Genomic DNA, 48,080 nt, shown 5'->3' with positions numbered 1-48,080 from the left:
TTCCAGTGCGGCTCCGCCAGATCGGTGGCGCGCAAAAAGAAATAGGGGTGCGGCAAGGTGTCGGCATCGGTGAACTCGGCCACGCCCAAGGTCTCCACGTCGCCGGCGGCATTGACCAGGCTCCAGCGCACGTTGTCGGTGGCCTGGCCGACAAAGGTGTAGGAGCTGATGGTGTTGCCGAACGCGTCTACCTGGACAAACAGCTTTTCGGGCGCGCCCAGGCTCCAGTAAAGCACCGTTTGCGCCGGGCCGGACTGCGGTGTCAGCCACAGCGTTTGCAGGGCGTAACGCAGCGGTTCGCTGTAGCGGTAGTCGGTGGTGTGCCTGACATGCAGCTTCATGAAATAAGAACCCCCACGTTCGTTCGCTTCGCGTAACTCTCTGCCCCCCGAGGGGGCTGGCCTTGCTTGGGGCGGCCCGGCGCTGCGGCCATCGCCCCCACGTTCGTTCGCTTCGCGTAACTCTCTGCGCCCCGAGGGGGCTGGCCTTGTTGGGGGCGGCCCGGCGCTGCGGCCGCCGCGGCCTTATGCGGTTTCAAGTCGTGGCCGGAACGAGGAATTCACGGCTGATGTTGGCGCCGATTTCGTTCACCCGGTCCAGGAACTGGGTCAGGAAAGCATGCAGGCCGGTCGCCAGGATTTCGTCAATGCGGGCGTATTGCAGGTCGGCGCGCAGCTTGCCGGCGCGGCGCTGGGTGTCGCTCGATGCATCGCTGGTCACCATGGCCAGATTGCTCATGACCTCATTCAGGCAGGCCAGCAGCGAGCGCGGCATGTCGGCCCGCAAAATCAGCAGTTCGGCCACGCGCTCGGGCTTGATGACATCGCGGTACACCTTGCGATACACCTCGAAGCCGGACACGCTGCGCAAGATCGCGCTCCAGTGGTAAAAATCGTATTCTTGGTCGGCCTCGGCGCTGATGCCCAGAAAGTCGCCCTGGAAGCCATGAAACTTCACATCGACCAGCCGGGCCGTGTTGTCGGCGCGCTCCAGAAACGTGCCCAGGCGCAGAAAGTGAAACGCCTCGTCCTGCAGCATGGTGCCCAGGGTCACGCCGCGCGACAGGTGCGAGCGAAACTTGACCCATTCAAAAAACTGGCCGGGGTCGCGCTCAAAGTCGCCGTTGCGCAGCATGCGGATAACTTCGAGGTAGGTCTGGTTCTGGGTTTCCCAGACTTCGGTGGTCAGCGTGCCGCGCACCGCGCGGGCGTTTTCGCGGGCGTTTTTCAGGCACGAGATGATGCTGGAAGAGTTTTTCTCGTCGCGCACCATGAAGTCCATCACCTCGCGCGGATTGATGCTGTCGCCGTAGTGCTTGGCATAGGCGGGTTTGAGTTCACTGATGCTGAGCAGGCTTTGCCAGCCGCCCTGCGCCACGGCGGCAGTTTGCGGCAGCAGCGACGTTTGGTAGTTCACATCCAGCATGCGAGCGGTATTCTCGGCCCTTTCTGTATACCGGGACATCCAGAAAAGGTGGTCGGCAGTGCGAGACAGCATGATTAGTTTCCTCCGGCCTGTGACTGCGTTTGCGACTGTGTTTGCGACTGTGATGACATCGGTGGGGTGGGTCCGGCTTCCAGAATCCAGGTGTCCTTGGTGCCACCACCCTGCGACGAGTTGACGACCAGCGAACCGTCTTTCAGCGCCACCCGCGTCAGGCCACCAGGCACCATCTGCACCTCCTTGCCGCTTAGCACAAAGGGCCGCAAATCAATGTGGCGCGGCGCCACGCCGCTTTCCACATAGGTCGGGCAGGTCGACAGGCTCAGGGTGGGCTGGGCAATGTAGCCGGCAGGGTTGGCCAGCAGCGCCGCGCGGAACTCCTCGATCTCGGCCTGGGTCGAGGCCGGCCCGACCAGCATGCCGTAGCCGCCCGCGCCGTGCACCTCCTTGACCACCAGGTCTTTCAGGTTGGCCAGGGTGTACTTGAGGTCTTCCTCGTGGCGGCACATATAGGTCGGCACGTTTTTCAGGATGGGCTTTTCACCGAGGTAAAACTTGATCATCTTGGGCACATAGGGGTAGATCGACTTGTCGTCGGCCACGCCGGTGCCGATGGCGTTGCACAGCGCCACGTTGCCGCTGCGGTAGACGTTGAGCAGACCGGCGCAACCCAGCGTCGAAGTCGGGCGGAAGGCCAGCGGGTCGAGGAAGTCGTCATCGACGCGGCGGTAGATCACGTCCACCCGCCTGGGGCCGCGCGTGGTGCGCATGTACACGAAGTTGTCCTTGACGAACAAATCCTGGCCTTCGACCAGTTCCACGCCCATTTGCTGGGCCAGAAAGGCGTGCTCGAAATAGGCCGAGTTGTACATGCCCGGCGTCAGCACCACCACCGTCGGCTCGGCCGTGGCGGGCGGGGCCGAGGCACGCAATGTTTCGAGCAGCAGGTCGGGGTAATGCGCCACCGGCGCGACCCGGTTCTCGCTGAACAGTTCGGGAAACAGCCGCATCATCATCTTGCGGTCTTCCAGCATGTAGCTCACGCCGCTGGGCACGCGCAGGTTGTCTTCGAGCACGAAATACTCGCCCTCGCCCTGGGCATCGGGCGCGCGCACGATGTCGATGCCGCTAATGTGCGAGTAAATATTGCCCGGCACATCGACGCCCATCATCTCGGGGCGAAACTGCGAATTCTGGAAAATCTGCTCGGACGGAACCACGCCGGCCTTGATGATCTCCTGGCCGTGGTAGACATCGTGAATGAAGCGGTTCAGCGCGGTGACGCGTTGCACCAGGCCTTTTTCCATGCTGGCCCATTCGTGCGCCGGGATGATGCGGGGAATCAGGTCAAACGGAATCAGCCGCTCGGTGCCGGCGCCCTCTTCGTCCTTGGCGCCGTACACCGCAAAGGTGATGCCGACACGCCGAAAAATCATTTCCGCTTCGGCGCGGCGCGCCTGCATCGCATCGGCCGGCTGCCGCGCCAGCCAGCGCTGGTAGTTTTGATAATGCTCACGGACGCTGGACGCCGTCGCATTCATTTCATCAAACATCGGTCGGCTCATTGGCTTGGTCTCCAGCAAGGTTGTCGCATTCAATTGTTATGCCGTAGCTTAGCAAGTTATGCGCCAATTGAATCGGGTCGCCCTCTTTTTAAGGTGTGCTCAGCGGCCCATGATGCCAGTAACGCAGGGCCTGCTGCCGCTCGCAAGCGATGTCGCCGGGCTTGCTGCTTTGCCACAAAGCCGCCCCGCATTGCGATGACCTGACCAGCCGGATGCCGCGTTCCCGGTAACGCGCCACCACCGATTCGACCGGATGGCCAAAGCGGTTTCGGTAGCCCATCTGGGCCAGCGCCAGGCGCGGCTGCACCGCATCCAGAAACTGCGCACTCGAAGACGTCTTGCTGCCGTGGTGCGGCACCAGCAAAAAGTCGGCCTTCAGGCCGGCCAGCGTGGCGGGGTTGGCACTGCCGGCCAGCCGCAACTCTTGCGGGGCCTCGATATCGCCCACCAGCAAGGCCGTCTGGCGGCCGTTGGACACCCGCAGCACGCAGCTCATGGCATTGGATTTGTTCACCGTGTCATAGTCGCCCGCCTCCGGGTGCAGCACCTCAAACGAGACGCCGTCCCAGACCCAGCGCTGGCCGGCGACGCAGCGGGTGGACTTGCGCAGCGCCTGCAGTTCATGGCCGTCTTCAATCGAGCTGACCAGCGCCGCCTGCGGCTGCATCGCCAGCACGGCGGGGGCGCCGCCAATGTGGTCGCTGTCGCGGTGGCTCAGCATCAGCATGTCCAGCCGCTCACCCAGCGCGCGCAGCAGCGGCACCAGCACGCGGTGCCCGGCATCGCTTTCGCGCGAAAACCGTGGTCCGGTGTCATACAGCAGCGTGTGGCCGGCGGTGCGCACCAGCACCGCATTGCCCTGCCCGATGTCGGCGGCCAGCAGTTCAAACTGCCCGGCCTCCATGCGCGCCGGTTGCCACAGCAATACCGGCAACAGCAACGGAAGGCCCAGCAAGCGCCAATGCCAGGGCAGGCGCAGTGCCAGCAGCGCGCCTCCCAGCACACCGGCAACAGCGCACCACAACGGTGCAGCGGCCACACTGATGGAGGCCAGCGGCCAGCGGGCCAGCCACTGCAAATAAGCCGCCAGCAGGCCGACCGTCCAGGCCGCGGCATCCCATAGTGGTGCATGCAGCACGCCCAGCATGGCCAGCGGCGTGACCAGCAGCGTCACCCACGGAATCGCCACCGCGTTGGCCAGCAAACCGACCAGCGACACCTGGTTGAACAGCAGCAGCGACAAGGGCGTGAGCGCCAGCGTGACGACCCATTGCTCACGCGCGGCGCGCGCCAGCCCCGCGAGCGGTCTGGCCAGCCAGGACGGCCAAAATCTCCCTGGAGCCCCATTTTTTTGATCAAATTGTGCTCCAGCCCATACAGAACGCCCGCCATCTGCTCCTGAATCAGTAGCAAACAAAACTCCCACGGCCACAAACGACAGCCAGAACCCGGCCTGCAGCAGCGCCCACGGATCCAGCGCCACCACCACCGCCATGGCCAGCAGCCAGGTTTGCTGCCAGGGCCACTGCCGGCCGCTTTGGCGCAGCAGCACTACCGTTGCCAGCATCCAGATGGTGCGCTGGGCCGGCACACCCCAGCCTGAAAACAGCGCGTACAGGGCGGCCAGCAGCAAGCCGCCCCAGGCCCCGGCGCTGACCGCCGGAACCGCCAGGCACAAGCGCGGTGTCAGCCGGACAGAGCGCTGCCACAAGCCGCCAATCAGCAGCGAAGCGACCCAGGCAAACATGGTGATGTGCAGACCCGAAATACTCATCAGGTGGGCCACCCCGGTGGCGCGAAAGACGTCCCAGTCGGCGCGCTCAATCGCGTTCTGGTCGCCCACCACCAGCGCGGCAATCACGCCGGCCAGCTGCCGGTTGTCGATCCGCGCAAAAACCGCCTCCCGCACCGACTGGCGGGCGCGCTCCACGGGATGCGCCCAACTGCTGGAAAGCTTTGACGGCGGCTCATCATGCGGCCCGGCGCGTACATAGCCGGTGGCCTGAATGCCCTGCTCCCAGAGCCAGAGCTCATAGTCAAAGCCGTGGGGGTTGCTGTTGCCGTGCGGCGCCTTGAGCCGCACCGTCATCTGCCAGCGCTCGCCGGCGCGCAGGTTTTGCGGCTGGCGCTGCTGCTCCGGTGAAAACTCGGCCGGGTCATCGCTGCCCGTCAGCGCGGCTTTGGCCTCGCGCGCGCCAAAGCCGGCATACCAGCCCAGCAGGATTTGCGGCGGCAAGCTCACCGGCTGGCCGTTGATGCGGGCCGAGTCCAGCTGCAGGCGAAAGCGCACGGCGTCTTCGCTGCGCTGGGGCAGCGCCAGCACGGTGCCGGTCACCGCAATGTCGCGCCCTTCCAGCGCCGGGTTCAGGGTGGTGGTCTGAAACAGCGCAGCGCGCCAGCCCGTCTGGCCAAAGCCGAGCAGGGCCGCCAACACCATGGCAGCCAGGCTCGCGTTCAAAAAGGTTTTGCGCTTGACCGCGCCCGTGACCAAGGCGACCATGGCAAGGGCCGCAAGCAAGGCGTACCCGCCGCCGTGCCAAAGGGTGGCCTGCTGCAACTGCAGCGCCACGCCCGCGACGAAGCCGCTGAAAATCAGGCCGGGGCTTTTGAAGCCTGCCCACCGTGCGGCCAAAACAGGGTCGCCCAAAGCCGCCTCCTCCACTTGTTATTGATCTGAATCGGTCTGAACGCGATGCCGCCCTGTTCAACGGCGCAGCCCGTCAAAAAGCTGACAAACCGGGTTTGGCGCAGCTCTTGCTTGCCAAAACACGGTCGAACCATAGTAAGCTGATTGCAGCGGCCGCATGACCGGGCGGTCCGCCGATTCAGTGTCTGGCTTGGCACTGCACCCGTATCATTTTTTTAAAGCGAGGCTCCCTTGTCCATCCACGTTGCCCTGAGCCACATCACCCACTACCAATACGACCGCCCGGTCATGCTCGGCCCTCAGGTCGTGCGCCTGCGGCCGGCGCCGCACAGCCGGACCCGGGTGCTGTCGTACTCGCTCGGCATCGCGCCCGCCAAACACTTCATCAACTGGCAGCAGGACCCGTTTGCCAATTACCAGGCGCGGCTGGTGTTTCCCGAGCCGACGCGTGAATTCAAGGTCACGGTGGACCTGGTGGTGGAAATGGCGGTGTTCAACCCGTTTGATTTTTTTCTGGAGCCCAGCGCCGAGAAATTTCCTTTTGCCTACAGCGCCAGCCAGGCGCGAGAACTGGCGCCCTACCTGGCGAAGCTGCCGGCCACACCGCTGCTTAAACGCTATCTGGAGCAGACCGACCTCAGCCCCAGGCGCACCATCGACTTTCTGGTCGGCCTGAACCAGCGGCTGCAATCCGACATCAAGTACTCGATCCGCATGGAGCCCGGCGTGCAGACGCCCGAGGAAACGCTGGAACTGGCCTGCGGCTCCTGCCGCGATACCGGCTGGCTGATGGTTCAGCTATTTCGCCACCTCGGCCTGGCGGCACGTTTTGTATCGGGCTACCTGATCCAGCTCAAGGCCGATGTCAAGTCCCTCGACGGCCCGAGCGGCGCCGAAGCCGACTTCACCGACCTGCACGCCTGGTGCGAGGTGTTTTTGCCCGGCGCGGGCTGGGTCGGGCTGGACCCGACCTCCGGGCTGATGGCCGGCGAAGGCCACATCCCGCTGGCCTGCACGCCCGAGCCATCGAGTGCGGCGCCCATAGAAGGCGGCATGGACAAATGCGAGGTCGAGTTCGCGCACCACATGCAGGTCACCCGTATTTACGAATCGCCGCGCGTCACCAGCCCCTACAGCGAGGACCAGTGGCAGCAGGTGCTGGCGCTGGGCCAGGCGGTGGACCGGGACCTGTCGGCCGGTGATGTGCGGCTGACCATGGGTGGCGAGCCGACTTTTGTCGCCACCACCGACCGCGATGCGGCCGAGTGGAACATCGACGCGCTCGGGCCGACCAAGCGCGGCTACGCGACCGAGCTGGTGCAAAAGCTGCGCGCCGAATACGGTGAGGGCGGCTTTCTGCACTTTGGCCAGGGCAAGTGGTATCCCGGCGAGCAGTTGCCGCGCTGGGCACTGAGCATTTTCTGGCGCAAGGACGGCCAGCCGGTCTGGCAAAACCCGGCGCTGTTTGCCGATGAACGCCAGCCTTGCCAATACACCAGCGCCGACGCGCAGCGTTTTGTGCAGACGCTGGCCAGCAGGCTGGGCCTGGCCACCGACTACATCACGCCGGGTTTTGAAGACACCTGGTACTACCTGTGGCGCGAGCGGCGCCTGCCGGTCAATGTGGACCCGTTCGATTCGCGGCTGGATGACGCGATGGAGCGCGAACGCCTGCGCCGACTGTTCATGCAGGGGCTGGACTCGGTGGTGGGCTATGTGCTGCCGCTGCAAACGCATGAGGCCAGGTTGGCCAAAGAGGCGAAGGCAAACCCGGCAAGTCCACCACCCCCGCCCGTGCTGGCGGGCTCCAGGTGGACCACCGGCCCGTGGTTCTTCCGTGATGAACGCATGTATCTGATGCCGGGCGACTCGCCCATGGGCTACCGGCTGCCGCTGGACTCGGTGCCCTGGGTCTCCAAGACCGACTACCCTTACATGATCGAGGCCGACCCGTTTGCGCCGCGCCAGGATCTGCCGCCCACCGCGGCCCTGGCCGCGCCCTACCTGACCGGTCATGCCGCGCCGACCGAAGCCAGCCGCGTGATGCAATTCCGGCCCGCTGACCATGTCGCTGGCAGCCCGGCCAGCGCACCGTCAACGCCGGGCAACAGCCGCGCACCCAAGGCCTTTGAATCCGCCGCCTGGCTGACCCGCACGGCGCTGTGCGTCGAGGTGCGCGACCCGGCGCGCGCCAGTGGGCCGAAAGACAAGCCCAAAGACAAGCCCAAGGCCGACCCCGACAGCAAAGCCAACCAGAGCGGTCGCGGTGAGACCGGCGCGCTCTACATCTTCATGCCGCCGCTGGAGCGGCTCGAAGACTACCTCGACCTGCTGGCCGCCGTGGAAGCCACCGCGCAGGCGCTGTCCTTGCGCATCGTGCTCGAAGGCTACCCGCCACCACGCGACCCGCGCCTGAAAATGCTGCAGGTCACGCCTGACCCTGGCGTGATTGAAGTCAACATTCACCCGGCTTACAACTGGGGCGAGCTGGTCGAGCACACCGAGTTTCTCTACAAGATTGCGCATGAAACCCGGCTCTCGGCCGAGAAGTTCATGACCGATGGCCGCCACACCGGCACCGGCGGCGGCAACCACTTTGTGCTGGGCGGCGCCACGCCGGCCGACAGCCCGTTTCTGCGCAAGCCCGAGCTGCTGGGCAGCCTGATTGCCTACTGGCACAACCACCCGTCGCTGAGTTATCTGTTCTCGGGCATGTTCATTGGCCCGACCAGCCAGGCGCCGCGCGTGGACGAGGCGCGCAACGACCAGTTATACGAGCTTGAAATTGCCCTGCGCGAGATTGCAGCCTTCCGCGAGAAATACGGCAGTTCCACCGCCGGGCCGCCCCAAGGTGGAACAGCCCCCTCGGGGGGCAGCGACCCACACGCAGTGGCGGAGCGTGGGGGCGATGTCTACATGCCGCCGTGGATTGTCGACAGGACTCTAAGAAATATCCTCGTCGACGTGACCGGCAATACCCACCGCAGCGAGTTCTGCATTGACAAGATGTACTCGCCCGATTCGGCTACCGGGCGGCTCGGCCTGCTGGAACTGCGCGCCTTTGAAATGCCGCCGCATGCGCGCATGAGCATTGCCCAGCAGCTGCTGCTGCGCGCCCTGGTGGCGCGCTTCTGGAACAAGCCCTACCACGGCCGCATGACGCGCTGGGGCACCGAGCTGCATGACCGCTTTTTGCTGCCCAGCCTGATCCGCGCGGATTTTGCCGACGTGCTGACCGAGCTGCGCGAGGCCGGTTACGCCTTTGACATGGCCTGGTTCGAGCCGCATTTTGAATTCCGCTTCCCGATGATCGGCCAGGTCAAGGCCAACAGCATCGAGCTGACCTTGCGCAGCGCGCTGGAGCCCTGGCATGTGATGGGCGAGGAAGGCTCGGCCGGCGGCACGGTGCGTTATGTCGATTCCTCGCTGGAGCGGGTCGAAGTGCATGTGACCGGGCTGAACGACAACCGTTATGTGGTCACCGTCAATGGCCGGGCGCTGCCGCTGCAAAGCACCGGGCGTGTCGGCGAATACGTGGCCGGCGTGCGCTACAAGGCCTGGAACCCGCCGTCGGCGCTGCACCCCTCGATTGGCGTGCATGCGCCGCTGACCTTTGACATTGTGGACACCTGGATGGAGCGCTCGCTCGGTGGCTGCCAATACCACGTCGCGCATCCGGGCGGGCTCAGCTATGACACCTTGCCGGTCAACTCGTTTGAAGCCGAAAGCCGCCGGCTGAACCGCTTTTTCCGCATGGGCCATACCCCCGGCAAAATGCAGGTCAGCCCGGCGCAGCCGAGCCGGGAGTTTCCTTTCACGCTGGATCTGCGCTAACAAGGCGCCTCTCATCAGCCCGTCTTATGCCCGGCGTATTTCGATGATTCGACGGCCGCGCCGGCGCTGAAAGGGCCGCAATGCGGCGGCCGGAGTGCGCGGGGGACGGGGCCGCAGGCATACTTGCATACCGTGGAAAACAACACCCCGTCACTTTTTGCAGGACTGGCGCTGGAGGCGCCCGAGGCGCTGGCCCTGGCGCTCGCGCCGCATGCCGCCGCTGGCCATTTTGACGAGTTGCGCGGGCGCAGCCAGGCCGCCGCGCCCGCCGCCGCGCAGGAAGCTCTGGCCCCCCAATGGACGCGGTTTTTCAACTTTCTGGGCAGCGACGGCTTTCATGACCTGAACCACCGCAGCGCCAACCTGCATCGCCAGATCCGCGACAACGGCGTGACCTACAACGTCTATGCCGATGCCGACGGCCCGCAGCGGCCCTGGTCGCTGGACCTGTTTCCGATGATGGTGTCGGCCAGCGACTGGACCAAGATTGAAACCGGCATCCAGCAGCGCGCGCGCCTGCTGGATCGCGTGATGGCCGATATTTACGGCCCGCAGCAATTGCTGCAAGAAGGTTTTCTGCCGAGCGCGCTGGTGCATGGCCACCCCGGCTACCTGCGTGCCATGCGCGGCGTGCCGGCGGCCGGTGGCACCTATCTGCACATTGCCGCCTTCGACCTAGCGCATGGCCCCAAGGGCCAGTGGTCGGTGGTCTCGCAGCGCACCCAGGCGCCGTCTGGCCTGGGCTACCTGCTGGAAAACCGCCTGACGATTTCCCGGCTGTTTCCCGAAGCCTTTCGCGAAATGAAGGTGCAGCGGCTGGCCGATGCCTACAAGGCCCTGGTCGATGGCCTGAAGGCGATGAGCACGGCCAACAGCGCCAGCGAGGAAAGCCGGGTGGTGCTGCTCACCCCCGGCCCCTACAACGAAACCTATTTTGAGCACGCCTACCTGGCGCGCTTTCTGGGCCTGACCCTGGTCGAGGGCAGCGACCTGCTGGTGCGCGATGACCGGCTCTACCTGAAAACCCTGCGCGGCCTGGAGCCGGTGCATGGCCTGCTCAAGCGGCTGGACGATGAGTTTCTCGATCCGCTGGAGCTGCGCTCCGACTCCACCCTGGGTGTGCCCGGCCTGCTGCAGGCGATACGCACCGGCAATGTGCTGGTGGCCAACACGCCGGGTTCGGCCTTCCTGGAGTCACCGGCCCTGCTCGGTTTTTTGCCGGCACTGTCCCGCCATCTGCTGGGTGAAACGCTGGCCCTGCCCTCGCTGTCCACCTGGTGGTGCGGCGAGCAGGCCGTCATGCAGGACGTGCTGGGCCAGCTCAAGGACAGCGTGATCAAGCCCACCTACCCTGGCACCGGCATGGAGTCCATCATTGGCCACACCCTGTCACGGCGCGCGCTGGACGAGTGGGCCGGCCGCATCCTGCGCCGGGGTGAGGAATACACGGTGCAGGCCTACAGGCCACTGTCCCAGACCCCAACCTGGCAGGGCGAGAAAATCGCCCCGCGCTCGGCCATGCTGCGGGTGTTTGCGGTGGCCGACGGCAACGGCTCGTGGCAGGTGCTGCCGGGCGGCCTGGCCCGGCTGGCCGGCAAAAACCAGAACATGGCCTCGATGCAGCACGGCGGCAGCAGCGCCGATGTATGGGTGCTGGGCGCGCTGCCCGCCACCGCGACAACCGCCCACCCCGAGCCCGCCGCAACCAGAGCCGATTACACAGCCGCATCGCGCCCCGAACAGCCCGCGCCGGCCTGGTCGGCCACGCCGCTGCGCCACCGCCGCCCCGTGACCAGCCGCGCCGCCGAAAACCTGTTCTGGCTGGGCCGCTACACCGAGCGCGCCGAAAACGCCACCCGGCTGGCCCAGCTCAGCCTGCAATGCCTGGGCGGCGAAGACCAGACCTCGGAGGCGCTGCTGGACTGGCTGACGCGCATGGCGGTGAGCAACGGACTGGTGCTCGACGCCGTGCCGCCAGCCACCCAGGCGCGCCGCGTCTTTGAACGCGCCCTGATCGCCAACCTGGCCGACACCAGTCAGGCCACCAGCGTGGGCTACAACCTGCAGGCGCTCAAGGGCACGGCCTCGGCGGTGCGCGAACGCCTGTCGCAGGAGCAGTGGCATGTGATGGTGCGCGCCGAGGCCGACTTTTTTCACCGCTGCAAGCTGTTCAGCAGTGCCACCGCGGCGCCGCATTCGCCCGAGTACTCATCGGTGGAAGCGCTGCGGGCGCTGGAGTCGGTCAGCAGTTTTCTGGCCGCCATGACGGGCGCGCAAAGCGACCGCATGACCCGCGACGACGGCTGGCGGCTGCTCAGCCTGGGCCGCATGATAGAGCGGCTCAGCACCCTGTCGGCCGCGCTGGTGCACGGTTTTGAAACGGCATCGGTGTTTGAGGAAGGCGGCTTTGGCGCCATGGTGGCGCTGTTTGACAGCACCATCACCTTTCACGCGCAGTACCAGCAGCGGCGCGACATTGCGGCCCTGCTCGACCTGCTGGTGCTGGACCGTGACAACCCGCGCTCGCTGGGCTGGGTGGTGCAGACCCTGAGCGGGCGTCTGGCCAAGCTCGCCAGCAGCACGCCGGGCGATCTGCCCGATCTGGCACGGGAGCTGCCCGACCCGGGCAGCTGGACGCTGGCCGAATTGTGCGCTAGCGCGCAAGCCCCTCAAAACCCCGCTGAGCAGGATGGCGAGGCGGTTGCGGCGCCTGGCCCGGCGCAATACGACCACCTGACGGATCTGCTGGCGCAATGCTGCGAGGCGGCACTGGCCTTGTCCGACAGCCTGAGCCGGCGCTATTTCAGCCATGCCGCTTCGGGCAGCCACAGCCTGGGAGCCTGAATCCATGCTGCTTCATGTGGTCCACGAAACCCGTTACCGCTACAGCCCTGCGGTGGTGAACGCGCACCACATGCTGCATCTCAAACCGGCCAGCCGGGGCGGGCAGACGCTGCTGAACTACGCCTTGCGCGTGGACCCGGCGCCGGTGCAGTTGCGCGACGCCCTTGATACCTACGGCAATACCCGCAGCTACTTTTCGCTGCAGGCGGCCCACGAGCGCCTGAGCGTGGTGGCCGACAGCCTTGTTTCGACCTCGAAAGCCACGCTTTCTCCGGCGCAGAGGCTGGCGTCGCTGCCCTGGGAAAAGGTGCGTGAGCAGTTTCGCTACCGCGCCCAAGCCGCCTACGACAGCGCCTCCGAGTTTCTGTTTGCCTCGCCCTATGTGCCGCGCGACGATGCCTTTGTGCAGTTTGCCCGCCCCAGCTTTTTGCCGGGCCGCCCGCTGCTGGAGGCGGCGCACGAGCTGATGCAGCGCATTCACAGCAGCATGCGCTATGAGAGCGACAGCACCGAGGTCGGCACGCCGGCGCTGCAGGCGCTGCACCAGGGCCGGGGGGTTTGCCAGGATTTCGCGCACATCATGGTCGCCTGCTGCCGCGCCATGGGCTTGCCGGCGCGCTATGTCAGCGGCTACCTGCTGACCAAGCCGCCGCCCGGCCAGCCGCGCCTGATTGGCAGCGACGCCTCCCACGCCTGGGCCTCGGTGTATTGCCCGGCCCTGCGGCAGTGGCTGGACTTTGACCCCACCAACAACCGGGCACCGGGCGAAGACTATGTAACGCTGGCCACCGGTCGTGATTTCCTCGATGTGTCGCCTATGCGCGGCGTGATCCGCGGCGGCGCGCAGCACATTCTGGATGTTGCGGTGACGGTGGAGCCGCTGCAAGCTGAAGCGCCTGGCCTCGGCGCCTGACGCGAGACCGGCAATGACGCTGCAGAGCCCGGTTTCAAAATGCTATGTTTTTAATAGCTGTCTACGCCCGCTGTTAAAGGGCCAGGCAGGGTTTTCATCCACTTTCAAGCCCCATTATTCACCATCATTCACCACCTCAAAGGAAAACGCCATGAGCACCAGCGCCCAGACCATCTACGAAAAACTCGAAGCCCTCAACATCACGCTGCCCGCCGTGGCGGCGCCGGCGGCGGCCTACCTGCCCTTCGTGCAGACCGGCAAGCTGGTGTTTTTGAGCGGCCACCTGGCCAAAAAAGACGGCAAGGTCATCGTCGGCCAGTTGGGCAAGAACATCACGACCGAGGAAGGCAAGGCCGCCGCGCGCGCCATTGCCATCGACCTGATGGGCACCCTGCACGCCGCCGTCGGCGACCTGGGCAAGGTCAGGCGCATCGTCAAGCTGATGAGCCTGGTCAACTCGACGCCCGACTACACCGAGCAGCATCTGGTGACCAACGGCGCCAGCGAACTGCTGGGCGACATCTTTGGCGATGCCGGCAAACATGCCCGCAGCGCGTTCGGCGTGGCCCAAGTCCCGCTGGGCGCCTGCGTCGAGATCGAGTTGATTGCCGAGGTCGCCTGACAAGGCCGTAAAATATTTCGTCCCCGACGCAATTCGGGGGCAGCGTTCTCAGGGCGGGGCGAAATTCCCCACCGGCGGTGTTTGCTACAACCCAGCATCAGCCCGCGAGCGCCCGGCCTTCAAAAAGCCGGGGTCAGCAGATTCGGTTCAACTCCGAAGCCGACGGTCACAGTCCGGATGAAAGAGAGCGCGATCTTGACGGCTTGCACCTCTCGCGTAATTTTTTACGTGAACGCGGATGCACGCTGCGATGTCGTGCGCCCTGATTCTGGTATCACCTAGCTTGAGGCATCCATGAGTCAGTCACAGTCAGTTCCATCTTCCAGTTATCCCGCAACTCCCGGCGAGGCCACCCCGACCCTGCGGCCTGCTACGCAATTGGCGCGGTTTGCCTTCATTCAATCCTCTTGGCACGAAGACATTGTGAGCCAGGGTCGCACCGCGTTTCTGGCCGAAATGGTCCGGCAAGGTGTGGCCCCCGAGGCTGTCGACCTGTTTGCAGTGCCCGGCGCCTTCGAAATTCCATTGCACGCCAAAAAGCTGGCCCAGTCAGGTCGTTATACGGCCATCGTGACCTGCGGTCTGGTGGTGGATGGCGGCATTTACCGCCATGACTTCGTGGCCGGTGCGGTCATTGACGCCCTCATGGCCATCCAGCTGGACACCGGTGTACCGGTATTTTCAGCGGTGCTGACACCGCAGCATTTCCACGAGCACGAAGAACACCGGCGCTTTTTTACCGAGCACTTTCTGACCAAGGGCAAGGAAGTGGCCCAGGCCTGCCTGCAGACGGTGGCCAGCTTGGCAAAAGTTGAGGCACTTTTGCTATCAAATAAATAGCTAATGATGCCCATTCTTCAAGGGGGATGGGCATAAACGCCATAGAAAAGTCCAGCCATCGCGGGTTATCGGACGGCGGCGGCTTCTTTTCCCGCCTCTTTTCCTGCCGGCGGTTCGCCGTTGGCATGTGATCGCGCTTCCAGGTACGACAACAGGGAGGCCACGTCGTCCGTGCCCAGCTCCAGGTTGGGCATTCGAACCTGCCGATATTTCTTGAACAGGCTGGTCGCGACCGGATCGCCTTCGGCCAGCATCTGCTCCGGTTGCGCCAGGTAGCGGGCCAGCCAGCCGCGCTGGCGCCGCGACGTCACGCCCATCAGGTCGGGCCCGAGCCGGTCACCGGCGCCAATCGTGTGGCACGCCGCGCAGCGGCTCTGGAACAGGAACTGGCCCTTGTCGAGGTCCAGCGGTCGCGCCTCGGCATAGCTCCGGTCCGCCTTAGGGTCGCGCCAGCCCAGGAAATTGCCGATCGTCGTGGCGAGAAACTGCGGATTGTCCATCGCCGAATTCCGCATCCACAGCCCCGAGCCCACATTGCCCACCATCAGGCTGGCACTGTGGCCGTCCTTGCTGACCGCATCGCTGGCGCGGGACAGGCCCAGCTTGCGGCTGATCAGCTGGATGTCCGCTTCCTTGCCGGAGAGAAACAGCCAGCCCGGCCCGACACCAAACTTCTGCGCATAGGCCTTGTTCTCCTTGGGCGTGTCCCAGGGGTCGATGGCGATCGAATAGAAGAAGATGTCCTTGCCCATGCGCGCGCCGAACAATTTCTGCAGCTGCACCAGCTTGGCGGTCTCCAGCGGGCAGATGTCCTGGCAGCTGGTGTAAAAAAGGTTGATCGCCACCGATTTGCCCTTGATCAGGTCATCGTAGAAGCGCACCGTCTTGCCGTCCTGGGTGGTCAGGACAGCGTTCGGGAAATAGTCCGCGCCCCACGGCGTGGCGGCCCGCGACGGGCCGCTGGCCAGCCAGGCCGTCGCGCCCGCGATCACGGCAAGCCCCGCCGCTTTCCATACCCACTGTCTGGCTGTCATGGCAAGTCCTTTCATGGCCTTCAAAAAGGCATGGCCTGGCTCTCTCGCGAGGCCCGCACCAGGTACGCCTGCACCCGGCTGCGGCGCGATCAGCCAGGCCGGTTCGGACTGATCCGCACCGGCGTCGTCGTCATTCCCCTGGCCGCGCTGTAGTAAACGCCAAAAGACGCCGTTGCCGAACGCGCCAGCAACAGGTTGCCGTCGGCTACAAAGGGGAAACTGAGCTCGACCGGGTCGAACGCCAGCAGCGGCCGGTGCAGGATGGCCTGGCTAGACACCAGGTAAGTTTTTCCGCTGCGCAGGCCTTTTCCCCTGATATTGCCGAGGTCGACGATGATCTCCAGCACCGGCGGCGCGCCAAAGACCGTGTCGTGGACCACCTTGCCGCTGATGCTCGCCTGCCCGGTGAAGACGACCGCCTCGGCGGCGCCACCGCTTCCTCCGACCGCGCCAACAACCGCCGCCACGACGGTGTTCTCAAGAACGGGGTCAGCCGCCGCGCTGTTCCCCCAGCCCGGCATCCCCAACACCAAGGCAAGCGCGGTGATCACGGAGGCCCGCAACGCAGGCAAGACAGGTCGATGCATCGTTTTCATGATTCGCTCCATCGTGGGTGGGTTTTCCTTGCCAGGGCCGGCCGCGTTGGCAAGCCCGGCATTGAGTCATAAAGCGCTCTTCAGAATGTCGGTTGGCGACTGGAAGGTCACGCCTTGCGGCGTCGGAATCGGGGTCGGCAGCGGCTTGAGGATGGGCGTGCCCAGGCTGTCGATTTCCCAGCGCAACAGCATGGCGTTGTCCTCGTGCACGGTGTTGTGGCAGTGCTCCATGAACATGCCGCCCCAGTCGCGAAATTGCAGGGTGATCCTGATGCTGCCGCCCGGTCGCAACCGGTAGACATCCTTGCGCCCCTTCTCCCAGGCCGGCACCTTGCTGGCACTGCCGTCGCGCGCGAGGATCTGGCCCTCCTCGAAGTGGATGTGGATCGGATGATCCCAGCCGCCGCCGCCGTTCCTGAGCGTCCATATCTCCCGGGTGCCGGCCTTGGGCGCGGCCGAGACGCGGCCAAAATCGGCGGCCAGCATGTCGCCGCCATCGGTCTTGATGCCCCAGGGCCCCAGGGCCGACGACACCGGATCATTGGTGCTCTTCCTGGCGCCGCGCCCGAACTCGAACACCCGCTCGCGCGCCACGGGAATGGCCGACAGGTCGGGGTTGGGGATCAGGACGCCAGGCACCTGGCTGTTGTCCGGGTAGGCCGCATCGCGCACCACCCTGAACTCGAGGAACCTGCCGACACAGGGATCGGCCGACTGGCCTGACACCGCTTCGGACAGCCTCAGGTCTTTTGCCACCCGCCTGCCGTCCTGGTGCTCGGCCAGATTGACCAGATGGACCCTGGTCCCGTTGCTGTAGCGCGAAAAATCGATCACGATGTCATAGCGTTCGGCAATGCCCATCTCGTCCAGTTCGGTCAGCAGCACCGGTTTCGGCAGCAGGTTGCCATCGTTGCCGATCTGGATCATCGGCGAGCCGTCGCTCAGCGCCAGCTTGAAAAAGCGCGACACCGAGGCATTGAGAATGCGAAAGCGATACTTGCGCCGCTCCACATTGAAAAACGGCTTCCAGGCCAGGTTCACCGTCATCTGGTCGCCCAGGAAACCGTCGAAGTCGAAAATGTCGAAGAGCATCTGGCCATCCTGGCCCCAGGCCTTGTCGGCCAGCAGCAGGTTGATGTCGTAGTCGAGGTTGCCCCAGCTCTTGGCGATGCCGCTGGGCAGGCGCAGATTGACGCCATCGTTGATCTCCTCGTTGCCGCGGTCCAGCGCGCTGTAGATGTTGAACATCGCGGCGATGCCCTTGTAAACGTTCTGCGAGGTGAAGCTGAACATGTGGTCGTGAAACCAGTGCGTGCTCATGGTTTCGTGCCAGTCGCCGGGTACTTTGGTGATGCCGCCGCTGTCATTGGGGCTGCCGGCCTTCGGGTCCGTGGCATCGGCATTGATGGTCTTGAAGCCGGCCAGCACGATCGGCCAGTGGTAGTCGTAGAACTGGCCCGGATAGAAATAGGCGCCGGTGAAGCCGTCGTTCTCGGCGCCATGATGGCCGTTGTGCTCGTGGGTAGAGATCGTGTGGATGCCGAACCCGCCGTTTTGGGACTGCACCACGGGCAACCGGTTGTGGTGCCTAAACAGGATGGGCTCACCGTATCGGCCCTGGAGCAGCTTGGGCGGTATGGTGCCGTTGAAGGTCCAGAACCTGTCCGGATTCTGGTCGGGCATCCTGAAATGGAAGTAGGGCTCACAATTCTGCCCGGTGGCGTCGAAGTCGCAATTGAGTTGCGACGCAACCTCAGGCCGGTAGTTGCCCGCAACGTTCAATTGCGCGCCCCTCTGGAAAACCTCATAAGCCACCCGCGGCGCGAACCGGGGGTCATTCCAGCCCTGATGCGCCCAGATCGGTCCTGGCGGGCGTCCTTCTATGGGCCCGGTATCACCGGGATACACCCCCGGCAGCAAGGGATCGAGAACCTGCTGGGTCTGGTTGGCCTGCTCCGTCGGGTACGGCGCCAGCGACGATACGGGCTGTCGCGGCAGTACATCGAAGCGCAACATCGGAAAGGTAAATGGCAATGCACCAAACAGCGGACTCGACGGCACGCCGGTCGGAATCGCGCCCCAGGCCTTGGCCATGAACGGACTCAGGCCATGCTTGCACGCCAGCAGCCCGCCCGTGGTAAACAGCCCCCATTTGAAGAGTTCGCGCCGCGAAACCTGCCCGTGGGACAACGCCTGGACGATTTCGAGCCGATTTTGCCTGGCCTTTTCGGCCTCCCGCAGGTCTGCCGGCGATGCGCGTGTGGACAGATACATGATGCCACCTCGACTTGATTGGGATCACATTCACAGGTTTACGCAGTCGAACAGTCACACAAGGAAACCTGAATTACAAAAACTTGTTCTGTTTTTCAATGGACCTGCTTGCAATTCTTCGCGCATTACTGCCCGGTTTCAATCCCCCATATTGGTGATGACCGCAGGGGCGGTCTGGTGTGAATCCCTGAAGCATCAAAAAGCGCAGACAGGCGACCCGGCCCGTGCCCGCGGCACCAGCGGCTCTCCAGACCTGCTTTTTGGGCGGCGATTCTGCCTCTAGCCCAGGCTTTTCCTTTGTTGCTTGCTATAAGTTTGATAGCATCAACAGGTCGCCGTGGCACTGCCTGGGTCAGCCATGGGTCCGCCGCCGATTAAGCTTTCCGGCTGGCGGCGAGACGCGTGCATGGTATGACCAAACCGTTCAAGCGTAACGGTCTGTAGCATGCGCATGTCGGGCCGCCGCGCCGGCTGTCCCCAGCCCCAGACGGGGCCGTGCTACTCCACGCGCAGGATCGACGAGGGCTTGAACCCGAGGTCGGCCGCCTTGCCCTTGCGCGCGCGGGCCGCGCGGGCGTTGTTCAGGCTGCGGATTTCCAGCGTTTCCTCGCGTTCCTTGGCGCCGCGGCCAATGCCGGTGATTTTGACGCTGCGGGTGTAGGCCGCAGCGCCGGCCAGGCTGTCCTTGGCTTCCAGGTCCAGCAGCATCAGGCCGCGTCCACCAGCGGCCTGCAGCTTGAGGTCGCCGATTTCAAAAGTGAGAATGCGGCCACCGGTCGAGGCGCAGGCCACATGCGTGGCCGGGACCAGCGGCACCGCGCCGCTGCTGCCCGACACCGGCGAAGGCCGGCAGACGGTCTCGCCCTCGGCGCAGCTGATGAAGGCCTTGCCGGCTTTGAGGCGCGACGTCATGTTCTCGACACTGGCCAGAAAGCCGTAGCCGCCGCTGCCGCTCAGCAAGAGTACGGCGCTGGCCGGGCCGGCAAAGTAATGCACCAGTTGCGTGCCCGATTCCAGATCAATCAGCGTCGTCAGCGGCTGACCGTCGCCACGCGCGCCGGGCAGCGCGGCCACCGGCACCGAATAGACCCGGCCACGCGAGCCAAACGCCAGCAGCGTGTCGACGGTGCGGCATTCAAAGGTGGCGTAGAGCCCGTCGCCGGCCTTGAAGGCAAAGCTCGCCGCCTCATGGCCATGGCCGTTGCGGGCGCGCACCCAGCCCTTGCTGCTGACCACCACGGTCACCGGCTCATCGAGCACCTTGACTTCGAGCACGGCCTTTTTCTCGGCCTGGATCAGCGTGCGGCGCGCATCGGCAAACTGCCTGGCATCGGTTTCGATTTCCTTGATCAGCAGCCGGCGCAGCGCGGCCGGGCTGCCGAGGATTTCTTCCAGCCGGCCCTGCTCCTCGCGCAGGGTCTTGAGCACCTGCTCGATCTTGATGGCTTCCAGCCGCGCCAGCTGGCGCAGGCGGATTTCGAGGATGTCTTCGGCCTGCCGGTCGCTCAGCGCAAAGCGCGCGATCAGCGCGGCCTTGGGCTCGTCGGACTGGCGAATGATGGCGATCACCTCGTCGATATTGAGCAGCACCAGTTGCCGCCCCTCGAGAATGTGAATCCGGTCCAGCACCTTGTCGAGCCGGTGCTGCGAGCGCCGCTGCACCGTGGTCTGGCGAAACTCTATCCACTCCAGCAGCATCTGCCGCAGCGACTTTTGCGTCGGCCGGCCATCGAGCCCGACCATGGTCAGGTTGATGGACGAGGAACTCTCCAGGCTGGTGTGGGCCAGCAGGGTGTTGATCAGTTCGGCCTGGCCGATCTTGCTGGTTTTGGGCTCCAGCACCAGGCGCACCGCCGCATCCTTGCTCGACTCGTCGCGCACCACGTCGAGCACCGACAGCACGGTCTGCTTGAGCTGCAGTTGCTCCTGCGTCAGCGCCTTCTTGCCGGCCTTGATCTTCGGGTTGGTGATTTCTTCAATCTCTTCGAGCACCTTCTGGCTGCTGACGCCGGGCGGCAGTTCCTGCACCACCAGCTGCCACTGGCCGCGCGCCAGCTCTTCAATCTTCCAGCGCGCCCGCACCTTGAGCGAACCCCGGCCGCTGCCGTAGGCCGCCGCAATCTCAGCCGGGCTGGAAATAATCTGCCCGCCGCCGGGGTAGTCGGGCCCTGCAATCAGCGCGTAAAGCTCGTCATCGCCGAGCCTGGGCGTCTTGATCAGTGCCACGCAGGCATCGGCAATCTCGCGCAGGTTGTGGCTCGGGATTTCGGTGGCCAGGCCGACGGCAATGCCGCTGGCGCCATTGAGCAATGTGAACGGCAGGCGTGCCGGCAACTGGCGCGGCTCTTCGAACGAACCATCGTAATTCGGCACAAAGTCGACCGTGCCTTCGTCAAGCTCGTCGAGCAACAGGGTGGTGATGCGCGCCAGACGGGCCTCGGTATAGCGCATGGCCGCCGCGCCGTCGCCGTCGCGCGAACCGAAATTGCCCTGGCCGTCGACCAGCGGGTAGCGCTGGCTGAAGTCCTGCGCCATGCGCACCATCGCGTCGTAAGCCGCCTGGTCGCCGAGCGGGAGGTATTTACCGAGCACGTCGCCGACGACACGCGCGCTTTTCACCGGCTTGGCGACGCTGGCGCCATTGGCCCCGCCAAAGCCCAGGCCCATGCGCGCCATGCTGTACAAAATCCGCCGCTGCACCGGCTTCTGGCCGTCGCAGACATCGGGCAGCGCCCTGCCCTTGACCACGCTCAGCGCGTATTCGAGGTAGGCGCGCTGGGCGTAGGCGGCGAGCGAGTCCTGGTCCGATGGCTCGGGGCTGATGGCGGGGTTGGCAGGGGTAAAAAGGTCGTCCATGGGAGATTCAGGCGGGGAAATAATTTAAAACACCCGGCATCGGAACGCAGGGACTGTCGGAAAAACGGGGTTTGGAAAAATGCCGCGCGGCAACTCAGTTGCCAGGCGGCCGGGCTTCGGGCCGGGACGGCCTCACCACAACGTCTGCGGGCACCATGTTGCTGCGGCCTGTGGCGCCGCCCATCATTTCCATGCGCACCCGGCCCGAAGCCACCTGGGCGCTGGCCGGCGGCTTGAGGTGGCCGTACATCTGCATCACGGTTTTGACGTAATTTCTGGTTTCAGGGTAGTTGGGAATCTTGTTGCCGGCCCGCTGCACCGCGCCTTCACCGGCGTTGTAGGCGGCCAGCGCCAATTCAAGCTGGCCTGGAAACAGGTTGATCAAATCGCGCAGGTAGCGCGAACCGGCCCGGATGTTGGTTTGCGGATCGGTGAGCTTTTTCTCGATCGGGGAGTTTTTCCCGGCCCGGACGCCATAGCGCTCGGCCGTCGGCGGAATGAGCTGCATCAGGCCGACCGCGCCCTTGGGCGACACGGCCTGGGTGTCAAAACCGGATTCGGTGGCGATCAGGGCCTGCAGCAGTTCGTAGTCGATGCCGTGCGCCACCGAGGCTTCGCGCAGCAAATGCCTGACGGCCTTGTAGCCGGGCGACACCTCAAAGTAAGCCAGCAATTTAGGCGGTGCGCCGGCCACATCCGCCGGGTTGTCGGTGCTGCGGGGACCCAGGCTTGCCGTATCAAAACTTTCCCGGTCGCGAAAAAACAGCTCGTAGCGCTCGTCCAGCCTTTCGGCGGAAAAGTGGCTGATGCTCTGCGCATCGACATAGCCCCAGATGTCGGCCCGTGCCGGCGCGGCCTGCCAGCCCAGCAGCACGGCCAGCAGCAGCCAGCAATGGGCAAGCGCCGGCCGGTGGCGGCGCCACCACGCCAGCGTCACGCTGTGAGCCCGGGAAGTCATCAGATATCAATTTCCACGGCGTCGCCGTGCAACTCCATCAGTTCGCGGCGCGCGGCCGCTTCGCCTTTGCCCATCAATTTGGTGATCAGGCTCTCGGTTTGCAGAAAATCCAGATTGCCCAGTTGCACCGGCAACAGGCGGCGGGTGTCCGGATTGAGTGTGGTTTCCCACAATTGTTCCGCATTCATTTCGCCCAGGCCCTTGAAGCGGCTGATACTCCAGGCGTTTTCGCGCACCCCGTCCTTGCGCAGCTTGTCCAGTATGGCGGTCAATTCGCCTTCGTCAAGGGCATAAACCTTGGACGCCGGCTTTTTGCCGCGCGCCGGGGCATCCACCCTGAAGAGCGGCGGGCGCGCCACATAGACATGGCCGGTTTCTATCAATTTGGGGAAATGGCGGAAAAACAGCGTCAGCAGCAGCACCTGGATGTGCGAGCCGTCCACGTCAGCGTCGCTGAGGATGCAGACCTTGCCATAGCGCAGGCCGCTCAGGTCGGGGCTGTCGTTCGGGCCGTGCGGATCGACGCCAATGGCCACGGCGATGTCATGGATTTCGGTATTGGCAAACAGCCTGTCGCGCTCGACCTCCCAGGTGTTGAGCACCTTGCCGCGCAGGGGCAAAATCGCCTGGCTTTCCTTGTCACGGCCCATCTTGGCGCTGCCGCCGGCCGAGTCGCCCTCGACCAGGAACACCTCGTTGTGCGCCAGATCCTTGCTTTCGCAGTCGGTCAGCTTGCCGGGCAGCACGGCCACGCCCGAACCCTTGCGTTTTTCAACCTTCTGGCCGGCCTTCTGGCGGGTTTGCGCCGCCCTGATGGCGAGTTCGGCCAGTTTTTTGCCGTAGTCCACATGCTGGTTCAGCCACAGCTCCAGCGCCGGACGCACATAGCTGGACACCAGCCGCACCGCATCGCGCGAGTTCAGCCGCTCCTTGATCTGGCCCTGAAACTGCGGGTCCAGCACCTTGGCCGAAAGCACATAGCTGGCGCGGGCAAACACGTCTTCGGGCAGCAGCTTGACACCCTTGGGCAACAAGGAGTGCAGCTCGATGAAGCTCTTGACGGCGTTGAACAGGCCGTCGCGCAGGCCGCTTTCGTGGGTGCCACCGGCGCTGGTCGGAATCAGGTTGACATAGCTCTCGCGCACCGGCTGGCCGTCTTCGGTAAAGGCGACGCACCAGCTGGCGCCCTCGCCCTCGGCAAAGCTGTCATGCGAGGCATCGGCAAAACCCTCGTTCTCAAACATCGGAATCACCGGATCGGCGGTCAGGGTCTGCATCAGGTAGTCGCGCAGGCCGCCCTTGTAGACCCAGGTCTGGGTTTCCCTGGTCTTCTCGCTGGTCAGCGTCACCGTCACGCCCGGCATCAGCACCGCCTTGCTGCGCAGCAGGTGCGTCAACTCGGCCATGGGCAGCGCTGCGGCCTCAAAGTATTTGGCGTCGGGCCAGGCGCGCACCGAGGTGCCCGACTTGCGGTCGCCCTCGCCGGCCTTGCGCAGCTCCAGCGCTTCAATCACGTCGCCCCCCGAAAACACCAGCCGGGCCACCATGCCCTCGCGGTAAGAGGTGACTTCAAGCCGTTTGGACAAGGCGTTGGTCACGCTCACGCCGACGCCGTGCAGGCCGCCCGAAAAGCTGTAGGCGCCACCCTTGCCCTTGTCAAACTTGCCGCCCGCGTGCAAACGGGTGAACACCAGCTCGACCACCGGCGCTTGCTCTTCGGGGTGCAGGCCAAACGGAATGCCGCGACCGTCGTCTTCCACGCTGACCGAGCCGTCGCTGTGCAGGGTCACCTTGAGCTTTTTGCCATAGCCGGCCAGCGCTTCGTCGGCCGAGTTGTCCAGCACCTCCTGGATGATGTGCAGCGGGTTGTCGGTACGGGTGTACATGCCGGGCCGCTGCTTGACGGGCTCCAGGCCCTTGAGTACGCGGATCGAGCTTTCGGAGTATGCGGGGGGTTGTGTAACAGCCATGGCAGATCAGTGAGTTGGCGCGATTGTAGTCCGGGACGAATCAATAAGCTGGATAAATACACAGTTATATCCGTTTGCCAGCGCTGCCCTGCAAGCTGCGTGACAGCAGCCGGGGCGCGAATTCGTTACAGTCAGCGGATGTCTTCTGCCACGCTGCCCAGCACCCTGTCTCCCGCCAAAAAGCTGTCCATGTTCCAGGTGCTGGCCTGCGGCGCCGCCATCGTCACGCTGTCCATGGGCATACGCCATGGCTTTGGGCTGTGGTTGCAGCCCATTACCCAGGCGCAGGGCTGGACCCGCGAGACCTTTGCCTTTGCGCTGGCGGTGCAAAACCTGGCCTGGGGCGTGTTCGGCATTTTTGCCGGCATGGTGGCCGACCGCTTTGGCGCATTTCGGGTCATCGCGGGCGGCGCGGTGCTGTACGCGCTGGGCCTGGTGGGCATGGCGCTGTCGCCCAGCGGCCTGCTGTTTACCCTGACGGCCGGGGTGTTGATTGGCGCGGCCCAGGCCGGCACCACCTACGCCGTGATTTATGGGGTGCTGGGGCGCAATATTGCGGCCGAAAAGCGCTCCTGGGCCATGGGCGTGGCCGCCGCCGCCGGCTCGTTCGGCCAGTTCCTGATGGTGCCGGTCGAAGGCTTTCTGATCGGCAGCCTGGGCTGGCAGCAGGCCCTGCTGGCGCTCAGCGCCGCCGTGTTGCTGATTGCGCCGCTGGCGCTGGGCCTGCGCGAAAAGAACCTGGCCAGCGGGCAAACGCTAGCCCGCGAGCAGACCATAGTCCAGGCGCTGCGCGAGGCCTTCAAGTACCCGAGCTTTCAGTTGCTGATGGCGGGCTATTTTGTCTGCGGCTTTCAGGTGGTCTTCATCGGGGTGCACATGCCCAGCTACCTGAAGGACAAGGGCCTGTCGCCGCAGGTGGCCAGCTACGCGCTAGCGCTGATTGGTCTTTTCAATGTGTTCGGCACCTACGCCGCCGGCGCGCTGGGCCAGAGAATCGCCAAGCGGAAAATCCTGGCCACCATTTATTTGTCGCGCGCGGTGGTCATCGCCGTGTTCATCGCGGCGCCGCTGAGCCCGCTCAGCGTCTATATTTTTGCCAGCCTGATGGGCTTGCTGTGGCTGTCGACCATTCCGCCGACCAATGCGGTGGTGGCGCAGATTTTCGGCATCCAGCACCTGTCGATGCTGGGTGGTTTCATTTTCTTCAGCCACCAGATCGGCTCGTTTCTGGGCGTCTGGCTCGGCGGCTACCTGTATGACCGCACCGGCAGCTACGACATCGTCTGGTACATCGCGATTGCGCTCGGCGTGTTCGCCGCACTCGTCAACCTGCCGGTGCGCGAGTCCCCGATTTCGCGCGCCCGCCACGGCCAACTGCCGCAAGGAGCCTGAGCATGCCCCTCAAGATCGCCCTCTGGAGCCTCGCCATCAGCGCCTCGCTGGCGGTGTTCGCGCTCTACACCCGGCCCGACTTCCTGTTCACCCTGGCGAACCAGCTCTGGTCCTGTTTTTGAGCCTGCCGGCGCTCTTTTTCGGGCCATTTCGGCCTCTAGCCCAATAACCAAGCGCACAAGCTGCTATGAAAACAATAGTAATCACGGGCGCCTCCGACGGCATAGGCGCCGAAATGGCGCGCCAGCTGGCGCAGACCCATGGCGCGGGCGTGGCGCTGGTGCTGGCCGCGCGCAACGAGGCCTTGCTGACCCAGGTCGCGCTGCAATGCGCGGCGCACGGCGCGCAGACGCTGGTCGTCAAGACCGACGTGTCGCAACAGGCCGACTGCCGCCAGCTGGTGGCCAGCGCCGTCCAGGATTTCGGCCGCATCGACGCGCTGATCAACAACGCCGGCATGTCGGCGCACGCGCTGTTTGAAGAGGTCAAGGCGCAGGACCTGGGCTGGTATGAGGATCTGATGCGCGTCAACCTCTGGGGCAGCGTCTGGTGCACCCATGCGGCCCTGCCCTATTTGAAGCAAAGCCGCGGCAGCATCGTCGCGGTATCCAGCCTGGCCGGGCTGATCGGCGTGCCGGGCCGCACCGCCTACAGCGCCACCAAATTTGCCATGACCGGTTTTTTTGAGGCGCTGCGCGCGGAGCTAAAGGGCGCGGGGGTCAGCGTGACCACGGCCTACCCCGGCGTGGTGGCGACGCAAATCCGCCATCGCGGTTTCAACGCGGCCGGCCAGGCCGCGGGCGCCAGCGGCCTGAAGGAGGACGATGCCATGAGCGTGGAGGAATGCGCCCGGCTGATTCTGCAGGGCATGGAACGGCGCGAACGCGAAGTCGTGATGTCCGCCAAGGGCCGGCTCGGCCGCTGGCTCAAGCTGATCGCGCCGGGCCGGGTCGAGGCCATGGCGCTGGCGGCCCTGAAGGACGAGGTCAAGCCGCAATGACCGAAGCCACACGCCACGGCACCGAGCCGCCTTCGCCCTGGGTACAGCGCTGGTCACACCTGGTGCCGCCGCGCGGCACGGTGCTGGACGTGGCCTGCGGCCGGGGCCGCCATGCGCGCTGGTTTAACGGGCTAAATCACCCGCTGGCCCTTGTAGATAAAGCGCAGGATGCTATCGAATCAATAGCGCTACCGGCCGCGAGCTGCGAGGCGGTGGTGGCCGACATCGAGGCCGGATCCTGGCCTTTTGCGGGCCGGCAGTTTGCTGCGGTGGTCGTCACCAACTACCTCTGGCGCCCGCTGCTGCCCACGCTGCTGGCCAGCCTGGCGCCCGGCGGCGTGCTGATTTACGAGACCTTTACCCAGGGTAACGAAACCATCGGCAAGCCATCGCGGCCCGACTTTTTGCTGCGGCCCGGCGAATTGCTGCAGGTCTGCCAGGGCCTGCGGGTGGTGGCGTTTGAAGACGGGTTCGAGGCCGGCCCGCAGGGCCAGCGGCCCCGTTTCGTGCAGCGCATCGCCGCCGTGCGGCCGCCCGCAGCCGGGCCGGATTTGCCCCTGCTGGGCGCAGGTCCGCCGCGCTACCGGCTGCCGGGCTCTGAGTAGAATGCAGGATTGGCCTGAAGAGCGAGCGTGACGCCCGCCGGCCGCACCACTTCACAACCCGACATGAAAACCATTACCGGCAGCATTGTTGCACTGGCGACCCCTTTGCATGAAGACGGCAGCGTGGACTACCCCACACTGCGCAAACTGGTGGACTGGCACATCGCCGAGGGCACCGACTGCATCGGCGTGGTCGGCACCACCGGCGAGTCGCCCACCGTCAATGTGCAGGAGCACTGCGAGATCATTCGCGTCTCGGTCGAGCAGGCCAAGACCCATGCGCGGCATGTGCCCATCATGGCCGGCTGCGGCGCCAACTCCACCGCCGAGGCGATCGAGCTGGCCAGATTTGCCAAGGAGGTGGGCGCCGACTGCCAGTTGCAGGTGGTGCCCTACTACAACAAGCCGACCCAGGAAGGCCAGTACCGGCACTTCAAGGCGATTGCCGAGGCCGTGGGCGACCTACCCACCGTGCTGTACAACGTGCCCGGCCGCAGCGTGGCCGATATGGCGCATGCCACCGTGCTGCGCCTGGCCCAGGTGCCCGGCATTGTCGGCATCAAGGAAGCCACCGGCAACATCGAGCGCGCGCAATGGCTGATCAAGGAAGCGCCCAGGGGCTTTGCCGTGTATTCGGGCGACGACGCCACCGCCGTGGCCCTGATGCTTTGCGGCGGCCAGGGCAACGTCAGCGTCACCGCCAACATCGCGCCCCGGCTGATGCACGAGCTGTGCGTGGCCGCGGTCGCGGGCGACACCCGGCGCGCCATGGAACTGCAGTTCAAACTGCTGCCGCTGCACAAAAGCCTGTTTATCGAAGCCAACCCGATTCCCGTCAAATGGGCCATGGCCCGGATGGGACTTTGCGGCGGCACCCTGCGCCTGCCCATGACCGAGCTCGAAACCTCGAACGAAGCGGCAGTCGAGGGCGCCCTGCGCGCCTGCGGCCTGATCTGATTTTTAAGGGAACCCCTGTGAAGACATTGCCAAAACGTCCTGAATTTTTCAAAGCGCAAAGCGCGGCGACCGCATCGGCCCTGGTCGCCCTGAGCCTGCTGGCGGGCTGCTCTGGCCTCAGCGACATGGTCAAGGGTGACAAGGTGGACTACAAATCGAGCGGCAAGGCGCCGTCGCTGGACATCCCGCCCGACCTGACCCAGCTCAGCCGCGAAACCCGCTATGTGGTGCCCGGCACCGCCGTCACCGCCAGCGGCTACCAGGTCGGCCAGACCAACCTGTCGGTGCCGACGGCGGCCACGGCGGTCGGCGATGTCCGCATCGAGCGCTCGGGCAGCCAGCGCTGGCTGGTGGTGAACCGCCCGGCCGACAAGCTCTGGGATCCGGTGCGCGAGTTCTGGCAGGAAAGCGGCTTCTTGCTGAGCCTGGACCAGCAAAACCTGGGCATCATGGAAACCGACTGGGCCGAAAACCGCGCCAAGCTGCCGCAGGACTTCATCCGCAACACCCTCGGCAAACTGCTGGACAGCGTGTATTCCACCGGCGAGCGCGACAAGTTCCGCACCCGCCTGGAACGCAATGCCAGCGGCGGCACCGAGATTTACGTGAGCCACCGCGGCATGGTCGAAACCGTGACCAAACGCACCGCCGCCGGCACCACCTCCGGCGCCGACACGATCTGGCAGCCCCGACCCGCCGACCCCGAGCTGGAGGCCGAGTTTTTGCGCCGCCTGATGGTCAAGCTGGGCGTGACGCAGGAGCAATCGAAGGCCCTGATCGCCACCGGCGGGGCCAAGGCGACGTCGCGGGTTGCCCTGGTCAACAACCAGCCCGTGGTGCAGATCGACGAAGGGTTTGACCGCGCCTGGCGCAAGGTCGGACTGGCGCTGGACCGCACCGGCTTCACCGTGGAAGACCGCGACCGCAGCCAGGGGACCTACTTTGTGCGCTACGTGGAACCGAACGCCGCCGACAAAAAAGAGCCGGGGTTTTTCAGCAAGCTGTTCAGCGCCACGCCCGCCGCAGTGCCGCCGCTGAAATACCGCATCGCCGTCAAGAGCCAGGGTGAAAGCACCACCGTGTCGGTGCTCAATGCCCAGGGCGCGGTCGAATCATCGGCCAATGCCCAGCGCATTGTTCAGGTGATTGCCGACGACCTGAAGTAGAGGCTGGTTTTGCAGGCCCTTCCCGTGACCTTGACCCTCACCTTGCGCAGGCTGCGGTGCTGAAGTTCAAGAGCCTGGGCAGCGGCAGCTCGGGCAACGCAACCCTGGTAGAGGCCACGGCCGGCCCCGGCAGCACGCCGGTGCGCCTGCTGGTTGACTGCGGACTGGGCATCCGGCAACTGGCCCTGCGGCTGGGCGAAGCCGGCCTGCAGATCGAAGATCTCGACGCCGTGTTCATCACCCACGAGCATGGCGACCACATCGGCTGCGCCCGCACCGTGGCCTTGCGCTACCGGATTCCGGTCTGGATGAGCCAGGGCACGCATGCGGCCATCGGCTCAGCCGATTTTGAAGGCCTGCTTCGCACCGCTTGCGACGGCGCGGCCATTGACCTGGGCGGCCTGCAGCTGACGCCATTTGCCGTGCCGCACGATGCCCGGGAGCCGCTGCAGCTCAGCTGCACCGACGGCGCCGTCAAGCTGGGGGTGCTGACCGATCTGGGCCATGCGACGGCGCATGTCATGGCGCATCTGCAGTCCTGTCACGCATTGCTGCTCGAATGCAACCATGACCTGGAACTGCTGGCCGGGTCGGCCTACCCTGATTTTCTAAAACGGCGCGTGGGCGGCCAGCATGGCCATCTGTCCAATATCGCGGCGGCAGAGATCGCCAGGGCGCTGCAGCATGCCGGCCTCAGGCATCTGGTGGCCGCGCATCTGAGCGCGCACAACAACCGGCCGGAACTCGCGCAGGAGGCCCTGTCGCAAGTCACGCATTTCGACAAGCATCTTATTGGGGTGGCTGACGCACGCACGGGCACACCCTGGTTGCAGGTCTGAGGTCCAAGGTCTGGCCATGCCGGCGATCGGCGGCCAGACACCCATAAAAAAACCGCCTGAAGGCGGTTTTTTAGGGACCAGGAAAGAATTACTTCTTCGCCGCGTCAGCAGCTTTCTTGGCGGCATCGCCAGCAGCATTGGCAGCGTCCACAGCGACAGCGGCGGAACCGGCAGCAGCAGAAGCGGCACCAGCCACTTCAGAAGCAGCAGCGGTAGCAGCAGTAGCCACAGCGTCAGCAGCGCTGGCAGTAGCAGCAGCGGCCGAAGCAGCAGCAGCGGGAGCCTCAACAGCAGCAGGTGCGGCAGGTGCTTCTGCCTTCTTGCCGCAAGCAGCCAGAGCAACAGCGGCAACCAGGGCTGCCAAAACGAGTGACTTGTTCATTTGTACGATCCTTGATGATATTGAAGAAAACAATTTCCGGAAATTGTCAAAATTAACCAAAACAAAAGTTTCAATCAGGTTTGACCGGGGAAAGGACTCGAGCTCTTTCTACCCAGCCTTAAATTATATGCCGGTTATTACAAGCCTGAAAACCCTTAGTCGGCAAACAGGGCGCGTGGGTCGGGCGGCAAGCTCAAAAAAACCACACCGCGATATCCCGCCTGCCCCTCGCTTCTCGGCCCCTGCTACCGGACAGGAAACCCGGCTACAGCCCCAGCGTGGTCGCCGGAAAAGAAAGCGTGCTTTTGTGAAGTCTTTCGTTCAGACGCTCGCGCAGGGCCACACGCCTCGCCGCGTCCGAGCTGGTGATGCCGGTGCAGCGCTCCAGACCCCTGCGCTCCAGCACCCAGACCGGCGACCACAAGGCGCTTGGCAGGTCATCGGTGGCCGTCGTCACGCTGGCACGGCATTCGACAATGTGCGACCAGGTGCGCCTCCAGGTCACAAACCGGGGGTGCTGCCTCACGATCTCGTCATAGTTTTTGGCCAGCATGGTGAGCTTTCGCCCGCTGCTGGACCAGTCGTGCAAGGCCTGCACCACGGCCCGTTCGCCCAGCGGCCAGTCTGCAAAGCTGGGGTCGGACACCATGATTTCGCGCCATCCCTGCCCGGCGGCCATGGCAAAAGCCTGCCGGATCAGTTCGGTGAATTCGGAGCGTCCGCTGAATTGCCCGTCCAGCAGGGACGGCGTGACATCAGGTTTTTCGTCAGAATCCATGCCTGTTCTCCTGGGTCGAGTCATCAGCGTCGAGCTTGCTGCTCAGGGCATTTGCCGCAACCATCCGGCCTCGTGCCAGTCACCGAGCAGGGCAATCGCAGCAGCGCTGGCCTTGCGCAGTTCGGAAGCCGAAAGCCTGCGCTGGTCTGCCAGCCGCTGCATCAGGGCTGCGTCGGCACCCCTGGCGCGGTAGCTTTCGCCGTTGATGAACACATGGTCGCTGTCATACATCATGCGGGTGCGGGCGTCCAGCGCCACGCCAAGCTGCCCTGATTCTGCACCGTCCGGCACCCATGCATCCAGCGGCTCGTCAAACCAGATGGAAGGCTTGAGCTCGGTAAGGTATTCGCCCAGCGCGCAGGCCAGCGCCAGCGGGTCTTTCAAGGCCTGCTGCACCGCCTTGCCTGCGAATTCGGTCAGCCCCTCTGGCAGAGCCGCCGGTGTCGCGGTGGCAGACTGGCGCGGGTCGCGATACCTGGGCGGCTGGCGAACCTTGCCCGCAGAAGCCTGATCGTCATCGTTTTCGCTGAATTCGGCCAGGCGGTGCAGCAGCTCCGCCGCCAGCTCATTCTGTGCGGGCGCCCGAAAACCAATCGAATAGGTCATGCAGTCGGCCGACTTGCCGTTGCCGTCCACGGCTGCCTCGGCGACGCCATCATGCGCATAACGTGGCGGCAGGTACAGCATGTCGCCCGCCTCCAGCACAAACTCTTGCTCCGGTTCGAAGTTCCGCAGAATTTTCAGCGGCACGCCCGGCTGCAGGCTCAGGTCTTTTTGCCGGCCAATCTTCCAGCGCCGGCGGCCGCTGGCCTGGAGCAGGAAGACGTCGTAACTGTCAAAGTGCGGCCCCACACCGCCGCCCGCGCTGGCAAACGAGATCATCAAGTCATCAAGCCGGGCGTCGGGCACAAAGCGAAACTGCTGCAACAGGGCGTGGGCCCCGGCATCGTGCAGGTCCACGCCCTGCACCAGCAAGGACCAGCCCGGTTTGTTCAAGGACGGCAGGCTGCGGGGCGGCATCGGGCCCTGCTTCATGCGCCAGCCCTGGGCGTGCCGGGTGATCAGACGGGACTCCACCTGCTCGCGCTCAGCCAGCTTGAACAGCGCCTGGCGACTGAGCGGGGGCTGAAACCCGGCGATGGCCTGACGCACCAGAAGCGGTTTTTTTTGCCAGTGCTGGCGCATGAATTGCACCGGCGTCAAACCGGCAAGAAGGGCAAGGGGTTGATTGACATCCATGGGACAATTGTCGGATGAAAATCACCCCGCAATGCGTCGTCGCCCTGACCTGGACGCTGAAAGACACTTTGGGCGAAGTACTGGACGAGTTGGACGAGCCGGTTGAATTCTTGCTGGGCGGCAATGACCTGCTGGCCAAGATTGAGGAGCGGTTGCAGGGCCATGAAGCCGGCGACGCGCTTGTGCTGCACCTTGACCCGGAAAGCGCGTTTGGCGACTACGATGAAAACCTGGTTTTTCTGGAAGCCCGACAACTCTTCCCGACCGAACTGGAGGAAGGCATGAGCTTTGACGGCGCAGCCTTACCGGCTGGCTGTACGCCCGACATACCGGCGGCACTGATATATACCGTCACCGAAATTTACCCCGAGCATGTGGTGCTCGATGGCAATCATCCGCTGGCCGGCATCGCCATACGCCTGAGCCTGAAGGTCGAGTCGGTACGTGCGGCCAGCGAAGCCGAAATCGGCCGGGGCTCACTGGGCACCGGCTTTTTTCGGCTGGAACCGCTGGCGCCCGGCAACGGCACGCTGCACTAGCCAGCGCGCCGAGCGGCTTTACTGGATACGGTAGAGTTGACCGTTTTCAATCCTCACCCGATCGCCGATACGCAATTCGCCATAAGCCGGCACGTCATAGGCGCGCGAAACGCCGTTGTCGAGCTGGATCGAGACGCGGTAGGTTTCCCTGACATTGCTGTTGCGGTTCCTTTCAATGGCGTTGCCGGCTACAGCGCCACCGACGGCGCCAACCACCGTCGCCGCTTTGCGCCCGTCGCCGCCGCCAATCTGGCTGCCCACCACGGCACCAGCGACACCGCCGAGCACCGCACCCAAACCGGTGCCCTGGCCCTGCTGCTGGGTGCGCAGGACTTCGACATTGCTGACACGGCCATATTCCACGTAGTTGCCTTGCGGGTACTGGGCCTGCGCCGGATAGGTCGGCTGCGGATACTGGGCCGGATAGGTCGAGCTGGGGTAAGAGGAAGTCGGATAACCCGGATAGGCTGATCCCGGCGAGGACATCGGCACGGTGTCGCAGGCGGCAAGGCCCACCAGCAATACTGCGGAAGCAGCGACTGAAATTGAACGTGAAGTGAAGCGCATGAAAGTCTCCTGTGGATAAAACCTCTGGAGCCTTGGCGCCATCCGCTCGCCTCAAACAGTGAGCAGATAAGCCAAGGTTCTCTGGATTTGATTACAGGCGCGTTAGCCAGAGCGCGGGGTGAGGCCCCAAGCCGTCCTCTCGTGGGAGCTGGCTATCCGGCAGCGTAGGAAATGCCTGACGCCCGGCCGCACGAAAACCGAGGCGCTCAGGATTTACCGGTCGATCCGTAGCCGCCCTCGCCGCGGTGGCTGGCTTCAAACTCGCTCACGACATTGAACTCGGCCTGCGCCACGGGCACGATCACCAGTTGCGCAATCCGCTCCATCGGTTCGATGGTGAAGGGCACATCGCTGCGGTTCCAGGCGCTGACCATCAATTGGCCCTGGTAGTCGCTGTCAATCAAGCCCACCAGATTGCCCAGCACGATGCCGTGCTTGTGGCCCAGCCCGGAACGCGGCAGGATCAGCGCGGCATAGCCAGGGTTGTGCAGGTAGATCGCAATGCCCGTGGGCACCAGTTGCCAGGCATTGGGCTCCAGCCTCAGCGGCGCCTCCAGGCAGGCGCGCAGGTCCAGACCGGCACTGCCTGGGGTGGCGTACGCGGGGAGATTGCCCTGCAGGCGCGAATCGAGAATCTTGACGTCAATTTTCATGGCTTGTTTTTCTGGGGCGATGGCCGGGCCGATGGACCCGACTCAGGGACTGCTGCAATGCGATTAGCGATTTCGAGCACCAGCTGCCGCGCCAGCGACAGCTTGGAAGCCCTGGGCAGTTCGGCGCTGCCATTCGCATCCACCAACAGCAGCGCATTGTCGTCCTGGCCGAAGGTGTCCGGGCCGATGTTGCCGACCAGCAGCGGCACCTGCTTGCGCAGCCGCTTGGCCTGGGCATGTTGCAGCAAGTCGTGGCTCTCTGCCGCAAAGCCCACGCAAAACAGACGGCCGGCTTGCGCCGCCGGCGACTGGGCCAAGGTCGCCAGAATATCGGCGTTCTCGGTAAATTCAAGCTGCGGCGGCGTGCCGGAGCCATCCTTCTTGATTTTCTGCTCCGCCGCCAGCGCCGGGCGCCAATCAGCGACGGCCGCCGCTGCTATAAAAATAGTAGCTGCCTGCGCCCGTCCTGTCACGGCATCCAGCATATTTTGTGCAGATTTCACGTCAATACGGGTGACACCACGCGGCGCCGGCAGCGCCACCGGGCCGGCGACCAGGGTGACCTCGGCACCGGCTTCACGGGCTGCGCGCGCAATGGCAAAGCCCATTTTTCCGCTCGACAGGTTGGTGATGCCGCGTACCGGGTCAATCGCCTCGTAAGTCGGGCCGGCGGTGATCAGCACCCGCTGGCCGGCCAGCACCTTGGGCACAAAGAACGCGATGATGTCTTCCAGCAACTGCTCGGGCTCCAGCATCCGGCCGTCACCGGTTTCGCCGCAGGCCTGAAAGCCGTTGCCCACGCCCAGCACGCGGGCGCCGTCGGCTTCCAGCTGGACAAAATTTCGCTGCGTCGCCGGATGCGCATACATCTCGCGGTTCATCGCCGGGGCGATCAGCAAAGGCACCTTGTCCATCGGACGCGCCAGGCACATCAGGCTGAGCAGGTCATCGGCGCGGCCATGCAGAAGTTTGGCCATGAAGTCGGCGCTGCAGGGCGCCACCAGAATCGCGTCGGCCTCGCGCGACAGGTTGATGTGCGCCATGCTGTTGGGTTCACGGCTGTCCCACTGGCTGGTGTAGACCGGCCGGCCGCTCAGGGCCTGCATGGTGACGGGGGTGATGAACTGTTCGGCCGCTTCCGTCATCACCACCTGCACCGTGGCGCCGGCCTTGATCAGCGCCCGACACAATTCGGCAGACTTGTAGCAGGCGATGCCGCCCGACAGGCCCAGCACCAGATGCTTGCCGGCCAGCGCCGGCGTCTCGTCAGCTCGCGGGTCAGCAGCCGGGCTATTTTTAACGTCAAGTTCCAAGTGATTTGCCTGTTGGGTCATGTTCCGCAATGTAGCAGTTTGCGGCATTCTTCCTGCCAGACGACAGGCAAACCGTATAATTCCCGTTTACCACCTCAGCGAACTTGCGGTTCGTACCTGACATGACCAAATTTGTCTTCGTCACCGGCGGTGTGGTGTCTTCCCTGGGCAAGGGAATCGCCTCAGCCTCCTTGGCAGCGATCCTCGAATCGCGAGGCCTCAAAGTCACTTTAATCAAGCTCGATCCCTACCTCAATGTGGATCCCGGCACGATGTCGCCTTTTCAGCATGGCGAGGTTTTTGTCACCGACGACGGCGCGGAAACCGATCTGGACCTGGGCCACTATGAGCGTTTCATCGAAACGCGCATGCGCAAGGCCAACAACTTCACCACCGGCCAGATCTACAAAAGCGTGCTCGAAAAGGAACGCCGCGGCGACTACCTGGGCAAAACCGTGCAGGTCATTCCGCATGTGACCAACGAAATCCAGGAGTTCGTCAAACGCGGTGCCGGCTTCGACACGCCGGATGCGGTGGATGTCGCCATTGTCGAAATCGGCGGCACCGTGGGTGACATTGAATCGCTGCCTTTTCTGGAGGCCGTGCGGCAGATGAGCCTGCGCCTGGGCGCCAACAACAGCGCTTTCGTGCACCTGAGCTATGTGCCGTGGATTGCCGCCGCCGGCGAACTCAAGACCAAGCCGACCCAGCACACCGCCAAACAGCTGCGCGAGATCGGCATCCAGGCCGATGTGCTGCTGTGCCGCGCCGACCGCCGCATCCCCAACGAAGAGCGCGAGAAGATTTCGCTGTTCTCCAACGTGCCCGAATGGGGCGTGATCTCGATGTGGGACGTGGACACCATCTACAAGGTGCCGCGCATGCTGCACGAACAGGGGCTGGACGGCCTGATCTGCGACAAGCTGCGCCTGAACACGCCACCGGCCAACCTCAAGCGCTGGGACGACCTGGTCTATGAAACCGAGCACCCGCAAACCGAAGTCAACATTGCCATGGTCGGCAAGTATGTGGACCTCTCCGACAGCTACAAGTCGCTGAATGAGGCGCTGCGCCATGCCGGCATGAAAAACCATGCCAAGGTGGTGATCGAATACATCGACTCGGAAACCCTCACGCCGGACAATGTGTCACGGCTGGCCCGGTTTGACGGCATTTTGGTGCCCGGTGGTTTTGGCGTGCGCGGCGTGGAAGGAAAAATCTGCGCCGCCCGTTTCGCCCGTGAAAGCAAGATGCCCTACCTCGGCATCTGCCTGGGCATGCAGGTGGCGACCATTGAATTTGCGCGCCATGTGGCAGGCCTCAAGGGCGCCAACAGCACCGAGTTTGACCCAACCAGCCCGCACCCCGTGATTGCACTGATCACGGAGTGGAAAGACGCCGACGGCACCATCAAGACGCGCGATGCCAAGTCTGACCTGGGCGGCACCATGCGCCTGGGGGCGCAAAGCTCGGATGTCGCCGGCGGCACGCTGGCGCACCAGATTTACGGCGATGTGGTGACCGAGCGGCATCGCCACCGCTACGAGGCCAACGTCAACTACCTCGACACCCTGCGCAAGGCGGGCCTGGTCATTTCTGCGCTGACGCAGCGTGAGCAGCTGACCGAGATTGTCGAGCTGCCGCAGGACGTTCACCCGTGGTACATGGGCGTTCAGTTCCATCCTGAATTCAAATCCACCCCCTGGGATGGCCACCCGCTGTTCAATGCCTACATCGCTGCCGCACTCAAGCAGCACGGCGCGGCAGATGTAGACCAGAAAGCCCCTTCCATGCCCCTGAAAGCGGTGGCTTGACCATGAAGCTCTGCGGATTTGACATTGGCCTGGACCAGCCCTTTTTTCTGATTGCCGGCCCCTGCGTGGTGGAGTCGGAGCAGTTGCAGATGGACACCGCCGGCGCCCTCAAGGAAATCACCTCCTCGCTCGGCATCCCGTTTATTTTCAAGTCGAGTTACGACAAGGCCAACCGCTCCAGCGGCATCAGCTTTCGCGGCCCCGGCATGGCCAAGGGCCTGGAAATTCTGGCCAAGGTCAAACGCGAACTGAGCCTGCCGATCCTGACCGACGTGCATTCCGAGGCCGAGATTGCGACGGTCGCAGCCGTCGTAGACGTACTGCAAACCCCGGCTTTTTTGTGCCGCCAGACCGATTTCATCCATGCGGTGGCGCAATCGGGCAAACCGGTCAACATCAAAAAGGGCCAGTTTCTGGCACCGGGCGACATGAAAAACGTGATCGACAAGGCCCGGGCTGCGGCCCGCGAAAAAGGCCTTGACGAGGACCGTTTCATGGCCTGCGAGCGCGGCGCCAGCTTTGGCTACAACAACCTGGTGTCCGACATGCGCAGCCTGGCGATCATGCGCGAGACCCGCGCGCCGGTGGTGTTCGACGCCACGCACTCGGTGCAGCTGCCGGGCGGCCAAGGCACCAGCAGCGGCGGCCAGCGTGAAATGGTGCCGGTGCTGGCCCGCGCCGCGGTGGCGGTCGGCATTGCCGGCCTCTTCATGGAAACCCACCCCGACCCGGCCAAAGCCCTGAGCGACGGCCCCAATGCGGTGCCCCTGAAGCACATGAAGGCGCTGCTCGAAACCCTGCTGGAACTGGACCGGGTGACCAAGAAAAATGGCTACCTTGAAAACCATTTCAATTAACCCCACGGAGAACGCCATGCCCTGCGCCTACATCTTTGTTGACATGCTGATCTCCGATATGGAGCAGTACCAGCAGTACATGGCCGTGGCGCCCGCCGCCGTGGCCGCGGCAGGCGGTGAATACCTGGTGCGCGGGGGCCGCTTCGAGACGCTGGAAGGCCAGTGGCAACCCAGCCGCATCGCCATGTTGCGATTTCCGAGCTACGCGGCGGCCAAGGCCTTTTACGATGGCGAGATGTACCGGGCAGCGCGGGCCAAACGCCTGGGCACCACCGAATTTTTTAACATGGTTTTGGTCGAGGGCGTTGCGGCCCCTGTCTGAGACCTCTTCTCTTCATCTACTTCCGAAGGAAAATAATGAGCGCAATTGTTGATATCGTCGGCCGCGAAATTCTCGACAGCCGTGGCAACCCCACCGTTGAATGCGACGTGCTGCTGGAGTCTGGCGTCATGGGCCGCGCGGCCGTGCCTTCCGGCGCCTCCACCGGCTCGCGCGAAGCCATCGAGCTGCGTGACGGCGACAAATCACGCTACCTCGGCAAGGGCGTGCTCAAGGCCGTGGAACACATCAACACCGAAATCTCCGAGGCCGTGCTCGGGCTGGACGCCAGCGAGCAGGCTTTTCTGGACCGTACCCTGATTGACCTGGACGGCACCGACAACAAATCGCGCCTGGGCGCCAACGCCATGCTGGCCGTCAGCATGGCCGTGGCACGCGCGGCCGCTGAAGAAGCCGGCCTGCCGCTGTACCGCTACTTTGGCGGCAGCGGCGCCATGCAGATGCCGGTGCCCATGATGAACGTGGTCAACGGCGGCGCGCACGCCAACAACAACCTCGACCTGCAGGAGCTGATGATCATCCCCGTCGGCGCACCGAGCTTTCGCGAAGCGGTGCGTTACGGCGCCGAAGTGTTTCATGCACTCAAGAAAATCCTGCATGACAAGGGCATGAGCGTGGCCGTGGGCGACGAGGGCGGCTTTGCGCCCAACGTGCCCAGCCATGAAGCCGCCATCCAGATGATTCTGGAGGCGATTGACAAGGCCGGCTTTGTGGCCGGCGAGCAGATTGCGCTGGGCCTGGACTGCGCGGCCTCCGAGTTTTACAAGGACGGCAAGTATGTGCTGGCGGGCGAAGGGCTGCGCCTGTCGGCCGAGGAATGGACCAACATCCTGGCCACCTGGGTCGACAAATACCCCATCATCAGCATCGAAGACGGCATGGCCGAAGGCGACTGGGATGGCTGGAAAATTCTGACCGAACGCCTGGGCAAGAAAGTGCAGATCGTCGGCGATGACCTGTTCGTCACCAACACCAAAATCCTGAAGGAAGGCATCGACAAGGGCATTGCCAACTCGATCCTGATCAAGATCAACCAGATCGGCACCTTGACCGAAACCTTTGCCGCGATTGAAATGGCCAAGCGCGCCGGTTACACCGCCGTCATCAGCCATCGCTCGGGCGAGACCGAGGACTCGACGATTGCCGATATTGCCGTGGGCACCAACGCCGGCCAGATCAAGACCGGCAGTTTGAGCCGCTCGGATCGCATGGCCAAGTACAACCAGCTGCTGCGCATTGAGGAAGACCTCGGCGACATTGCCACCTACCCCGGTCGCGCAGCGTTTTACAACCTGCGTTAAACGCCGCGCGCCCGCCCCGTCGCCGCCCAGATCGAGTCCCCAGAGCCCAGGCGCCCCGTGGGAAACCGCATCATCCCCGCCATCCTGATAGCGCTGCTGGTGCTGTTTCATGCGCAACTCTGGATTGGCCGGGGCAGCGTTCCCAGCGTGCGGGAGCTGCAGCAGCGGCTGGACGGGCAACTCGCCAAAAACGCCCAGGCCCAGGCCGGCAACGACCAGTTGTCGGCCGAGGTGCGCGACCTCAAGGAGGGCCTGGAGATGGTCGAGGAAAAGGCACGCAGCGAGCTGGGCATGGTCAAGCCCAACGAAATCTTTGTGCAGATCACCAAGTAAGCCCAGTCCGCCAGGGCCTGCAAAGCGTCACCCCGTCAGGCAAGAATGTGCTGAAAGTTGCGCTGCTGGGCGCACCACACACTGGAACAACGCAGCTGGCGGCGGCACTGAACCATGCGCTTGATGGCGCGGCAACCGTTACGCTTGTCGACCTTGCCAGCACCGCTGCGCTTGCGGCAAAACTGGCCCACTACGACCTGACACTGCTCATGGGGCTGGACACGCCGGCGCCAAGCCCGGAACTGGCGGCCCGGCAGCAGGCCGCAGACCAGTCGATTCGCGCGGCGCTGGCGTTTTCGGGCGCGGCCTACCGGGTGATTTACGGGGACGCCTCTGAACGCCTAGAGCAAGCCCTGCGGGAAATTCGGCGCCGGCTGCCTCCAGAAGTACAAGCCGCCGGCCTCGTCAGACCGCCAGAAGGCAAAACCGGCCCCTGGGTCTGGGCCTGCGACAAATGCAGCGACCCGACCTGCGAGCACCGGCTGCTGAGCGACCTGCTGGCCAGCCGCGCCGGCTAGTTGTACCCGCGCTTTTTGAGGCACTTACTGCACGGTGGCGGTCGGCGGTGGCTGGCGGTTCGGGTGGGTAAAAATCTGCGCCGCGTCGACCGGATCGAAGGCGTACTTGGCGCCGCAAAACTCGCAATCGACCTCGACCTGGCCACGCTCCCGCAAAATGCCTTCCACCTCGGCAGTGCCCAGGCCGCGCAGCATGTTGCCCACGCGCTCGCGCGAGCAGCTGCAGGCAAAGCTGGGGCTTAGCGGCTCGAACCGGGTGATGGGCTCTTCCCAGAACAGGCGGCGCAAGATCGTGTCCGCATCCAGCGTCAGCAGTTCTTCACGCTTGAGCGTGCTGGCCAGCAGGGCAATGCGCCGGTAGTCTTCGTTGACGCCAATCTGGTCTTCATTGGCATCGCGGTCAATCTGCCCTTGCAGGTTGCCCTGCCCGGTGACCGGCAGGCGCTGGATCAGCAGGCCCGCCGCCATGCTGCCGTCGGCGGCCAGAATCAGCTTGGTGTCGAGCTGCTCACTCTGCAGCATGTAGTGCTCCAGCACCTCGGCAATGTTCTCGATCTTTTCGCGCTGGTCGCCAAACAGCGGCACCACGCCCTGGTAGGCCTGCTGGCCGGGCAGCTTGTCCTTGGGGTCCAGCGTGATGGCGCAGCGGCCTGCGTTGTTGACATTGACCAGCTCGCTGAGGGAACTGCCCGCCTCAATCGGCCCCGTCACGGTGGCGGTGGCGCGCAGGCTCAGATCGGGCTGCACCTCGGCCACGGCAAGCTTGACCGGGCCGTCGCCAAAAATCTGCAGGATCAGCGCGCCGTTGAACTTGATGTTGCTTTGCATCAGCGCGCCCGCCGCGGTCATTTCACCGAGCAGGTGCATGACCTCCACCGGATAGCCGCCGGCCGCCACCCGGCGCTTGAGGATCTCTCGCCAGGAATCGGTGAGCCGCACCAGCATGCCGCGCACCGGCAGGCCGTCAAAGATGAATTTATGGAGTTCAGACATCAGGCCCCCACGCTCCCCACTTCGTGTGGTTCGCTGCCCCCCGAGGGGGCGCTGCGCCTGCGGCCCCTGCTGGAAGGGGAGCCCTGGCGTTAGAAATTTGGGTGTATTTGTTGGGTTTGGTCATGCTCTGGGTACGGTTCAGGCCATCTTCTTGAGACCGGCCTTGTAACGCCGGGCATTGTCTACATAGTGCTTCGCGCTCATTTTTAAACCCTCGATCTGCTCTGCGGAAAGCTGTTTGACCGCTTTGGCCGGGCTGCCCAGAATCATGCAGCCATCGGGAAACTCCTTGCCCTCGGTCACCAGCGAACCGGCCCCGACCAGGCAGTTCTTGCCGATTTTGGCGCCATTGAGCACCACCGACTGAATGCCGATCAGCGAGCCATCGCCAATGCTGCAGCCGTGCAGCATGACCTGGTGGCCGACCGTGACGTTGTCGCCGATGACCAGGGGCAGGCCGTCGTCGGCGTGCAGCACGCTGTTGTCCTGGATGTTGGAGCCCCGGCCCACGCTGATGGTTTCGGTGTCGCCACGAATCACCACGCCAAACCAGACGCTGCTGTCTTGCGCCAGCGCCACATTGCCCATGACCTGCGCGCTGTCCGCCACCCAGGCGGATTCGTGGAGGGCAGGTTTCATATCGTCCAGCTGGTAAATGGCCATGGCGGTCCTTGAGGGCGGAATCAGGGGAAAGGATTGAATGCCCGATTGTAAGTAGCCGCGCCCGCCCAGGCAGGCAAGCCATGGTTGACAATTGGGCCATGACTGCCCCGCCACCTCCGCCCGAACTGCGCCAGCGTGCGCTGGAGGCGCTGCTGGAGCCAAATTCAGGGCGAAAAGTGCTTATAGCCCACGAATTACGAGGTCAAGCAGCTACCATTTTGATAGCAACAAGCGCGCAACTGCCAGCCCCCGCCGGCCTGCCCGGCTGTCCGCCGCGGCCCGAACTGCGCTCGCACCTGGACGTGCCCAAGCGCTCGCCGCATACCCGTGAGGGCCTGGCCGCGCTGCTGCATGCCGTCACCCACATCGAGTTCAACGCCATCAACCTGGCGCTCGATGCGATCTGGCGCTTTGACGGCATGCCGCGCGCCTACTACCTGGACTGGCTCACGGTCGCTGCCGAAGAGGCCGAGCACTTCAGCCTGCTGCGGGCCCATCTGCAGACCCTGGGCCATGACTACGGCGACTTTGCGGCCCACACCGGGCTGTGGGACATGACGGCCAAGACCAGCCACGACGTGCTGGCGCGCATGGCGCTGGTGCCGCGTACGCTGGAGGCGCGGGGGCTCGATGCGACCCCGCCGATGCAGGCCAGGCTGCGCAAGGTCGGCACGCCGGCCGCCTTGCGGGCGGTCGAAATCCTGGACATCATCCTGCGCGACGAAATCGGCCATGTGGCAATTGGTAACCATTGGTACCGCCACCTGTGCAACCAGCGCGGGCTGGACCCGATCAAAACTTATGCGCAACTGGCAAGCCAGTATGGCGCCCCGCGACTGAAGGGGCCACTGAACCTCGACGCCCGACGCCAGGCCGGGTTTGAGGATGACGAACTGGTCTTGCTGTCCGCAGCGGCTTGAGAGCAGTTTGAGAACTGTGCCGGCCTGCCCTGCATGAATCGCTGAAGCACGCTAGACTGGAATTGCTCAGAGAGGAGTTCGCCATGATCCAGCCCCTGGTTCCTGACCTGCAGGCGCATATCCCGCGCCTTCCCGCAGACGTTGCCCTGCAACTGCCGCAGGGCCAGCAACTGGGCGCGCCCAACGCCCCGGTCAAACTGTCTTTTTCTTCCTGGTCCAGCATTGCCCGCCTGAAGGCAGGCCAGATCGGTGCGCTGGCCGAAGACTATGTCGAAGGCAAGCTGCAGCTCGAAGGCGCCATGCGCGACGTGATGCGGGCGGTCACGCGGCTGCTGCCGGGCAACCCGGTGCAAAGCGACACCGGCTGGTGGTCTGGCTTGCTGCGCCGGGCCAGGTCGCTGGCGGCCCACACGCCCGCCAAGGACGCCGCGCAGGTGCAGTTTCACTACGACGTGTCCGATGCCTTTTACGCGCTGTGGCTGGACCCGCGCCGGGTTTATTCATGCGCCTATTACCGCAACCTGAGCGACGATGCCACGACGCTGCAAGAAGCGCAGGAGGCCAAACTCGACCATCTCTGCCGCAAGCTGATGCTGCAGCCGGGCGAGCGTTTTCTGGACATTGGCGCCGGCTGGGGCGGCTTGCTGCTGTGGGCGGCCGAGCATTACGGCGTGGACGCCACCGGCATCACGCTGTCCAAAAACCAGCATGCCCATGTGCAGCAGCTGATTGCGCAAAAAGGCCTGGGCCGGCGCGTGCGCATGGAACTGCGCGACTACCGCGACATGCCCGAGGACCGCCCGTTTGACAAGATCTCTTCGGTCGGCATGTTCGAGCATGTGGGCCAGGCCAACATGGGCGCCTACTTCGGCAAAATCATGCGCCTGCTGGCGCCCGGCGGGCTGGTCATGAATCACGGCATCACCGCCGGCGGACTTGAAAACCGGCAGCTTGGCGCCGGCATGGGCGACTTCATTGAAAAATACATCTTCCCCGGAGGCGAATTGCTGCACGTCAGCGCCGTGCTGGAGCACTTGACGCGCTCCGGGCTGGAGATGGTGGACACGGAAAACCTGCGTCCGCATTACGCCCGCACACTGTGGGACTGGTCAGACGCGCTGGAGGCCCGGCTCGAGGAAGCACGCCAGGTGCTGGCGGCTGACGGCGGCCCGGAGCAGGCCGAAAAAACCCTGCGCGCCTACCGCCTCTACCTGGCCGGCAGCGCCATGAGTTTTGAGCAGGGCTGGCTGTCGCTGCACCAGCTGCTGGCGACCAAACCGACCGGCGATGCGCGTCAGCCCTACGCCAAGGGCGCGCAGTCGGTTTACCCGTTCAGCCGCGACTATATGTACACCCCCGTCCGGGCTCACTTCGTGTAGCCCGTTCCCCACTCAAGGGGGCGGCGCCTGGGGCCGGCGAAGCCGGACCCGCGGCCCTTGCTGGTGAAATACACCCCCATTGGGTGGCGCCCATGAACTTTTCGACTCAGCATGAGCCGTGGAACCGGCTTTGCCGGGCCACAGGCGGGCGGCCCCCTCGGGGGGCAGGGAGTTACACGCAGTGAACGACCGTGGGGGCCATATCAGCCGCGCGGATGGTGCTGGGCGTGCAGCGACTTGAGCCGCTCGCGCGCCACATGCGTGTAAATCGTGGTGGTGGAAATATCGGCATGGCCCAGCAGCATCTGCACGGCGCGCAGGTCGGCGCCGTGGTTGAGCAAATGGGTGGCAAAGGCGTGGCGCAGGGTGTGCGGTGACAGCGGCGAATGAATGCCCGCCAGCTGCGCGTATTTTTTGACCAGCATCCAGAACATGACCCGGCTCATGCCTTGGCCGCGGCCGGTCACAAACAGGTCGTCGGTCTGCTGGCCGCCCAGAATGTCGGGCCTGGCCCCGGCCAGGTAGCGCTCAATCCATTGCCGCGCGACTTGTCCAAACGGCACCAGGCGCTCCTTGCTGCCCTTGCCCATCACCCGCAGCACGCCTTCATTGAGGCCCAGGTGAAAGGTCTTGAGCCCCACCAGTTCGCTCACGCGCAGGCCGCTCGCATACATCAGCTCCAGCATGGCGCGGTCGCGCTGGCCCAGTGCGGTATCTTCATTCGGTGCCGCCAGCAGCGCCTCCACCTGGGCCTCGCTCATCAGCTTGGGCACGCGCAAGGGCTGCCTGGCCGATTGGAGTTTGAGCGTCGGGTCGGCGCTGATGAAGCGCTCTCGCAGCGCCCAGCGAAAGTAGCGCTTGAACACCGTCAGCCGCCGATTCGCCGAGGTGGCCTTGGTGCTGGCGTGTTTGGCCGAAAAGTAGCGGCTCAAATCCAGCTCGCCGGTGTCGTCCAGCCGGCGCCGGCCCTGCGGCTCGGCAGCCAGCCAGACGGCAAACAGCGACAGGTCGCGCCGGTAGGCCGCCAGCGTGTTTTTCGAGAGGCCATCCTCCAGCCACAAGGCATCGATGAATTCGTCAATACTGGCCTGGCTTTGAGCGTGCATGGACCCTACGATAACAAATGGCCATCAAAAAAAGCCGCCGCGCCGGCCGGTGTCACCCTGAGCCAGCGTGAGCAGCTTAGCTCCGGCCGGAAGGGCCTGCCCGGCCTGGCCTATTCCAGCTTGAGCTTGGCGGTGTCGACCACTTTCTTGTAAACCTCAAATTCGGCCTTGATCTGCGCGGCAAACTGCTCGGGGGTATTGGCAACGATCAGCGAGCCCGTGTCTTCAATGCGTTTGCGAACCGCCGGGTCTTCCAGCGACTTTTTCACGCCAGCGCTGACCTTGTCGACCACCTCCTTGGGCAGGCCCTTGGGGCCGACGATGCCGTAGTAGGCCATGCGGTTCACCGGCTCCAGGCCGAGTTCCTTGAAGGTCGGCACGTCAGGCAGCACCGCCAGGCGCTGCGGCGCGGCCACCACGATCGGAATCAGACGCTTTTGCTGGATAAACGGCAGCGCCGAGGGAATGTTGTCAAAAATAATCGGCACCTGGCCGGCCACCGTGTCGTTCAGTGCCGGGCCGGCACCGCGGTAGGGAATGTGCGTGACGAAGGTGCCGCTCAAGTTTTTGTACAACTCCATCTGCAGGTGGCCGATGCCGCCGGTGCCGGACGAGGCGTAGGAATATTTGCCCGGGTTCTTCTTGAGCTCGGCGACAAATTCCTTGTAGTTCCTGGCCGGAAAGCTGGGATGCACCGCAATGATGTTGGGCGTTGCCGCTATGTTGATGATGGGGGTGAAGTCCGTCAGCGGGTTGTACGGCGTCTTCGGGTTGATCGCCGGGTTGGCCGCCGTGGTGGACACCGTCGCCACGCCGAGCGAATAGCCGTCGGGCACGGCGCGCGCGGTTTCGGTGGCGCCAATCACACCGCCGCCGCCGGCCTTGTTCTCCACGATGACGGTCTGGCCCAGCGCCTTGCCCAGCGGATCGGCAATGACCCGGCCCACGATGTCGGTGGTGCCGCCAGGCGCAAACGGCACCTGCAGCCTGATCACCTTGTTGGGGTAGCCCTGGGCCCATGCAGAACCTGCCGCGCTGGCCAACGCTAACGCAGAAAGGGCAAAGAGAAAACGACGTTGCATGTTCAGATCCTTCAGAGAAAAAGCAGCCCGAATGGTAAACGCAAGCCCTGTTTCGCGCTCCTGTGGAATACGCATAAGGGCAAACCCGCAGGCCGGCGTGGGTTTGCGGTTATTCTTGCCGGGTGAATTTTGCGCAACTACTTTTCCCCGACTTTTCCCTCATCGTCATTGGCTACCTGATCTGCCGCTACACCGCCCTGAACCGCACGGTCTGGCAGCAGGTGGAGGCGCTGGTTTACTTCTTTCTGTTTCCGGTTCTGCTGTTTCATTCGATTGTGAAAAGCCCGCTGGATCTGGGGGCCGCGTCCAGCCTGATCGCCGCCGGGCTGATGGTGAGCCTGAGCGGCATTGCGCTGTCCTACAGCCTGCCGCACCTGCCCTGGCTGGGCAGCCACATCGACAGGCGCGAACACGCCGCCAGCGCGCAGGTGGCCTTCCGGTTCAACTCCTTCATAGGCTTGGCGCTGGCCGACCGGCTGGCGGGCAGCCAGGGCGTGCTGCTGATTGCGGTGCTGATTGGGGTCTGCGTGCCGCTGTCCAACGTGGCCGCGGTGTGGCCCATGGCCAGGCACGCCCAGCGCGGCTTTCTGCGCGAACTGGTGCGCAACCCGCTGATTCTGGCCACCGCCAGCGGACTGGTGGCCAATCTGCTGGGCTTTACCCTGCCGGTATGGCTGGAGCCCACGGTGACACGCATAGGCGCCGCATCGCTGGCGCTGGGCCTGATGGCCGCGGGCGCGGGCATGCAGTTCAGCCACCTGGCGCAAGCCAAAACGCTGGCGCTGGCGTTGCTGGCGATCAAGCACTTTCTGCTGCCGCTGGTGGCGCTGGGTTTGACCCAGCTGTTTGGCCTGTCAGCCACCCAAAGCACGGTTTTGCTGGCGTTTTCCGCGCTGCCCACGGCTTCCAGCGCCTATGTGCTGGCGGCGCGCATGGGTTACAACGGCG

General features: G+C 64.3%; 41 protein-coding genes and 1 riboswitch. Of the genes, 21 read left to right on the top strand and 20 right to left on the bottom strand.

What is annotated here, in order from left to right; genetic code table 11:
* The 4 genes from RMO23_RS06220 to RMO23_RS06205 all read right to left on the bottom strand — a co-directional run.
* Nucleotides 1-341, bottom strand: a 341-nt coding sequence (locus tag RMO23_RS06220) for a transglutaminase N-terminal domain-containing protein (protein ID WP_309679554.1), incomplete at its 3' end; no start/stop codon positions are given.
* A gap of 193 nt (nt 342-534) precedes the next feature.
* Nucleotides 535-1,497, bottom strand: a complete 963-nt coding sequence (locus RMO23_RS06215) for an alpha-E domain-containing protein (RefSeq protein WP_309679552.1) — start codon at nt 1,495-1,497, stop codon at nt 535-537.
* A 2-nt stretch (nt 1,498-1,499) separates the two neighbouring features.
* Nucleotides 1,500-3,008 carry a circularly permuted type 2 ATP-grasp protein gene (locus RMO23_RS06210; protein ID WP_309679550.1) on the bottom strand — a complete coding sequence of 503 codons (1,509 nt, stop codon included), beginning with the start codon at nt 3,006-3,008 and terminating at the stop codon, nt 1,500-1,502.
* An 88-nt stretch (nt 3,009-3,096) separates the two neighbouring features.
* The gene (locus RMO23_RS06205) at nt 3,097-5,655 is read right to left on the bottom strand and encodes a DNA internalization-related competence protein ComEC/Rec2 (protein WP_309679548.1); all 2,559 of its coding nucleotides are present in this window, start codon (nt 5,653-5,655) and stop codon (nt 3,097-3,099) included.
* 231 nt (nt 5,656-5,886) lie between these two features.
* Here RMO23_RS06205 and RMO23_RS06200 point away from each other — a divergent pair, with 231 nt between their 5' ends.
* The 5 genes from RMO23_RS06200 (at nt 5,887) to RMO23_RS06180 (ending at nt 14,708) form a co-directional block, all read left to right on the top strand.
* Complete coding sequence (locus RMO23_RS06200) at nt 5,887-9,489, top strand: transglutaminase family protein (protein WP_309679546.1); 3,603 nt, start codon at nt 5,887-5,889, stop codon at nt 9,487-9,489.
* 132 nt (nt 9,490-9,621) lie between these two features.
* Nucleotides 9,622-12,333: a circularly permuted type 2 ATP-grasp protein gene (locus RMO23_RS06195; RefSeq protein WP_309679544.1), complete on the top strand. Its 2,712-nt coding sequence runs from the start codon at nt 9,622-9,624 to the stop codon at nt 12,331-12,333.
* A 4-nt stretch (nt 12,334-12,337) separates the two neighbouring features.
* Nucleotides 12,338-13,246 (top strand): transglutaminase family protein, encoded by a 909-nt coding sequence (locus tag RMO23_RS06190; RefSeq protein ID WP_309679542.1) that lies wholly within the window; start codon nt 12,338-12,340, stop codon nt 13,244-13,246.
* A 151-nt stretch (nt 13,247-13,397) separates the two neighbouring features.
* Nucleotides 13,398-13,868, top strand: a complete 471-nt coding sequence (locus RMO23_RS06185; RefSeq protein ID WP_309679540.1) for a RidA family protein — start codon at nt 13,398-13,400, stop codon at nt 13,866-13,868.
* 40 nt (nt 13,869-13,908) lie between these two features.
* A riboswitch (FMN riboswitch) is annotated at nt 13,909-14,061 on the top strand.
* Nucleotides 14,062-14,162: 101 nt separating this feature from the next.
* A complete protein-coding gene (locus RMO23_RS06180) occupies nt 14,163-14,708 on the top strand; it encodes a 6,7-dimethyl-8-ribityllumazine synthase (RefSeq protein ID WP_309679538.1) in 546 nt (181 codons plus the stop codon).
* 65 nt (nt 14,709-14,773) lie between these two features.
* On the opposite strand, the gene RMO23_RS06175 is transcribed toward RMO23_RS06180, so the two are convergent.
* The 6 genes from RMO23_RS06175 to RMO23_RS06150 form a co-directional block, all read right to left on the bottom strand.
* Entirely contained in the window at nt 14,774-15,742 is a 969-nt protein-coding gene (locus tag RMO23_RS06175; protein ID WP_309679536.1) for an SCO family protein, read from the bottom strand.
* Between the two features lie 89 nt (nt 15,743-15,831).
* Entirely contained in the window at nt 15,832-16,338 is a 507-nt protein-coding gene (locus tag RMO23_RS06170; protein WP_309679534.1) for a hypothetical protein, read from the bottom strand.
* 66 nt (nt 16,339-16,404) lie between these two features.
* Entirely contained in the window at nt 16,405-18,612 is a 2,208-nt protein-coding gene (locus RMO23_RS06165) for a multicopper oxidase domain-containing protein (RefSeq protein WP_309679532.1), read from the bottom strand.
* A gap of 498 nt (nt 18,613-19,110) precedes the next feature.
* Nucleotides 19,111-21,468 carry a DNA topoisomerase IV subunit A gene (parC, locus tag RMO23_RS06160; protein ID WP_309679530.1) on the bottom strand — a complete coding sequence of 786 codons (2,358 nt, stop codon included), beginning with the start codon at nt 21,466-21,468 and terminating at the stop codon, nt 19,111-19,113.
* 94 nt (nt 21,469-21,562) lie between these two features.
* Nucleotides 21,563-22,426, bottom strand: a complete 864-nt coding sequence (locus RMO23_RS06155) for a lytic transglycosylase domain-containing protein (protein WP_309679528.1) — start codon at nt 22,424-22,426, stop codon at nt 21,563-21,565.
* Nucleotides 22,426-24,396 (bottom strand): DNA topoisomerase IV subunit B, encoded by a 1,971-nt coding sequence (locus RMO23_RS06150; RefSeq protein WP_309679526.1) that lies wholly within the window; start codon nt 24,394-24,396, stop codon nt 22,426-22,428. Before RMO23_RS06150 ends, RMO23_RS06155 begins: the two co-directional genes overlap by 1 nt.
* Before the next feature lie 138 nt (nt 24,397-24,534).
* Here RMO23_RS06150 and RMO23_RS06145 point away from each other — a divergent pair, with 138 nt between their 5' ends.
* From RMO23_RS06145 to RMO23_RS06120, 6 genes are all read left to right on the top strand, one after another.
* Nucleotides 24,535-25,788 (top strand): MFS transporter, encoded by a 1,254-nt coding sequence (locus RMO23_RS06145; protein WP_309679524.1) that lies wholly within the window; start codon nt 24,535-24,537, stop codon nt 25,786-25,788.
* 187 nt (nt 25,789-25,975) lie between these two features.
* Nucleotides 25,976-26,788, top strand: coding sequence for an SDR family oxidoreductase (locus RMO23_RS06140; RefSeq protein ID WP_309679522.1), 813 nt, complete (start codon nt 25,976-25,978; stop codon nt 26,786-26,788).
* A complete protein-coding gene (locus tag RMO23_RS06135; protein WP_309679520.1) occupies nt 26,785-27,393 on the top strand; it encodes a class I SAM-dependent methyltransferase in 609 nt (202 codons plus the stop codon). The genes RMO23_RS06140 and RMO23_RS06135 overlap by 4 nt, the downstream gene beginning before the upstream one ends.
* A gap of 63 nt (nt 27,394-27,456) precedes the next feature.
* Entirely contained in the window at nt 27,457-28,350 is an 894-nt protein-coding gene (dapA, locus tag RMO23_RS06130) for a 4-hydroxy-tetrahydrodipicolinate synthase (RefSeq protein ID WP_309679518.1), read from the top strand.
* Nucleotides 28,351-28,367: 17 nt separating this feature from the next.
* Nucleotides 28,368-29,516: an outer membrane protein assembly factor BamC gene (gene bamC, locus RMO23_RS06125; protein ID WP_309679516.1), complete on the top strand. Its 1,149-nt coding sequence runs from the start codon at nt 28,368-28,370 to the stop codon at nt 29,514-29,516.
* 56 nt (nt 29,517-29,572) lie between these two features.
* Entirely contained in the window at nt 29,573-30,355 is a 783-nt protein-coding gene (locus tag RMO23_RS06120) for an MBL fold metallo-hydrolase (RefSeq protein WP_309679514.1), read from the top strand.
* 88 nt (nt 30,356-30,443) lie between these two features.
* Here the strand turns inward: RMO23_RS06120 and RMO23_RS06115 are convergent, their stop codons facing one another.
* From RMO23_RS06115 to RMO23_RS06105, 3 genes are all read right to left on the bottom strand, one after another.
* The gene (locus RMO23_RS06115) at nt 30,444-30,797 is read right to left on the bottom strand and encodes a hypothetical protein (protein ID WP_309679512.1); all 354 of its coding nucleotides are present in this window, start codon (nt 30,795-30,797) and stop codon (nt 30,444-30,446) included.
* Nucleotides 30,798-31,002: 205 nt separating this feature from the next.
* Nucleotides 31,003-31,515 (bottom strand): hypothetical protein, encoded by a 513-nt coding sequence (locus RMO23_RS06110; RefSeq protein ID WP_309679510.1) that lies wholly within the window; start codon nt 31,513-31,515, stop codon nt 31,003-31,005.
* A gap of 42 nt (nt 31,516-31,557) precedes the next feature.
* Nucleotides 31,558-32,754, bottom strand: a complete 1,197-nt coding sequence (locus tag RMO23_RS06105; RefSeq protein ID WP_309679508.1) for a cupin domain-containing protein — start codon at nt 32,752-32,754, stop codon at nt 31,558-31,560.
* A 14-nt stretch (nt 32,755-32,768) separates the two neighbouring features.
* Here RMO23_RS06105 and RMO23_RS06100 point away from each other — a divergent pair, with 14 nt between their 5' ends.
* Nucleotides 32,769-33,293, top strand: coding sequence for a peptidylprolyl isomerase (locus RMO23_RS06100; protein ID WP_309679506.1), 525 nt, complete (start codon nt 32,769-32,771; stop codon nt 33,291-33,293).
* Between the two features lie 18 nt (nt 33,294-33,311).
* On the opposite strand, the gene RMO23_RS06095 is transcribed toward RMO23_RS06100, so the two are convergent.
* From RMO23_RS06095 to coaBC, 3 genes are all read right to left on the bottom strand, one after another.
* A complete protein-coding gene (locus RMO23_RS06095) occupies nt 33,312-33,860 on the bottom strand; it encodes a glycine zipper 2TM domain-containing protein (protein ID WP_309679504.1) in 549 nt (182 codons plus the stop codon).
* A 206-nt stretch (nt 33,861-34,066) separates the two neighbouring features.
* Entirely contained in the window at nt 34,067-34,513 is a 447-nt protein-coding gene (gene dut, locus RMO23_RS06090; RefSeq protein ID WP_309679503.1) for a dUTP diphosphatase, read from the bottom strand.
* A complete protein-coding gene (coaBC, locus tag RMO23_RS06085) occupies nt 34,510-35,826 on the bottom strand; it encodes a bifunctional phosphopantothenoylcysteine decarboxylase/phosphopantothenate--cysteine ligase CoaBC (RefSeq protein ID WP_405041570.1) in 1,317 nt (438 codons plus the stop codon). The genes dut and coaBC overlap by 4 nt, the downstream gene beginning before the upstream one ends.
* A 122-nt stretch (nt 35,827-35,948) precedes the next feature.
* Between coaBC and RMO23_RS06080 the strand changes: the two genes are divergently transcribed.
* The 6 genes from RMO23_RS06080 to RMO23_RS06055 are packed head-to-tail and all read left to right on the top strand — an operon-like array spanning nt 35,949 to nt 40,989.
* Entirely contained in the window at nt 35,949-37,640 is a 1,692-nt protein-coding gene (locus RMO23_RS06080) for a CTP synthase (RefSeq protein WP_309679501.1), read from the top strand.
* A 2-nt stretch (nt 37,641-37,642) separates the two neighbouring features.
* A complete protein-coding gene (gene kdsA, locus RMO23_RS06075; protein WP_309679499.1) occupies nt 37,643-38,497 on the top strand; it encodes a 3-deoxy-8-phosphooctulonate synthase in 855 nt (284 codons plus the stop codon).
* Nucleotides 38,498-38,513: 16 nt separating this feature from the next.
* Nucleotides 38,514-38,819, top strand: a complete 306-nt coding sequence (locus tag RMO23_RS06070; protein WP_309679497.1) for a DUF1330 domain-containing protein — start codon at nt 38,514-38,516, stop codon at nt 38,817-38,819.
* Between the two features lie 35 nt (nt 38,820-38,854).
* Nucleotides 38,855-40,138 (top strand): phosphopyruvate hydratase, encoded by a 1,284-nt coding sequence (gene eno, locus RMO23_RS06065; protein WP_309679496.1) that lies wholly within the window; start codon nt 38,855-38,857, stop codon nt 40,136-40,138.
* A gap of 57 nt (nt 40,139-40,195) precedes the next feature.
* Nucleotides 40,196-40,471 carry a septum formation initiator family protein gene (locus RMO23_RS06060; RefSeq protein WP_309679494.1) on the top strand — a complete coding sequence of 92 codons (276 nt, stop codon included), beginning with the start codon at nt 40,196-40,198 and terminating at the stop codon, nt 40,469-40,471.
* A 47-nt stretch (nt 40,472-40,518) separates the two neighbouring features.
* Nucleotides 40,519-40,989 carry a hypothetical protein gene (locus RMO23_RS06055; protein WP_309679492.1) on the top strand — a complete coding sequence of 157 codons (471 nt, stop codon included), beginning with the start codon at nt 40,519-40,521 and terminating at the stop codon, nt 40,987-40,989.
* Between the two features lie 24 nt (nt 40,990-41,013).
* Here RMO23_RS06055 and RMO23_RS06050 read toward each other — a convergent pair whose 3' ends face one another.
* Both RMO23_RS06050 and RMO23_RS06045 read right to left on the bottom strand, forming a co-directional pair.
* Nucleotides 41,014-41,982 carry an Hsp33 family molecular chaperone HslO gene (locus tag RMO23_RS06050; RefSeq protein WP_309679490.1) on the bottom strand — a complete coding sequence of 323 codons (969 nt, stop codon included), beginning with the start codon at nt 41,980-41,982 and terminating at the stop codon, nt 41,014-41,016.
* A 138-nt stretch (nt 41,983-42,120) separates the two neighbouring features.
* On the bottom strand, nt 42,121-42,645 hold the full coding sequence (locus tag RMO23_RS06045) for a gamma carbonic anhydrase family protein (protein WP_309679488.1): 525 nt from the start codon (nt 42,643-42,645) through the stop codon (nt 42,121-42,123).
* A gap of 98 nt (nt 42,646-42,743) precedes the next feature.
* Here RMO23_RS06045 and RMO23_RS06040 point away from each other — a divergent pair, with 98 nt between their 5' ends.
* Complete coding sequence (locus tag RMO23_RS06040) at nt 42,744-43,565, top strand: ferritin-like domain-containing protein (protein WP_309679486.1); 822 nt, start codon at nt 42,744-42,746, stop codon at nt 43,563-43,565.
* A gap of 83 nt (nt 43,566-43,648) precedes the next feature.
* Entirely contained in the window at nt 43,649-44,944 is a 1,296-nt protein-coding gene (locus RMO23_RS06035; RefSeq protein WP_309679484.1) for a class I SAM-dependent methyltransferase, read from the top strand.
* Nucleotides 44,945-45,147: 203 nt separating this feature from the next.
* On the opposite strand, the gene xerD is transcribed toward RMO23_RS06035, so the two are convergent.
* Both xerD and RMO23_RS06025 read right to left on the bottom strand, forming a co-directional pair.
* The gene (gene xerD, locus RMO23_RS06030) at nt 45,148-46,050 is read right to left on the bottom strand and encodes a site-specific tyrosine recombinase XerD (protein ID WP_309679482.1); all 903 of its coding nucleotides are present in this window, start codon (nt 46,048-46,050) and stop codon (nt 45,148-45,150) included.
* Nucleotides 46,051-46,160: 110 nt separating this feature from the next.
* The gene (locus RMO23_RS06025; RefSeq protein ID WP_309679480.1) at nt 46,161-47,132 is read right to left on the bottom strand and encodes a tripartite tricarboxylate transporter substrate binding protein BugE; all 972 of its coding nucleotides are present in this window, start codon (nt 47,130-47,132) and stop codon (nt 46,161-46,163) included.
* Nucleotides 47,133-47,254: 122 nt separating this feature from the next.
* On the opposite strand from RMO23_RS06025, the gene RMO23_RS06020 reads away from it, so the two are divergent.
* Nucleotides 47,255-48,080 (top strand): AEC family transporter (locus RMO23_RS06020; protein ID WP_309679478.1); only part of this gene is annotated, 826 nt, incomplete at its 3' end.

This window comes from Polaromonas sp. (assembly GCF_031411155.1).
Classification (GTDB): Bacteria; Pseudomonadota; Gammaproteobacteria; order Burkholderiales; family Burkholderiaceae_C; genus Polaromonas.
The sequence above is the reverse complement of the archived record's forward strand: the minus strand, read 5'-3'. Positions and strand labels throughout refer to the sequence as shown.

What these genes read in the sequence shown, in the direction of transcription:
- xerD (WP_309679482.1), bottom strand. Translation starts at nt 46,050, where the DNA reads ATGCACGCTCAAAGCCAGGCCAGTATTGACGAATTCATCGATGCCTTG.
- RMO23_RS06040 (WP_309679486.1), top strand. Translation starts at nt 42,744, where the DNA reads ATGACTGCCCCGCCACCTCCGCCCGAACTGCGCCAGCGTGCGCTGGAG.
- parC (WP_309679530.1), bottom strand. Translation starts at nt 21,468, where the DNA reads ATGGACGACCTTTTTACCCCTGCCAACCCCGCCATCAGCCCCGAGCCA.
- RMO23_RS06035 (WP_309679484.1), top strand. Translation starts at nt 43,649, where the DNA reads ATGATCCAGCCCCTGGTTCCTGACCTGCAGGCGCATATCCCGCGCCTT.
- kdsA (WP_309679499.1), top strand. Translation starts at nt 37,643, where the DNA reads ATGAAGCTCTGCGGATTTGACATTGGCCTGGACCAGCCCTTTTTTCTG.
- RMO23_RS06045 (WP_309679488.1), bottom strand. Translation starts at nt 42,645, where the DNA reads ATGGCCATTTACCAGCTGGACGATATGAAACCTGCCCTCCACGAATCC.
- RMO23_RS06185 (WP_309679540.1), top strand. Translation starts at nt 13,398, where the DNA reads ATGAGCACCAGCGCCCAGACCATCTACGAAAAACTCGAAGCCCTCAAC.
- RMO23_RS06050 (WP_309679490.1), bottom strand. Translation starts at nt 41,982, where the DNA reads ATGTCTGAACTCCATAAATTCATCTTTGACGGCCTGCCGGTGCGCGGC.
- RMO23_RS06110 (WP_309679510.1), bottom strand. Translation starts at nt 31,515, where the DNA reads ATGGATTCTGACGAAAAACCTGATGTCACGCCGTCCCTGCTGGACGGG.
- RMO23_RS06155 (WP_309679528.1), bottom strand. Translation starts at nt 22,426, where the DNA reads ATGACTTCCCGGGCTCACAGCGTGACGCTGGCGTGGTGGCGCCGCCAC.
- RMO23_RS06175 (WP_309679536.1), bottom strand. Translation starts at nt 15,742, where the DNA reads ATGACAGCCAGACAGTGGGTATGGAAAGCGGCGGGGCTTGCCGTGATC.
- RMO23_RS06070 (WP_309679497.1), top strand. Translation starts at nt 38,514, where the DNA reads ATGCCCTGCGCCTACATCTTTGTTGACATGCTGATCTCCGATATGGAG.
- RMO23_RS06025 (WP_309679480.1), bottom strand. Translation starts at nt 47,132, where the DNA reads ATGCAACGTCGTTTTCTCTTTGCCCTTTCTGCGTTAGCGTTGGCCAGC.
- RMO23_RS06105 (WP_309679508.1), bottom strand. Translation starts at nt 32,754, where the DNA reads ATGGATGTCAATCAACCCCTTGCCCTTCTTGCCGGTTTGACGCCGGTG.
- RMO23_RS06145 (WP_309679524.1), top strand. Translation starts at nt 24,535, where the DNA reads ATGTCTTCTGCCACGCTGCCCAGCACCCTGTCTCCCGCCAAAAAGCTG.
- RMO23_RS06095 (WP_309679504.1), bottom strand. Translation starts at nt 33,860, where the DNA reads ATGCGCTTCACTTCACGTTCAATTTCAGTCGCTGCTTCCGCAGTATTG.
- RMO23_RS06100 (WP_309679506.1), top strand. Translation starts at nt 32,769, where the DNA reads ATGAAAATCACCCCGCAATGCGTCGTCGCCCTGACCTGGACGCTGAAA.
- RMO23_RS06210 (WP_309679550.1), bottom strand. Translation starts at nt 3,008, where the DNA reads ATGAGCCGACCGATGTTTGATGAAATGAATGCGACGGCGTCCAGCGTC.
- RMO23_RS06190 (WP_309679542.1), top strand. Translation starts at nt 12,338, where the DNA reads ATGCTGCTTCATGTGGTCCACGAAACCCGTTACCGCTACAGCCCTGCG.
- dut (WP_309679503.1), bottom strand. Translation starts at nt 34,513, where the DNA reads ATGAAAATTGACGTCAAGATTCTCGATTCGCGCCTGCAGGGCAATCTC.
- RMO23_RS06180 (WP_309679538.1), top strand. Translation starts at nt 14,163, where the DNA reads ATGAGTCAGTCACAGTCAGTTCCATCTTCCAGTTATCCCGCAACTCCC.
- RMO23_RS06150 (WP_309679526.1), bottom strand. Translation starts at nt 24,396, where the DNA reads ATGGCTGTTACACAACCCCCCGCATACTCCGAAAGCTCGATCCGCGTA.
- RMO23_RS06215 (WP_309679552.1), bottom strand. Translation starts at nt 1,497, where the DNA reads ATGCTGTCTCGCACTGCCGACCACCTTTTCTGGATGTCCCGGTATACA.
- RMO23_RS06080 (WP_309679501.1), top strand. Translation starts at nt 35,949, where the DNA reads ATGACCAAATTTGTCTTCGTCACCGGCGGTGTGGTGTCTTCCCTGGGC.
- RMO23_RS06140 (WP_309679522.1), top strand. Translation starts at nt 25,976, where the DNA reads ATGAAAACAATAGTAATCACGGGCGCCTCCGACGGCATAGGCGCCGAA.
- RMO23_RS06135 (WP_309679520.1), top strand. Translation starts at nt 26,785, where the DNA reads ATGACCGAAGCCACACGCCACGGCACCGAGCCGCCTTCGCCCTGGGTA.
- RMO23_RS06165 (WP_309679532.1), bottom strand. Translation starts at nt 18,612, where the DNA reads ATGTATCTGTCCACACGCGCATCGCCGGCAGACCTGCGGGAGGCCGAA.
- eno (WP_309679496.1), top strand. Translation starts at nt 38,855, where the DNA reads ATGAGCGCAATTGTTGATATCGTCGGCCGCGAAATTCTCGACAGCCGT.
- RMO23_RS06170 (WP_309679534.1), bottom strand. Translation starts at nt 16,338, where the DNA reads ATGAAAACGATGCATCGACCTGTCTTGCCTGCGTTGCGGGCCTCCGTG.
- dapA (WP_309679518.1), top strand. Translation starts at nt 27,457, where the DNA reads ATGAAAACCATTACCGGCAGCATTGTTGCACTGGCGACCCCTTTGCAT.